The sequence below is a fragment of the Spiroplasma endosymbiont of Villa modesta genome (assembly GCF_964030925.1).
GTDB lineage: Bacteria > Bacillota_I > Bacilli_A > Mycoplasmatales > VBWQ01 > Spiroplasma_E.
The window spans coordinates 980,416-1,038,086 of the sequence record NZ_OZ034992.1; the positions used below are offsets into that span (position 1 = coordinate 980,416).

Annotated in this window: 71 protein-coding genes (2 of these 71 only partly in view); 44 read left to right on the forward strand and 27 right to left on the reverse strand. The window is 23.1% G+C overall.

Going from position 1 to position 57,671, the window contains the following annotated elements; translation table 4 throughout:
* The 3 genes from AAHM89_RS06400 to AAHM89_RS06410 form a co-directional block, all read left to right on the forward strand.
* Positions 1–13, forward strand: partial view of a hypothetical protein gene (locus tag AAHM89_RS06400; RefSeq protein WP_342267290.1) — the 3' portion only. The gene continues 1,880 nt to the left of window position 1, outside the view; the window shows 13 of its 1,893 coding nt (coding positions 1,881–1,893); the start codon falls outside the window, past its left edge; the stop codon is at positions 11–13.
* A 144-nt stretch (positions 14–157) separates the two neighbouring features.
* A complete protein-coding gene (locus AAHM89_RS06405; RefSeq protein WP_342267291.1) occupies positions 158–1,399 on the forward strand; it encodes a hypothetical protein in 1,242 nt (413 codons plus the stop codon).
* The gene (locus AAHM89_RS06410; protein ID WP_342267292.1) at positions 1,350–3,374 is read left to right on the forward strand and encodes a hypothetical protein; all 2,025 of its coding nucleotides are present in this window, start codon (positions 1,350–1,352) and stop codon (positions 3,372–3,374) included. Before AAHM89_RS06405 ends, AAHM89_RS06410 begins: the two co-directional genes overlap by 50 nt.
* A gap of 1 nt (position 3,375) precedes the next feature.
* Here AAHM89_RS06410 and AAHM89_RS06415 read toward each other — a convergent pair whose 3' ends face one another.
* Together AAHM89_RS06415 and AAHM89_RS06420 are read right to left on the reverse strand one after the other, a co-directional pair.
* Positions 3,376–3,714: a hypothetical protein gene (locus AAHM89_RS06415; protein ID WP_342267293.1), complete on the reverse strand. Its 339-nt coding sequence runs from the start codon at positions 3,712–3,714 to the stop codon at positions 3,376–3,378.
* 150 nt (positions 3,715–3,864) lie between these two features.
* Positions 3,865–5,571, reverse strand: coding sequence for a hypothetical protein (locus AAHM89_RS06420; RefSeq protein WP_342267294.1), 1,707 nt, complete (start codon positions 5,569–5,571; stop codon positions 3,865–3,867).
* Between the two features lie 73 nt (positions 5,572–5,644).
* On the opposite strand from AAHM89_RS06420, the gene AAHM89_RS06425 reads away from it, so the two are divergent.
* The 13 genes from AAHM89_RS06425 to AAHM89_RS06485 all read left to right on the forward strand — a co-directional run bounded on the left by AAHM89_RS06425 (position 5,645) and on the right by AAHM89_RS06485 (position 12,323).
* The gene (locus AAHM89_RS06425; RefSeq protein ID WP_342265768.1) at positions 5,645–6,805 is read left to right on the forward strand and encodes an Mbov_0401 family ICE element transposase-like protein; all 1,161 of its coding nucleotides are present in this window, start codon (positions 5,645–5,647) and stop codon (positions 6,803–6,805) included.
* A gap of 247 nt (positions 6,806–7,052) precedes the next feature.
* Positions 7,053–7,403, forward strand: a complete 351-nt coding sequence (locus tag AAHM89_RS06430; protein WP_342267299.1) for a transposase family protein — start codon at positions 7,053–7,055, stop codon at positions 7,401–7,403.
* A gap of 196 nt (positions 7,404–7,599) precedes the next feature.
* Positions 7,600–7,860, forward strand: coding sequence for a hypothetical protein (locus AAHM89_RS06435; protein ID WP_342265769.1), 261 nt, complete (start codon positions 7,600–7,602; stop codon positions 7,858–7,860).
* A gap of 353 nt (positions 7,861–8,213) precedes the next feature.
* Complete coding sequence (locus AAHM89_RS06440) at positions 8,214–8,411, forward strand: hypothetical protein (protein ID WP_252320513.1); 198 nt, start codon at positions 8,214–8,216, stop codon at positions 8,409–8,411.
* A gap of 169 nt (positions 8,412–8,580) precedes the next feature.
* A complete protein-coding gene (locus AAHM89_RS06445; RefSeq protein WP_342265770.1) occupies positions 8,581–8,703 on the forward strand; it encodes a hypothetical protein in 123 nt (40 codons plus the stop codon).
* A complete protein-coding gene (locus tag AAHM89_RS06450; RefSeq protein WP_342265771.1) occupies positions 8,696–9,349 on the forward strand; it encodes a PD-(D/E)XK nuclease family protein in 654 nt (217 codons plus the stop codon). The genes AAHM89_RS06445 and AAHM89_RS06450 overlap by 8 nt, the downstream gene beginning before the upstream one ends.
* Complete coding sequence (locus tag AAHM89_RS06455) at positions 9,339–9,563, forward strand: hypothetical protein (RefSeq protein WP_174480767.1); 225 nt, start codon at positions 9,339–9,341, stop codon at positions 9,561–9,563. The genes AAHM89_RS06450 and AAHM89_RS06455 overlap by 11 nt, the downstream gene beginning before the upstream one ends.
* Positions 9,556–9,747: a hypothetical protein gene (locus AAHM89_RS06460; RefSeq protein WP_342218829.1), complete on the forward strand. Its 192-nt coding sequence runs from the start codon at positions 9,556–9,558 to the stop codon at positions 9,745–9,747. The genes AAHM89_RS06455 and AAHM89_RS06460 overlap by 8 nt, the downstream gene beginning before the upstream one ends.
* Before the next feature lie 9 nt (positions 9,748–9,756).
* A complete protein-coding gene (locus AAHM89_RS06465) occupies positions 9,757–9,885 on the forward strand; it encodes a hypothetical protein (protein ID WP_342265772.1) in 129 nt (42 codons plus the stop codon).
* Positions 9,878–10,792 (forward strand): recombinase RecT, encoded by a 915-nt coding sequence (locus AAHM89_RS06470; protein ID WP_342265773.1) that lies wholly within the window; start codon positions 9,878–9,880, stop codon positions 10,790–10,792. Before AAHM89_RS06465 ends, AAHM89_RS06470 begins: the two co-directional genes overlap by 8 nt.
* A gap of 16 nt (positions 10,793–10,808) precedes the next feature.
* Positions 10,809–10,997 (forward strand): hypothetical protein, encoded by a 189-nt coding sequence (locus AAHM89_RS06475; RefSeq protein WP_342265774.1) that lies wholly within the window; start codon positions 10,809–10,811, stop codon positions 10,995–10,997.
* Complete coding sequence (locus AAHM89_RS06480; protein ID WP_342265775.1) at positions 10,990–11,229, forward strand: hypothetical protein; 240 nt, start codon at positions 10,990–10,992, stop codon at positions 11,227–11,229. The genes AAHM89_RS06475 and AAHM89_RS06480 overlap by 8 nt, the downstream gene beginning before the upstream one ends.
* A 116-nt stretch (positions 11,230–11,345) precedes the next feature.
* Complete coding sequence (locus AAHM89_RS06485; protein ID WP_342265776.1) at positions 11,346–12,323, forward strand: IS3 family transposase; 978 nt, start codon at positions 11,346–11,348, stop codon at positions 12,321–12,323.
* A gap of 27 nt (positions 12,324–12,350) precedes the next feature.
* Here the strand turns inward: AAHM89_RS06485 and AAHM89_RS06490 are convergent, their stop codons facing one another.
* The 3 genes from AAHM89_RS06490 to AAHM89_RS06500 all read right to left on the reverse strand — a co-directional run bounded on the left by AAHM89_RS06490 (position 12,351) and on the right by AAHM89_RS06500 (position 13,598).
* Positions 12,351–12,701: a hypothetical protein gene (locus tag AAHM89_RS06490; RefSeq protein ID WP_342265777.1), complete on the reverse strand. Its 351-nt coding sequence runs from the start codon at positions 12,699–12,701 to the stop codon at positions 12,351–12,353.
* Positions 12,695–12,970, reverse strand: coding sequence for a hypothetical protein (locus AAHM89_RS06495; protein ID WP_342265778.1), 276 nt, complete (start codon positions 12,968–12,970; stop codon positions 12,695–12,697). The genes AAHM89_RS06490 and AAHM89_RS06495 overlap by 7 nt, the downstream gene beginning before the upstream one ends.
* A gap of 283 nt (positions 12,971–13,253) precedes the next feature.
* A complete protein-coding gene (locus AAHM89_RS06500) occupies positions 13,254–13,598 on the reverse strand; it encodes a hypothetical protein (protein WP_342265779.1) in 345 nt (114 codons plus the stop codon).
* 222 nt (positions 13,599–13,820) lie between these two features.
* Between AAHM89_RS06500 and AAHM89_RS06505 the strand changes: the two genes are divergently transcribed.
* Positions 13,821–14,996: an Mbov_0401 family ICE element transposase-like protein gene (locus AAHM89_RS06505; RefSeq protein ID WP_342265780.1), complete on the forward strand. Its 1,176-nt coding sequence runs from the start codon at positions 13,821–13,823 to the stop codon at positions 14,994–14,996.
* Positions 14,997–15,164: 168 nt separating this feature from the next.
* Here the strand turns inward: AAHM89_RS06505 and AAHM89_RS06510 are convergent, their stop codons facing one another.
* The 4 genes from AAHM89_RS06510 to glpO all read right to left on the reverse strand — a co-directional run bounded on the left by AAHM89_RS06510 (position 15,165) and on the right by glpO (position 20,165).
* Positions 15,165–16,142 (reverse strand): IS3 family transposase, encoded by a 978-nt coding sequence (locus AAHM89_RS06510; RefSeq protein WP_342265776.1) that lies wholly within the window; start codon positions 16,140–16,142, stop codon positions 15,165–15,167.
* A 524-nt stretch (positions 16,143–16,666) separates the two neighbouring features.
* Complete coding sequence (glpK, locus tag AAHM89_RS06515; protein WP_342265781.1) at positions 16,667–18,235, reverse strand: glycerol kinase GlpK; 1,569 nt, start codon at positions 18,233–18,235, stop codon at positions 16,667–16,669.
* A 25-nt stretch (positions 18,236–18,260) separates the two neighbouring features.
* Positions 18,261–19,034 (reverse strand): MIP/aquaporin family protein, encoded by a 774-nt coding sequence (locus AAHM89_RS06520; RefSeq protein WP_342265782.1) that lies wholly within the window; start codon positions 19,032–19,034, stop codon positions 18,261–18,263.
* 18 nt (positions 19,035–19,052) lie between these two features.
* Entirely contained in the window at positions 19,053–20,165 is a 1,113-nt protein-coding gene (gene glpO, locus AAHM89_RS06525) for a type 2 glycerol-3-phosphate oxidase (protein WP_342265783.1), read from the reverse strand.
* Between the two features lie 268 nt (positions 20,166–20,433).
* Between glpO and AAHM89_RS06530 the strand changes: the two genes are divergently transcribed.
* Complete coding sequence (locus AAHM89_RS06530; protein ID WP_342265784.1) at positions 20,434–20,667, forward strand: hypothetical protein; 234 nt, start codon at positions 20,434–20,436, stop codon at positions 20,665–20,667.
* Between the two features lie 4 nt (positions 20,668–20,671).
* Here the strand turns inward: AAHM89_RS06530 and AAHM89_RS06535 are convergent, their stop codons facing one another.
* Positions 20,672–21,649, reverse strand: a complete 978-nt coding sequence (locus AAHM89_RS06535) for an IS3 family transposase (RefSeq protein ID WP_342265785.1) — start codon at positions 21,647–21,649, stop codon at positions 20,672–20,674.
* Positions 21,650–21,802: 153 nt separating this feature from the next.
* On the opposite strand from AAHM89_RS06535, the gene AAHM89_RS06540 reads away from it, so the two are divergent.
* On the forward strand, positions 21,803–22,144 hold the full coding sequence (locus tag AAHM89_RS06540) for a hypothetical protein (protein ID WP_342265786.1): 342 nt from the start codon (positions 21,803–21,805) through the stop codon (positions 22,142–22,144).
* A 135-nt stretch (positions 22,145–22,279) separates the two neighbouring features.
* Here the strand turns inward: AAHM89_RS06540 and AAHM89_RS06545 are convergent, their stop codons facing one another.
* Together AAHM89_RS06545 and trxA are read right to left on the reverse strand one after the other, a co-directional pair.
* Positions 22,280–23,104, reverse strand: coding sequence for an HAD family hydrolase (locus AAHM89_RS06545; protein ID WP_342265787.1), 825 nt, complete (start codon positions 23,102–23,104; stop codon positions 22,280–22,282).
* A gap of 10 nt (positions 23,105–23,114) precedes the next feature.
* On the reverse strand, positions 23,115–23,456 hold the full coding sequence (gene trxA, locus AAHM89_RS06550; RefSeq protein WP_199188855.1) for a thioredoxin: 342 nt from the start codon (positions 23,454–23,456) through the stop codon (positions 23,115–23,117).
* Between the two features lie 524 nt (positions 23,457–23,980).
* Between trxA and AAHM89_RS06555 the strand changes: the two genes are divergently transcribed.
* The 6 genes from AAHM89_RS06555 (at position 23,981) to AAHM89_RS06580 (ending at position 31,248) form a co-directional block, all read left to right on the forward strand.
* Complete coding sequence (locus AAHM89_RS06555; RefSeq protein ID WP_342265788.1) at positions 23,981–25,363, forward strand: MFS transporter; 1,383 nt, start codon at positions 23,981–23,983, stop codon at positions 25,361–25,363.
* Between the two features lie 365 nt (positions 25,364–25,728).
* Positions 25,729–26,211: a hypothetical protein gene (locus AAHM89_RS06560; protein ID WP_342265789.1), complete on the forward strand. Its 483-nt coding sequence runs from the start codon at positions 25,729–25,731 to the stop codon at positions 26,209–26,211.
* A 210-nt stretch (positions 26,212–26,421) separates the two neighbouring features.
* Positions 26,422–27,687, forward strand: coding sequence for a hypothetical protein (locus AAHM89_RS06565; RefSeq protein ID WP_342265790.1), 1,266 nt, complete (start codon positions 26,422–26,424; stop codon positions 27,685–27,687).
* A 203-nt stretch (positions 27,688–27,890) separates the two neighbouring features.
* A complete protein-coding gene (gene ptsP, locus AAHM89_RS06570; RefSeq protein ID WP_425289700.1) occupies positions 27,891–29,615 on the forward strand; it encodes a phosphoenolpyruvate--protein phosphotransferase in 1,725 nt (574 codons plus the stop codon).
* An 84-nt stretch (positions 29,616–29,699) separates the two neighbouring features.
* Positions 29,700–30,209 carry a PTS sugar transporter subunit IIA gene (locus AAHM89_RS06575; RefSeq protein ID WP_174481513.1) on the forward strand — a complete coding sequence of 170 codons (510 nt, stop codon included), beginning with the start codon at positions 29,700–29,702 and terminating at the stop codon, positions 30,207–30,209.
* A 76-nt stretch (positions 30,210–30,285) separates the two neighbouring features.
* The gene (locus AAHM89_RS06580; protein WP_342265792.1) at positions 30,286–31,248 is read left to right on the forward strand and encodes an alpha/beta hydrolase; all 963 of its coding nucleotides are present in this window, start codon (positions 30,286–30,288) and stop codon (positions 31,246–31,248) included.
* Between the two features lie 72 nt (positions 31,249–31,320).
* Here AAHM89_RS06580 and AAHM89_RS06585 read toward each other — a convergent pair whose 3' ends face one another.
* Positions 31,321–32,298 carry an IS3 family transposase gene (locus AAHM89_RS06585; RefSeq protein ID WP_342265776.1) on the reverse strand — a complete coding sequence of 326 codons (978 nt, stop codon included), beginning with the start codon at positions 32,296–32,298 and terminating at the stop codon, positions 31,321–31,323.
* Positions 32,299–32,409: 111 nt separating this feature from the next.
* Between AAHM89_RS06585 and AAHM89_RS06590 the strand changes: the two genes are divergently transcribed.
* Entirely contained in the window at positions 32,410–32,721 is a 312-nt protein-coding gene (locus AAHM89_RS06590; protein WP_342265793.1) for a hypothetical protein, read from the forward strand.
* A gap of 46 nt (positions 32,722–32,767) precedes the next feature.
* Here AAHM89_RS06590 and AAHM89_RS06595 read toward each other — a convergent pair whose 3' ends face one another.
* From AAHM89_RS06595 to AAHM89_RS06620, 6 genes are all read right to left on the reverse strand, one after another.
* Positions 32,768–34,075 carry a hypothetical protein gene (locus AAHM89_RS06595; RefSeq protein ID WP_342265794.1) on the reverse strand — a complete coding sequence of 436 codons (1,308 nt, stop codon included), beginning with the start codon at positions 34,073–34,075 and terminating at the stop codon, positions 32,768–32,770.
* 148 nt (positions 34,076–34,223) lie between these two features.
* Entirely contained in the window at positions 34,224–36,059 is a 1,836-nt protein-coding gene (locus tag AAHM89_RS06600; protein ID WP_342265795.1) for an ABC transporter ATP-binding protein, read from the reverse strand.
* A 70-nt stretch (positions 36,060–36,129) separates the two neighbouring features.
* A complete protein-coding gene (locus AAHM89_RS06605; protein ID WP_342265796.1) occupies positions 36,130–36,255 on the reverse strand; it encodes a hypothetical protein in 126 nt (41 codons plus the stop codon).
* A 92-nt stretch (positions 36,256–36,347) separates the two neighbouring features.
* A complete protein-coding gene (locus AAHM89_RS06610; RefSeq protein ID WP_338956847.1) occupies positions 36,348–37,445 on the reverse strand; it encodes a nicotinate-nucleotide adenylyltransferase in 1,098 nt (365 codons plus the stop codon).
* On the reverse strand, positions 37,445–38,344 hold the full coding sequence (locus tag AAHM89_RS06615) for a deoxyribonuclease IV (RefSeq protein WP_342265797.1): 900 nt from the start codon (positions 38,342–38,344) through the stop codon (positions 37,445–37,447). The genes AAHM89_RS06610 and AAHM89_RS06615 overlap by 1 nt, the downstream gene beginning before the upstream one ends.
* Before the next feature lie 19 nt (positions 38,345–38,363).
* Positions 38,364–39,722 (reverse strand): DEAD/DEAH box helicase, encoded by a 1,359-nt coding sequence (locus tag AAHM89_RS06620; RefSeq protein ID WP_342265798.1) that lies wholly within the window; start codon positions 39,720–39,722, stop codon positions 38,364–38,366.
* Positions 39,723–40,004: 282 nt separating this feature from the next.
* Between AAHM89_RS06620 and AAHM89_RS06625 the strand changes: the two genes are divergently transcribed.
* From AAHM89_RS06625 to AAHM89_RS06645, 5 genes are all read left to right on the forward strand, one after another.
* Positions 40,005–40,496 (forward strand): hypothetical protein, encoded by a 492-nt coding sequence (locus tag AAHM89_RS06625; protein WP_342265799.1) that lies wholly within the window; start codon positions 40,005–40,007, stop codon positions 40,494–40,496.
* Between the two features lie 69 nt (positions 40,497–40,565).
* Entirely contained in the window at positions 40,566–41,081 is a 516-nt protein-coding gene (locus AAHM89_RS06630; RefSeq protein WP_342265800.1) for a hypothetical protein, read from the forward strand.
* Positions 41,082–41,363: 282 nt separating this feature from the next.
* The gene (locus AAHM89_RS06635) at positions 41,364–41,648 is read left to right on the forward strand and encodes a hypothetical protein (RefSeq protein WP_342265801.1); all 285 of its coding nucleotides are present in this window, start codon (positions 41,364–41,366) and stop codon (positions 41,646–41,648) included.
* Between the two features lie 117 nt (positions 41,649–41,765).
* A complete protein-coding gene (locus AAHM89_RS06640) occupies positions 41,766–41,912 on the forward strand; it encodes a hypothetical protein (RefSeq protein ID WP_339045953.1) in 147 nt (48 codons plus the stop codon).
* A gap of 71 nt (positions 41,913–41,983) precedes the next feature.
* Positions 41,984–42,196 (forward strand): hypothetical protein, encoded by a 213-nt coding sequence (locus AAHM89_RS06645; RefSeq protein WP_342265802.1) that lies wholly within the window; start codon positions 41,984–41,986, stop codon positions 42,194–42,196.
* 15 nt (positions 42,197–42,211) lie between these two features.
* Here the strand turns inward: AAHM89_RS06645 and typA are convergent, their stop codons facing one another.
* The 4 genes from typA to AAHM89_RS06665 all read right to left on the reverse strand — a co-directional run bounded on the left by typA (position 42,212) and on the right by AAHM89_RS06665 (position 46,216).
* A complete protein-coding gene (gene typA, locus AAHM89_RS06650) occupies positions 42,212–44,056 on the reverse strand; it encodes a translational GTPase TypA (RefSeq protein ID WP_342265803.1) in 1,845 nt (614 codons plus the stop codon).
* A 130-nt stretch (positions 44,057–44,186) separates the two neighbouring features.
* Entirely contained in the window at positions 44,187–44,975 is a 789-nt protein-coding gene (locus AAHM89_RS06655; RefSeq protein ID WP_342265804.1) for a hypothetical protein, read from the reverse strand.
* 389 nt (positions 44,976–45,364) lie between these two features.
* Positions 45,365–45,775: a transposase family protein gene (locus AAHM89_RS06660; protein WP_342265805.1), complete on the reverse strand. Its 411-nt coding sequence runs from the start codon at positions 45,773–45,775 to the stop codon at positions 45,365–45,367.
* Positions 45,776–45,778: 3 nt separating this feature from the next.
* Entirely contained in the window at positions 45,779–46,216 is a 438-nt protein-coding gene (locus AAHM89_RS06665; protein ID WP_342265806.1) for a transposase family protein, read from the reverse strand.
* Positions 46,217–46,441: 225 nt separating this feature from the next.
* On the opposite strand from AAHM89_RS06665, the gene AAHM89_RS06670 reads away from it, so the two are divergent.
* The gene (locus tag AAHM89_RS06670; RefSeq protein ID WP_252320342.1) at positions 46,442–47,104 is read left to right on the forward strand and encodes an FMN-dependent NADH-azoreductase; all 663 of its coding nucleotides are present in this window, start codon (positions 46,442–46,444) and stop codon (positions 47,102–47,104) included.
* A 266-nt stretch (positions 47,105–47,370) separates the two neighbouring features.
* On the opposite strand, the gene AAHM89_RS06675 is transcribed toward AAHM89_RS06670, so the two are convergent.
* Positions 47,371–48,636, reverse strand: coding sequence for a rod shape-determining protein (locus AAHM89_RS06675; RefSeq protein WP_342265807.1), 1,266 nt, complete (start codon positions 48,634–48,636; stop codon positions 47,371–47,373).
* 297 nt (positions 48,637–48,933) lie between these two features.
* Here AAHM89_RS06675 and AAHM89_RS06680 point away from each other — a divergent pair, with 297 nt between their 5' ends.
* Positions 48,934–49,695: a fructose PTS transporter subunit IIA gene (locus tag AAHM89_RS06680; RefSeq protein WP_342265808.1), complete on the forward strand. Its 762-nt coding sequence runs from the start codon at positions 48,934–48,936 to the stop codon at positions 49,693–49,695.
* A gap of 146 nt (positions 49,696–49,841) precedes the next feature.
* Entirely contained in the window at positions 49,842–50,069 is a 228-nt protein-coding gene (locus tag AAHM89_RS06685) for a hypothetical protein (protein ID WP_342265809.1), read from the forward strand.
* On the opposite strand, the gene AAHM89_RS06690 is transcribed toward AAHM89_RS06685, so the two are convergent.
* Complete coding sequence (locus AAHM89_RS06690) at positions 50,066–51,043, reverse strand: IS3 family transposase (RefSeq protein WP_342265776.1); 978 nt, start codon at positions 51,041–51,043, stop codon at positions 50,066–50,068. The genes AAHM89_RS06685 and AAHM89_RS06690 overlap by 4 nt on opposite strands.
* Positions 51,044–51,157: 114 nt before the next feature.
* On the opposite strand from AAHM89_RS06690, the gene AAHM89_RS06695 reads away from it, so the two are divergent.
* From AAHM89_RS06695 to AAHM89_RS06725, 7 genes are all read left to right on the forward strand, one after another.
* A complete protein-coding gene (locus AAHM89_RS06695; protein ID WP_342265810.1) occupies positions 51,158–51,751 on the forward strand; it encodes a PTS transporter subunit EIIC in 594 nt (197 codons plus the stop codon).
* A 23-nt stretch (positions 51,752–51,774) separates the two neighbouring features.
* Positions 51,775–52,218: a hypothetical protein gene (locus tag AAHM89_RS06700; protein WP_342265811.1), complete on the forward strand. Its 444-nt coding sequence runs from the start codon at positions 51,775–51,777 to the stop codon at positions 52,216–52,218.
* A gap of 9 nt (positions 52,219–52,227) precedes the next feature.
* Entirely contained in the window at positions 52,228–52,566 is a 339-nt protein-coding gene (locus tag AAHM89_RS06705) for a hypothetical protein (RefSeq protein ID WP_342265812.1), read from the forward strand.
* 146 nt (positions 52,567–52,712) lie between these two features.
* On the forward strand, positions 52,713–53,009 hold the full coding sequence (locus tag AAHM89_RS06710) for a hypothetical protein (protein WP_342265813.1): 297 nt from the start codon (positions 52,713–52,715) through the stop codon (positions 53,007–53,009).
* Between the two features lie 176 nt (positions 53,010–53,185).
* Positions 53,186–53,380, forward strand: a complete 195-nt coding sequence (locus tag AAHM89_RS06715) for a hypothetical protein (RefSeq protein WP_342265814.1) — start codon at positions 53,186–53,188, stop codon at positions 53,378–53,380.
* Entirely contained in the window at positions 53,331–53,597 is a 267-nt protein-coding gene (locus tag AAHM89_RS06720; protein WP_342265815.1) for a hypothetical protein, read from the forward strand. Before AAHM89_RS06715 ends, AAHM89_RS06720 begins: the two co-directional genes overlap by 50 nt.
* 13 nt (positions 53,598–53,610) lie before the next feature.
* Positions 53,611–54,246 carry a hypothetical protein gene (locus tag AAHM89_RS06725; protein ID WP_342265816.1) on the forward strand — a complete coding sequence of 212 codons (636 nt, stop codon included), beginning with the start codon at positions 53,611–53,613 and terminating at the stop codon, positions 54,244–54,246.
* Between the two features lie 626 nt (positions 54,247–54,872).
* Here the strand turns inward: AAHM89_RS06725 and AAHM89_RS06730 are convergent.
* A complete protein-coding gene (locus AAHM89_RS06730) occupies positions 54,873–55,460 on the reverse strand; it encodes a UPF0236 family transposase-like protein (RefSeq protein WP_342265817.1) in 588 nt (195 codons plus the stop codon).
* A gap of 254 nt (positions 55,461–55,714) precedes the next feature.
* Between AAHM89_RS06730 and AAHM89_RS06735 the strand changes: the two genes are divergently transcribed.
* Together AAHM89_RS06735 and AAHM89_RS06740 are read left to right on the forward strand one after the other, a co-directional pair.
* A complete protein-coding gene (locus AAHM89_RS06735; RefSeq protein ID WP_342265818.1) occupies positions 55,715–56,152 on the forward strand; it encodes a transposase family protein in 438 nt (145 codons plus the stop codon).
* A 3-nt stretch (positions 56,153–56,155) separates the two neighbouring features.
* Positions 56,156–56,566, forward strand: a complete 411-nt coding sequence (locus AAHM89_RS06740; protein ID WP_339046744.1) for a transposase family protein — start codon at positions 56,156–56,158, stop codon at positions 56,564–56,566.
* A 173-nt stretch (positions 56,567–56,739) separates the two neighbouring features.
* Here AAHM89_RS06740 and AAHM89_RS06745 read toward each other — a convergent pair whose 3' ends face one another.
* Positions 56,740–57,153: a UPF0236 family transposase-like protein gene (locus AAHM89_RS06745; protein ID WP_342265819.1), complete on the reverse strand. Its 414-nt coding sequence runs from the start codon at positions 57,151–57,153 to the stop codon at positions 56,740–56,742.
* Positions 57,154–57,536: 383 nt separating this feature from the next.
* Between AAHM89_RS06745 and AAHM89_RS06750 the strand changes: the two genes are divergently transcribed.
* Positions 57,537–57,671, forward strand: the 5' portion of a protein-coding gene (locus tag AAHM89_RS06750) for a hypothetical protein (protein ID WP_342265820.1). It continues 63 nt past the right edge of the window; only the first 135 of its 198 coding nucleotides appear in the window; the start codon lies at positions 57,537–57,539; its stop codon lies off the right edge, out of view.

Below are 57,671 nucleotides of genomic sequence, written 5' to 3' on the forward strand. Positions count from 1 at the left end.
ATTACAAGAATAAAATTATGTTTTTTAAAATTATAAAAATTATTTTAGGTTTAATTGGAGTAATTCTATCATCAGCAACAGCAGGTTTAATTATATTTATCATTGTAAAAATCATATTAAAAATTAATCAAATATTTTAAGAAAGGTGGTGAATATTATGTTAGGTAGATTTTTTAGAAAAGATAAAAGTAATATTAGTGATAATCAAAATGAAAAAGTAAAATTTTTAACTAATAAAAATAAAAGTACTCATGCTTCAATTTTAAATTATTTTGGTTTTAATGATTTTAACCATGAAACTTATTTTACTGATTTTGTAGCAGAAAATAATGCTAATTTATATAATGCTCCATTAGATATTAATAATGAAACTATTAAACAATACTTAATTCAACAAGAATTTTATAGAAAAAATTGAAACTCTATTTTTAAATTAAGTAAATTAGGAATTAGTGGTTATTTAATTTTTATTGCTAATGATGATTTATATTTTCAAGTAGTTGATATACAACAAAGAATATATGATATTACTGGTAAATTAATTCAATGTACTATTTTTTATGATAGTTACGAACAAAATGCACAAACAGTAAGATTATTCGAAGTTTATACATTAAATAATGAACAAGTAACTATTAATCGTGCAATTTATAGTATTAGTGATAATAAAAAACAATTTCCATTAGATTTTAAATCATACATTAATAATCCTAATTTAGCACAAGAACAAATACTAAATATTAACTATATACCAATAGCAATTATGCGAAATAAAGCAAATGAATTAGCAGATTGTGATAAAGTAATGGATAAAATTAAAGCATTAGATGTTATTTATGAACAAATTGTTTTAGATACCATTTTAAATTCACCTAAATTTATATTTAGTCAAACTTATGGTAATGTTCAATCAACATTAGAAGAAGCAGTAAGAACTTTGGTTACTAAAAACTACATATTTAAAAGTGGTGGAGATAATAATGAACAAAACGAAAATATCAATATGACAAATAGTAATTTTAAAGGTAAAAATTTAACTGATATATATGATTGAAATGTTAATGAAATATTTAAACGTTGTGGTATTCATATACCAAGTCAAAAGAAATCTGCACAACAATCAGTTCCCGAAAGTACAGCAGTAAATATTTCAACTATTAATTATATTGAACAAAAATTATGACAATTTAATATTGATATTCTTAAATTTATTCAAATATTAGTACGTTTAGATAAAGATTTATTAAATAGTAAAACATTTAATATTAATGATGAACAAGAAATTAATAATTTAACAGTTAAATTAAAATTATTTAATCCCGAAAATAACCAATTAATAGGAGAGAACAATGGAAAACAACAACAAACCACAAACGAAGTTTCCACAGAAACAAACTAAACTTAATCAAGCAGAAGTAGAAAATGATTATTTAATTGATAATATTCCTTATGACTTTACTAATATGATGAGAGCTACTAGTGACCCAGATATTAATAGAGCATACGATGAATTTAAAAAAAGAACTATATATATTTATGAAATTGAACGTTTATTTAAAAATAATGAAAATAATAATTTAAGATTTTCAGCAAATACTATTAAAATAGGTTTTATTGATATTGATAAAGTATTAAAAACTACTGCTGTTGAAACATCAGACTTTACTATGCAATTAAATCAAAGAGCAAGTACTAATATTAATGATAATACTATTGAATATAGTATGACTGATATTAAAAATTTAATATTTCAAGAAATAAATTTATTAAATCAATTTAAATTATATGCAGTATCTATAAATGAACCTTTAAGTGAAAATAATATTGATAATTTATATATCATTAATAATTATTCACAACCTTATCAAAATCCAAAAACAAGAAGTACTAAAAGTATAACTATTATAAAAATTAAAGATTTTAAAACAAGAGATGGTTATCCAATAATTATTAAATTACAAAAACCATTAGATAAAGATACAAAAGTAATTGGTTTAAAAATTAAAGCCCCTAGAAGCATGATTTTTGGCAATATAAAGGTACTTGGTGAAGTTGATAATATGGAAGTATACCCAAAGTTATTTGTTAAAGATAAGATAGCATTTCCACTATTATCAATGCCTATTGAAACTCAACCAAAAGTTAGAATATTACAACAATGATTTAGTGAACAAATCTTACCATGAAATTTAGCAAAACAATTTATAGGACAAGAAAAATCAGTTTTAGATTTAATTGCTATTAGTGGTGGTAAAGAAACAAGAAAAGAAGTTATTAATAATGCAAGAGTAACTGATACTTGATTAGGTTGAGAAATGGGTGGTATTTGAAATGGTAATTGACCATTAAAACATGAAATACATTTAGAAGATAAAAAAGTTTTATCTTTTAATAACGAAGGATGATATGTTTATCTTGCAACCAATAATAGATTTAAAAGTATAGAGATTGAAATAAAAGATGCACCAACAATTGATAGTTTACAAAAATTATTATTAAATATGTTAAGTTATACATATAACTATAATAGAAATTTCGAAGGTGCAGATTATGATGATAAAGGTAAACCAAAAAATAAAATAGCAGAATTAAGAAAAAAATTTGAAGGTCAAAAACCAGATGAAGTAATTACCAACTTATTTAGGCAATGAGAGTTAGATTATCCAAATTATGTTAATTTATCACAAGTTAAAATATTTAAACAAATATTTACTATGTTATCAAAATATATTTATTCATCATTATCAATAAATAAAGGATTAAATGATGATAATAAAATTTTATTGCCATATTATTTTGAATTACAATCAAGTCCAATACAACCTAGTGAAAATGATATTTGACAGTATAAGGATATAAAAGTAGTATTAAAATCTGCTTATTTTGATTTTACTGATATTAATAATATTAAATTGAAAAGTAATGATATTAGTCAAAATGAACTATTTAAACTAGATGATAATCAATTTAACTGATTATCTATTACAAATGAATTAGAAAGTAATAATATTCCCTCATTAATTCCGGCTGATTGAACACTTGGTAATGGTGAATATGGAAAGTACTTTACAAAAACAATTATTAATAACAATAAAATTGAAAATGCTTTAAGTTTATATGGTTCAAATAAATCTCAATTATATTCTAAATTAGAATTTTATAAAGAAATTTTAAAAATTGATAATAATAGTGAATTTGAATTACAAATTGAAAATCCGATTAATAACTTAAATCGGATTGAAATCAGTGGTATATTTGGTGCTGGTAATTATGATTTAATTTTAATAACTGATAAACAAGAAATAAATTTACAAAATATTAATTTATTTGATAAATATAATGAAAATATTTCTTATATTAACTTAGAAATATAAATTATTTATTAAAATATCCATTAGGATATTTACCATTTCATACTATGTCTGTACTGTAATATCAATTTTGAAAAGATATATCAAATTTTCTTCTTAATGGTTCATCTGCAAAATATAACTCAAATTTATAATCTTTTTTTAAAGTATCATTAGGATTAGTTGTTCAAATAGTTTGAACACCTCATTCAACTTGTTTATGTGGAGTTAAATAATATTTAACTCCACTAACATTATGGGTAAGCACCCCCCCCATGATTAATCCTATTGTTCCGGTTGTAGCACCAGTTAGTGCTAATGCTAATGTTATTTTACTTAAATTTGTTTTTATTCATGTTTTCATCTTAAATTACTCCTTTTTTCCTTGATTTTACTTATAAATTGTACTATTTTTGATTATTTTTACAAGTATGCTTTTAAATGCAAAATAACGCCTAAATTAAAGGCGTTTATTTTATAAGACCTATACTATTAATGATATTAAACTTGTTTATTATATAGCAAATGTGAAGATACTTTTTTTCACAGTAGCATTATTTTTACCCCTAATTACATTTTTATATGGATATAGTGCATAAAATAATGCATCATAAGGGTCTTGATACATATTTCTGTCAGGAATGTTAGTTTTTGTTTCATCATAACGTAATTCTTCTAAACATTGAGTAGTTTTTGGTAAATCATCTTTATTAGCATAAAAGTTTCCATAACTCATAATATTTCTCATTCAAACTACTCTATTAGTTAATCCTGCTTCTTGATTTAAATTTGAAGCATGTTTAATTGCAGTTTGTGTTATTAAAATAGTATTATGTTCATCTATTAATTTTTGATTTAATCAATCCATTGCTGTTCTTGCTTTATCATCATAAAAATAAATTACTTGGTCAAAATTTGCAAAATTATCCATTAGTCCTAAAATTTCATTTGCATAAGCATTAATTTTTTCATTTTCATTTATAAAATCATTTGGTGTAACTACTAATTCACAAATAATATAAGCATCATAATAACCAGTATTATTATATTCTTTAAAACCAACTACCATAAATACAGTATGGTCTTTTGGTCCCGTAGCTCAATCAATACCAACACTATAAAAATCAAATTTATAAATATCTTTTTCTTGATTATAAAATTGTTTTAAATCATATGATTGTCAATATTTTACTGTTTTTTGAAATGGAAAAATTGTTGCATCACTATCTAAAAATTCAAAACCATAAAAAACAGTATTAAATTCATCAGGATTACTTTTTTTCATTTCTAATAATGTTCTTTTTTGAATATCTGGTAATTTATTTCAAAATGGTTGAATAGTAAATCTTAAAACAAATAAACCTAAACCACTAAACATATCTTGATTTTCATAATAAATTTTGCCAACTTTTTTAAGATTTTCCATCACTTTATCATTTAATGGTAAAAATGGCGTACAGTATTTTAAATAAAATGGATGATATTTATCATAAGGATTACATGTAAAAGTAATAAAGAAACTTTTATAAAAATAGCGAGTAATCTTTTTTCCAAAATTAGGACTATATATATTTTTATCAATAAATGTTCAACTTCATTCTTTAATAGGTTCTTTTGATACTTTAATACGATTACTTCTAAACATAGAGTTTTGTAAACGTTCATATCGATATGTTAATTGCTTTTCTGTTAACGTTTCTTTTTCTTCTGCCATGATTATTTCATCTGTTCTTGAACCTAAAAAACTTGACCCACCTGCTTCTTTTCCAAAAATCTTATTACCATTAGCATAACCAATAAAGTCAATTTGTTGATTATTAGGAAAAATAATACAACCACCATCCTTAGTAATTTTTCATTTAATACCATGTGGATTATTAGGTAATAAATTAATATGATATGTATCTAATAAAACTTGACAAACATTCATTAAAGCACCAATTGTCGTTTCACTATGAGTATTTTCATAGCGCCTTACTTCTTGAACACTACTATCACTAAAATTACAGCATATAAATAAATCAAATGCTAAACAGTTTCAAGTTTTTCTTGTTCCACGTGCGGTGGGTATAAAACGATAAAAACAATTAGTAGTAAAATATTCTGCTCATTCATCACCAACAAATTGTTTAAAAATATCTCAACTAAAACCATAATTATTATCACTAAAATTAAGATTATATTTTTTATTTAATTGTGCATAACTACTAATAAAAGCCATATTTACTCCTTATTTTTAAAAAAAATTAAAATTAAATTATTAACAAACAAAAATTTAGAAAGGAACATTAAAAATGTTTATACTACCATTCGCTAATCATTTTGATTGAGACAAACACGATTTTAATCAAGATGAATTAAGTTTAAAACAAACAGAAGAACTATTTGCAAAAATAGATGATTATTTATGAAGTATATGTGATAAATCTGAATATAAATCATATAGATTTAGAAAAAGAAAATTAAAAGCAAAAAAAGGTTTATTAACTTATAAACGACGTATTTGTACACATTATAACCCAAAAACACAAAAAAAGGAATTTGTTTCATTGCTAGATAATTATCTTGGTGTTAAAAAATATAGTAAACTTGCACCAAATGTTATTAAACAAATTTTAAAATATTTTACTGATGATAAAAAGTATCGTGATGTTTGTGATACTTTTATTGAAGATTTAATAAGTAATAGTACAGTTTGTAGAACATATCAAAAATTTGAATTACCAAAAGTTAATATTCCTAAAATAGTATTACAACCAAATCAAACTTTATATATAAATATTGATGATGGGCATAGAAAATTTAAGTTTAATGAAAAACACAATACTAAAAATTGTAAAAAATGTTCTATGAGATTAATAGTATTTTGTACTGGTAAAAAGAAAAATGGAAAATTAATTAATAAAAGAGCTGCATGTCAAATAAGAGTATCAAAAACAGAAATTGGTGCCGAAAAAACTGCAAAATTAATTGAAAAATATGGTAATTTATTTTTTGAAAATTTTGAACAAGCAAATTTAGTAGTTTGTGGAGATAGCGCAAAATGAATTAGAAAAACTGCTACAATTTTAAATGCTAAATTTATTTTAGATAAATTTCATGCTTTTCATGTTTTATTTCTTGGCATAATGGCAGGAAGAAAAAAAGATAAAATTGCTAAATTACACTATCAAAATGCAATAAATTTATTTGAAAAAGGTCAATATTATGAATTAATTGATTTTTTACAATCATTAACTTTAAAATATAAAAAATTAAAAGTTGGTTATTTTATTAATGGAAAAGATGGTGTATTAAACCAAGCACTAGTTGAAAATATTGGTTGCTTTACTGAAACTAATATTAAACAAATTTTAAAAAAAATGATTGGTGATAGAACCTATAACATTGATATGTATACAAAAATGGTTAATTTTAAATGCTATCAAATAAATACTGCCATCCAGTTATTATAAATTAAAATTAAAATTTTAAAAAAATGAAAAATAAAATAAAACTTATTAAAGTTTTCTTTAATAAGAATTTTTGTGTTATAAAAGTAAGTATTATTGTTGACTAATATTTTTCAAGTGTTAAGATTAACATACAATTGCATATTGAAGTCAAAATTATTCTCGTCTAACTTTATAATTTTAAGACAAATTTGAATATTATTGACAACATCGGTACGCTCCCGATTTTTTTAATAAAAAAATTGTTGATATTTTTGCTGATAATGGTAAAGTGCATGATTTTCAAATATTAAAAAATTCAAATCTTGAATTTTCAGAAAAAACAATAATTATTGGTGATTTAGGATATCAAGGTATACAAAATATTTATAAAAATACAATAATACCAATTAAAAGAACTAAAAATAAAAAATTAACTAAACAAGAAAGAAAATACAATAAGATTGTATCTAAAATTAGAATTAAAGTTGAACATGTCTTTGCTTGATTGAAAAGATTCAAAATTTTAGTAAATAAATGTAGAAAATCTAAATTTAGACTTATGTACTTAAGATTTAACTTACTTTGTGAAATTTTTAATAAAATAAAACCATTAAAATAAAAAAAATATTAAAAATATTTTTTTAAAATTTAAATTTTTATCGAGTTAATATAAAAATATTATTAACAATTTTTTGTTTAAAATGTAAACTCATTTTTTAAACTATTTTTTCAAAAAATATTTATTTCTATATTCAATAACACTAAATAGTTTTAAAACAATTTTATTGATAATTAATTAAATTTAATTACGGAATATGTCCTTAGAAGAAGCTAATAAAGAAATTGAAAAATTAAAAAAACAATTAAATGAAAAAGATAATAATGAAATAAAACCTAATCCTAAAATTGAATTATTAAAAGAGAAATTAGAAAGACTTGAAAAGAAATTAAAAGAAAAGGAAAAAGAAATTCAAAATATTAAAAATGATCCAGAGTCATTAGAGGACTTAGAAGCTAATATAGAAGAAAAAGAAGCTATTGAAAAACAAATCAAAATAGTGGGCGCATCACTTTAACCCTTGGATTCATAATTGGATAACAAAGAACGATATAACTATCGTTCTTTTTTGTTAAAAGATTAAAACTTCATAAAACTGTCGTAGAAGTCTAATAGTGAGTACTTTATGTAAATACTTCTATATCAGTATAAAAGAGCATTTAATGTTAAGCAAGTTAAAATGTTACACTGTATCGCTTAATGTAATTATAGATTAATTTGAATAGCCTTATTATGGCTCAGTAAAGAACCCATTAATCTAATTAATAATTACATTTGTATTATTTAAAAAAATAGGGGGTTTTATATATAAATACATACCTCATTAACAATATCATAACACAATAAATAAAATAAAGGAGAAAAATAAATATGGCATACGTTTATTTAATAAAATATCAAGTTAATTATACAGATGAAACAAAATATAAAGTTTTTTCTACATTTAAAGATGCTAATAATTTTCATAGAAATTATAAACATCATTTATTAGAAAATGCTTTTATTACACATTATGAAATATTAGTAATGGAATTAGATATGGAATATACAAATCAAAAACTAAATTAATGAAAGGAAAATAAACATGAAATGTTTTAATTGTAAAGAAATAATAGCTACATGCATGGTTATTTCACATTTAAATCAAGATAAAATTTTAACTTATGAAGGTCAGCAATTTATTTATCATTATCACTGTTATAGAGAATTATTTGATTAATGAAAGGAAAAAATATTTATGGAATATAGAGAATATAGAATTGTTGGTTCTTGTGATAAATGTAGAAAACAATCTTCTTTTGGTAATAGATTATGTAATAAATGTTTTTGAATATTAATAGGTAGAAATAAATATGAGTAAATTAATTTTTAAAAAAGAAACACATCAATATTTTTTAGAAGATAAAGAATTAATTTCAGTTTCTAGAATTATTGATAATTATTTAGGTTTTGGATATAGTCATATAGCACCAGAAGTATTAAAAAATGCTTCAGTTCGTGGTAAATGAGTTCATAAACTTAATGAATTATATTTACAAAATATTAATCAAGAAAATATTATTAATAATTTATTAAAAAAATTAAAACCATTAACTAATAATATAAATTATTCTTATTGTAAAAAATCACTTATATTTTTAAAAGAAAAATTTATAGATAAAAATAATTATGAATTTATTATAGAAAAACCTATTACTGATACTTTAGTTGCAGGAACACCAGATTTAGTTTATTTAGATAAAAAAGAAAATAAGTATTATTTAGTAGATTATAAAACTTATGCTTGTATTGATGAAGATAAATTAAAAAGAATTAAATTACAATTAACTGCTTATTATTGTATGTTACTTGAAAATGGCATAACTCCATCTTATAAAACTTATGTTTATTTAACTAATAAAAATACTCAACAAGAATTAGAAATTGAAATATCAAATGAATTAATAAATGAATGATTTAAAGCAAAAATAAAATATTTTAAAGGAGAAGATAAAAATGGAATATAAATTGGAATATTGTAAAAATAAAAAATGTAATTTTAATGAATTATTAGTTAAAAATCTTAATGCTAGAATTGAATTTTTAGAATATCAAATTGAAGAAATTAATTTAAATCAATTAAATTTATGAGAATTAGATGTTTTAAGAGGTCAAATTAAAGAATTAAATATTTTGAAAAATAATATTAAAGAATGATTAAGAAGAAATAAAAATGATTAACGAAAAAACAATTAAAGAAAAAACTATTTATTCTTGTAATTCAATTGAATTTGATAAATTACCTAAAAAATTAGACAGTAATCTAAATAATTGAATTGAGATTAATAGTCATTTAATAGTTAATCCTAGTAAAAATATTGAAGTACATTTAGATAATAGATTTAAAACAATTAAAAAATGATAGGAGTAACTTATGGATAAGAAAAGTTCTGGTATGGATAAATCAATTTTAATTTTATTAAAACAATTAGGAAAAATTAATAAAAAATTAGATGAAATTTTAGAATTATTAAATAAAAAAGGAGAAGAAAATAATGAGTAATGATTTAACTAATAATAAAAATTCATTAATTATTGAACAATGATTTACTAATAAAAATCAAAGTAATAATATGAGTGACAAAGAAGTACAAAGATTTAAAAGTAATGCTTTAGCAATTAAAAATCAATTAGGTTTAGCAAAAACTAGTTTAACTACAATATTAGAAGCATGTTATCAAGCAACATTATTACAATTACCATTAGAAAAGAATTTTGGTTATTGTTGAGTTGTACCTTTTAATCGTAAATATAAAGATGAAAAAGGTAATTGAGTAACTGTTAAAGAAGCACAGTTTCAAATGGGATATAAAGGTTATATTCAATTAGCACAAAGAAGTCAACAATATAAAAAAATTAATGTTATTGAAGTTAGAGAAGGAGAATTAAAAAAAATTGATTATTTAAAAGATGAAATAAAATTTAAATTTATTGAAAATCCTATTGAAAGATTAAAATCAAAAATAGTAGGTTATTGTGCTTATTTTAAATTAAAAAATGGTTTTGAAAAAAATTTATATTGAACAACTGAACAAATAATAGAACATTTTAATAAATATAGTAAAACATATAAAAAGAATCAAAAATTTATTGTTAGTGATTTTGATAGTATGGCTAAAAAAACTGTATTAACTCAATTATTAAGAAAATGGGGAATTATGTCAGTTGATATGCAAACTGCTTATGAAAATGACCAAGCAATCATTACTGAAAATGAAAAAATATATATTGATAATCCAAATAATCATATTATTGATATTATTGATTCAAATCCTAAGTTTAAAGAATATCGAAATACTATTGATGCTATTACAAATAATTCAACTGATAATACTGATATAAATTCTACTTTATCTAAATTAAAAGAATTAGAAAAAGAAGAAGAAATTATAGAAAATTTTGAAGTTTAATAAGGAGTAAAAAATAATGAATAATCATGAAAATTGTATTAATAAAGAAAAATTACTTGAATATATTAATGAAAGATTAAAAAATGCTGAAGAACAATATAATGATGAATTTTATAAAGATTTAAAAGAATATATAAAAGGTGAAATGGATTTTATTAAAATTTTATGAATTGCAGTAAAAGAAGGTGAATTTGATAATGAATAATTCTAAACAGAAAAATATAAATTTAGGAATTAATTATAAAAATGCTTGATTAACATTTATTAGTGCAAATTGACATAAATGTAAAAATAAAAAATATAAATGCTATTGAAAAGATAACTCTATTGACATATTCACATTACTAGAATTGTATTTTAATTTTTCAAATACATGTGAACTAAATAACTTAACAAGAATTAAAGAAGTTGGTGATTTTGATAATGAAGCCACTTAGCCACTTAGCCACTTAGCCCTTTTTACTAGACCATTAATTTAAAAAACCTGAATGTATTCTAAAAACAATTGTGTTATATAATTAACACTAATTTTAACCTGAAAGGATTTTTATTAATGGATAAAATTAAACAAATAGCATTAGTAATTAACAAATTAAATATCAAAGAAAAAATTAAAATTATTGATGATTGTAAAAATCAATATTCAATTAGAAACCTATGTCAATATCTTCAATTAAACAGATCAACATATTACTTTTTAAAAAATAAACAAAAACCTATTAAAAAAGAAGAAAATCATATTATTAAATGCAATCATAAATATCAAAAAATATGCCAACTTTTAATCGAATTTCATTCTACAAGAAAAGGCAGAATTTATGGATATTTAAGAATTTTTTCAGCTTTTAAAGAGTGATTAAAACAAGAAAAAAATATCATTTTAAATATAGAATTATCAATAAAACAAATGCGAAAAATTATGAAAGAACACAATATTCAAGGATTAAAACAAACTAAAAATAACTATCCTAAAAACAAAAAAAATCCAAATAAGTGAATACCTACAATGGATAAAGTAAACAAAGATTATAAAAGTACAACCTCTTCAAATCAAATTTGATCAATGGACACTAAACAAATAAATACTAAAGAAGGATGATTATATCTTTTTGTAATTATTGATTTTTATTCAAATAATGTTGTTAGTTATAATATTGCTCCTAATAAATCATATCAGGATTTAATTCTTCCTGCTCTTGAAAAAATCAACAAACAATTTTCTTGAAATCAAGTAAAAAATGTTATTTTACATTCAGATAACGCCAACGAATTTTATTGTCAGGATATCACAAAATGAGCAGAGGATAAACAAATAATTTTAAGCAAAAAACAACCTTATGATATTGGTGGTAATGTATTATCTGAAAACTGATTTTCTCATTTATCTCAAGAATGACTACCTAAAGGATCAAATCAATATTTATCCATCAATGAAGCTATAAATGATGTAAATCAATATGTTATGTTTTACAATTATGAAAGAATACATTCTAAATTTCTAAAACCACCAATTTTACAAATTAAAATTTAGAATTTTATATCAAAAATGGTCCAGTAATTAAGGGCCAACCACCTCTTGTGAATGTAAATATTTACAAGTTATTTTACTACCATTAAATTCAATAGTTTTTTTAGTTTCACTAATAATAAAATTAATACTAGGATAAGTTGCTCTAATAATTTGTTTTAATTCTTGTCAACTATCATTTAATTGTTTTGACATATTACGAATTAAATAAGCATGAATATTAATATTATCTAACATTAATAAAATACCTAAGAATTCAATATCACTAAATGTTTTACCAGATTTACGACTACCTAATTGTTTAATTTTATTAATATTTAAAGATTGTTTTAAATACATTCTTTTAGCAATATCTAATAAATAACCAAAATTACTTAACATTTATTCTTACCTTTATTTTCTAAACTAATTGCTATAGGGGCTGTATTATCACTACTTTTTATATCAATTTTTGTAGATAAATGATATTCTTTCACAAACGCTCTTTCTAAATATCATGCAGTATTATTTGCATTTGCTTTTAAATATCTTTGTGTATTAATATGGCGTATTTGTAAATATGCTCAATTAATTTGTTGTAAAAAAGTATTTCTCTTTTTTTGTTTTCAACTATAAAGAGTATTTTCTGTAATATCTAAATAAACTAACATACCAACTTTAGTCGGCACTTCTTCAGTTTTTTTTACATTCCTTAAAATATTCTTCTAATTTTTCTTTTAATGCTTTTGCATCATTAAAAATTGTTCTTATTTTTATTTTTTCTTCTTGCACATAAAAATCTCCTTTCATATGCTTTAAAAAACAAAAAATTATGATATAATTAATATAATCTTTAAGTTAGACTTCGCTAGTAATAACTTATTAACTTTATTAATTAGTTCATATATTCTTTTATTTAATTTTTATAATATAATTATAACAAAAAATAACAAATTAATTGTTATTTTTTTCTTTTTCTTTAATTTTCTTATCTCTTCATTCTCTATATTCTTTAGCAGTAAGTTTATTTTTTTCTTCTTTCATTATTTTTTTAGATTGTTTTATTTCGTTTCTTATTTTTGATAGTTTTTCAGAGTTTTCTAAAAAATTACCTTCCAACATTATTTTAATATTTCATAAAATTGCTCATCCAATAACTAAACCTAATATGTTCAAAGTAATAAACAAAATTATTATTCCAATTGCGTTATTTTTAAAACAATATTTAATACCATAATTTATTAATCAAGACCAAATAACTACTACTATTACTCCTAATAATATTCATAATGCTATCATTTAGTATTTTTTCCTTTTCTATTTATATTTTTCTTTATTGTACATTATTTTATTAAAAAAGAAAAGATAACTAATAAAAGTTATCTTTTAAACGTAAATAGAATTTGCAGTTTATTTTATGGTTCTTTAATATTATACTCTAAAACCAAACATTTTTCAACAATATTTTAATAAATTTGATACAATTTTTGAGTTAAAAAATAAATAGAAAGGTGTTAAAAAATGTTTAGTTTTAAAGGATTTCTAAAATCTGAAATCAGTAATATTTTAGCAAAATATTTTCAAAAAATCCATAATTTTGATGAATATTTTTTTCTAAATAGAGATAAAAATCAATATAAAGTTGCTTGAACATGTAATAGAACAGTAAATACTCCAATTGGAATGGATACTTTTAGACAAAGAGTTTATTGAGATAAAATTAATAAAAAAACTTATTATCCAATTTATGAAGAATTTGGTATTAAAAAAAGAGCAAGAATTACTAATGATTTATATTTTGATATATTAGATAATTTAATTGAAAATTTAATAAGTAAAAAAGTTTATTTTAATATTCAATCAGAATTTAAATATACTTCTTTTTCTAAAAATCTTATTTCAAGGATTTTTAAAGAAGCAAAAATTGAAAAATGAATACCAGAAGAAAAATTTAAAGTATTAGATAATCAAAAATTAAATATATGTGCAGATGATGCTTTTGTTACTTGTTGAGATGAAAATGGTATAAAACAACAATATTGTTGTAGACTTTTAACTTTTAATTTAGGAAGAAAAGAAATTTATTCATATAGAAATAAATTAGATAAGAAAATAACTTCATTTATGTTATTTAAAGTTAATCATGGTTTAAATCAACATGAATTATATCAATTTACAACACAAACTATTCTTAATCATTATGATATTAATTTAAATATATTAGGTGTTCAATGAGAATATCATAATTATAATTTAGTGGTTGCTGGTGATGGTGCATTATGAATTAAAGCAATGGCAAGTTGATTGGGATGTTATTATATTTTAGATAAGTTTCATGCATTTAGTTATTTATGAAAGTCTTTTGTTGGAGTTCGTGGTAAGAAAAAAGAATCTCATGACTGAAAAAAATTTTTAGATTCTTCAACTACTTTTTCAAATGGTAATTGTAATAAATTACTTGTTTTTTTAAAACTTAATGTTAATACTAAAACTTATAATTATTTTAAAAATAATGCTCATGGTATTGTAAATCAAAATGCTTCTTGAAATATTGGTTGTAGTGCTGAAAGTGATGTATATCATTTTTTAAAATCTTTAACTAATGGAGCAAAAATATATAATTATCAAACATTAAATAATATGTTAATAGCAAAAGCAAATTATTTAAATGCTAGAAGTTATCTTAATAGTACTTAATAAGTTAAAATTTTATATTTTTAAAGTCTAATTTTAAGATTAGGATTTTTGTTTTATTTAAATGTAATTTTGTAATTATATTTTTTAATATTTTTAAAATTTATGGTACAATTTAATTAACAAAGGGTGGTTGGCCCTTAATTACTGGACCATTTTTGATATAAAATTCTAAATTTTAATTTGTAAAATTGGTGGTTTTAGAAATTTAGAATGTATTCTTTCATAATTATAAAACATAACATATTGATTTACATCATTTATAGCTTCATTGATGGATAAATATTGATTTGATCCTTTAGGTAGTCATTCTTGAGATAAATGAGAAAATCAGTTTTCAGATAATACATTACCACCAATATCATAAGGTTGTTTTTTGCTTAAAATTATTTGTTTATCCTCTGCTCATTTTGTGATATCCTGACAATAAAATTCGTTGGCGTTATCTGAATGTAAAATAACATTTTTTACTTGATTTCAAGAAAATTGTTTGTTGATTTTTTCAAGAGCAGGAAGAATTAAATCCTGATATGATTTATTAGGAGCAATATTATAACTAACAACATTATTTGAATAAAAATCAATAATTACAAAAAGATATAATCATCCTTCTTTAGTATTTATTTGTTTAGTGTCCATTGATCAAATTTGATTTGAAGAGGTTGTACTTTTATAATCTTTGTTTACTTTATCCATTGTAGGTATTCACTTATTTGGATTTTTTTTGTTTTTAGGATAGTTATTTTTAGTTTGTTTTAATCCTTGAATATTGTGTTCTTTCATAATTTTTCGCATTTGTTTTATTGATAATTCTATATTTAAAATGATATTTTTTTCTTGTTTTAATCACTCTTTAAAAGCTGAAAAAATTCTTAAATATCCATAAATTCTGCCTTTTCTTGTAGAATGAAATTCGATTAAAAGTTGGCATATTTTTTGATATTTATGATTGCATTTAATAATATGATTTTCTTCTTTTTTAATAGGTTTTTGTTTATTTTTTAAAAAGTAATATGTTGATCTGTTTAATTGAAGATATTGACATAGGTTTCTAATTGAATATTGATTTTTACAATCATCAATAATTTTAATTTTTTCTTTGATATTTAATTTGTTAATTACTAATGCTATTTGTTTAATTTTATCCATTAATAAAAATCCTTTCAGGTTAAAATTAGTGTTAATTATATAACACAATTGTTTTTAGAATACATTCAGGTTTTTTAAATTAATGGTCTAGTAAAAAGGGCTAAGTGGCAATCATAGAATTTGCAGTTATATTGTTAATGTTACTCATAATTCTAAGGGTTAATCTCATACGTCCTTTGTTATTGAAAAATATTTAAATGATTCAGGTATTAAATGTCGTATTTCTAAAAAAGCAGTAAAAGATTGATATTCTAGTTTATATTTATATGGAGTTGGAAATATTCAATTTAATAATCAATATGACGATTATGATAATGGCAAAAAACGACAATATTATATTCAAGTTAATTTTGATGTTTTATTCTTTGATAATAATGATTCTTCTTCAGATATTTCACAAGAGTTTGCTGGCGTAGTATTTACTTTAAGTGATGAATTGATTTATATTCTTAACAACTAAAAAAACAAAATAAAATAATTAAGTAAATTTACTTAATTATTTTATACTGTCAATTCAGTTATTTTTATTTAATAGAAGTAGTTCAACCACGTGTTCTTTTAACTGCTTCTTGTCAACCCTTATAAAAAGTTTCTGCTTTTTTTTCTGTCATAATTGGTTTATATTCTTTTTCAATTTTATTTATTTTTTTAATATCATTAATATTTCAAAATCCAATTGCAAGTCCTGCTAAGTAAGCAGTACCCATTGCTGTAGTTTCAGTATTTTTAGGTTTAATTAAATTAGTACGACTAATGTCACTTTGGAATTGCATAATATATGAATTATTACTTGCTCCACCATCAACTTTAATCTTAATTTTTAAATCTTTTAAATCTTTATTTAATTTAACATCTGCTTGCATTGCCAGAATAACATCTTGTGACTGGTAAGCTAATGATTCAATGGTACCTTTAACAATATGTTCACGCTTCGTACCACGTTCTAAACCAAATATAGCGCCACGTGCTGTTGAATCTCAATAAGGGGCACCCAAACCAACAAAAGCAGGTACTACATAAATACGTTGTTCTTCTTTGGGATCAACAATTTGTGAATATCATAGACTTTCATCGGAACGATATAACATTCGTAATTGATCACGTAAAAATTGAACAGCAGCCCCTGCAATAAAAACTGAACCTTCTAAAGCAAAAACTGGTTCTTCGCCTGATATTTGATAAGCAATAGTCGTTAGTAAACCTTGTTTTGAAAAAAGAGGAGTATTTCCAATGTTCATTAAAATAAAACAACCAGTACCATAAGTATTTTTGATTTCACCAGGTGTTAAACATAATTGACCAAATAATGCAGCTTGTTGATCACCAATTGCAGCAGTAATAGGAATTTCTTGCTCATCATTTTGGAATAACATTCCTTTATAAGTAGTTCCAATTTTACCTGAACTGGGAACTACTTCTGGTAACATATTTTTAGGAATATTAAATAATTCTAGTAATTCTTCATCTCATTTTTTAGTATTAATGTTGAATAACATTGTTCGTGAAGCATTTGTAATGTCAATAACATGTTTAGTTTTTTCAACATTATTTTCAATACCATTTGTCATTTTATAAATTAATCAACTATCAATAGTACCAAAAGCTAGTTTTCCTTTTTTTGCTAATTCACGTGCATTTTTAACATTATCTAAAATTCATTTTATTTTAGTAGCAGAAAAATAAGAATCAATTAGTAAGCCGGTTTTTTTATGAATTTTTTCTTTTCATCCTTTTTTTGTTAATTCTTCACAGTAATCTGCTGTTCTGCGATCTTGTCAAACAATAGCGTTATAAATTGGTAAACCTGTATCACGATTTCATACTACTGTTGTTTCACGTTGATTAGTAATACCAATTGCTTCAATTTGATTAGATTTAATATTACTTTTATTTAAAGCTTGTTGCATTGTTGTTAATTGATTATTTCAAATTCCAAGTGCATCATGTTCAACTCAACCTGATTGAGGGGGATAATGCTGAGGTATATCAATTTGATGGATACCAGTAATTTTTCCTTCTTTATCAATAATTAAAGTACGACAACTAGATGTACCTTCATCTAATGCCATAATATATTTTTTTTCTTCTGACATATTATTTATACTTTCTGTACTTTTATTAAAGTATTTCAATTACTTGAATTAAACCACCAGCAATAATTGCTCCTAAAATTGGTCCAATAACAGGAACTGGAGCATATTTTCAATCAGAACTTCCTTTATTTGCTATTGGTAAAATAGCATGAATAATTCGTGGTCCTAAATCTCGAGCTGGATTAATAGCAAAACCTGTTGGTCCACCAATAGCAAGTCCAATAACCATAACACCAATACCAACAGTCGCAGGTCCAGTAACAAACGCAGAACCACTATTAAATATTTGTGAATTAATAACTAAATTTTTAATACCAATAGTAGCACAAACAATCATAACTAGCATAAATGTTCCAATAATTTCTGTTATAGTATTTCAAATATAACTACGTTCGGCTGGAGCTGTTGCAAAAGTTGCTAAAATTTTATTATTATCTTCAGTAATGTTATATTGTTTAAAATATGCTAAGTAAACAACTAATTGTCCTAACATTGCACCTAAAAATTGAAATAAAATATAAAATGGAATATAAAGGAAGTTTTCCCCAATAAAAGCTGTTTTTTTATTAGCAACTCATAATCCAATAGTAACAGCTGGATTTAAATGTGCTCCTGAAATTCCACTTAACATTGCAGCAATAGCAACAGCAAATCCTCATCCAGTACAAATAACAAGCCAACCGCTATTTTCTCCCTTTGTTTTTTTTAATAAAACGTTGGCAACAACACAATTTCCTAGTAAAATTAGGATAAATGTGCCAAATAGTTCACCAATAATTACTTGTGAGACTTCTGACATAATATTTTCCTCCTTAAATTAAATATTTTTTATCATATTTGCTACTAGTAAAGCAATTGCTGGTGCTGAACTTAGACCTGGTGATTTAATACCAGCAACATTAATAAAGTTAGGATTATTACTAGCAAATTTTATGAAAAAATCATCAGTTTCAACACAAATTGCTCGTGAACCACTAATTACTTTACAAGTTTTATTAATATTTAAAGTTGGAATAATTTTTAGACCAATTTTATTAATAAGTTCAATATCTTCAATTGTAATTAATCTAGTATCACTTTTCGGTACATTTTCATGAGAAGTAGGACCCACCAAGATATGACCATCAAGCATTGGAGCAACTATTACTCCTTTACCATGAATAGTAGGTATCATAAATAGAATGTGATTATTTATAATATGATTTTCGGTTTTTTCAAGAATACAATACTGTCCTCTTCTAGTTTTTAAAGTGAAATCTTGACAATTTATTAACTTTGCAATATCATCAGCATAATGACCAGCAGCATTAATAATATATTTTGAAGTAAAAGTTACTTTTTTTTGATTATTTAAACAAGTAACTCGAAAACCTGAATTTAATGTTTCAATATTAATTACTTGATGATCAACTTTTAGTTGTCCTCTATTTTTAATCATGCGATTAATTAAAGATTGTGTTAATAATACTGGATCAACAGCATATGAAGCAGAACAAAGTAGTGCACTAGTAACTTTTGGGTTAACATTAGGTTCTAATGAAATTACTTTTTCTCTTGTTAATATTGATAATTCTTTTTTAGCAAGACCATTAGTAATACCACGTGCATATAATTTTTGTATTTCTAAGTTTTCTTCTTTGCTAAAAGCAAGTATTAAAGAATCAATTTTTTTTCATGGAAAATCTAAATTTTTAAATCAATCATTTTCATATAATTTTCTGCCCTCTAGATTTAATTTAGCATTTAGTTTTCCTGGTGTTGGATCAAATCCACCATGAATAACTCCAGAATTTCCTTCTGATGTTTCTTGGGCAATTCTTAAATTTTTTTCTAAAATAACTACTTTTAACTTTCTTTTTGATAATTCATCACTAATAGCAGCACCAATAACACCAGCACCAATAGTAATCACATCAAAATCAAATTCCATTACTTTCACCTCTCTCTAAACATCATTAAGAACAAAAGTTCTATCTGTGTATAGTTTAATTATAATATATTTTTTTATTATTAACTTAATTCAAAATATTAGATTAATTTTTAAACATTTTTAAATGAGATTTTATTAAAAAAAATAAGAAAAATTTGTGTTATATTATAAATAACGATATAAATTCAATATCGTTATAATTTTAATGAGTATATATAAAAAGATATCTAATTATTAAAATTGTATTATTTAAAAGGTAGGTATATGAATGAAACAATTATTAATTACTTTAAGTACATTAACAACATTAACTTTAACAAGTAATACTATTATTAATAGTATTAATGATAATATTGTTAATAACAGTAGCTTAACAAATAAATCATCAATAAAGAATTCTACAAATTCATTATTTAATAATCAATGAAATATTTTAGGTACTAGTGATTGAATTACTAACCAAGGTGGTTGGCCCTTAATTACTGGACCATTTTTGATATAAAATTCTAAATTTTAATTTGTAAAATTGGTGGTTTTAGAAATTTAGAATGTATTCTTTCATAATTATAAAACATAACATATTGATTTACATCATTTATAGCTTCATTGATGGATAAATATTGATTTGATCCTTTAGGTAGTCATTCTTGAGATAAATGAGAAAATCAGTTTTCAGATAATACATTACCACCAATATCATAAGGTTGTTTTTTGCTTAAAATTATTTGTTTATCCTCTGCTCATTTTGTGATATCCTGACAATAAAATTCGTTGGCGTTATCTGAATGTAAAATAACATTTTTTACTTGATTTCAAGAAAATTGTTTGTTGATTTTTTCAAGAGCAGGAAGAATTAAATCCTGATATGATTTATTAGGAGCAATATTATAACTAACAACATTATTTGAATAAAAATCAATAATTACAAAAAGATATAATCATCCTTCTTTAGTATTTATTTGTTTAGTGTCCATTGATCAAATTTGATTTGAAGAGGTTGTACTTTTATAATCTTTGTTTACTTTATCCATTGTAGGTATTCACTTATTTGGATTTTTTTTGTTTTTAGGATAGTTATTTTTAGTTTGTTTTAATCCTTGAATATTGTGTTCTTTCATAATTTTTCGCATTTGTTTTATTGATAATTCTATATTTAAAATGATATTTTTTTTTTGTTTTAATCACTCTTTAAAAGCTGAAAAAATTCTTAAATATCCATAAATTCTGCCTTTTCTTGTAGAATGAAATTCGATTAAAAGTTGGCATATTTTTTGATATTTATGATTGCATTTAATAATATGATTTTCTTCTTTTTTAATAGGTTTTTGTTTATTTTTTAAAAAGTAATATGTTGATCTGTTTAATTGAAGATATTGACATAGGTTTCTAATTGAATATTGATTTTTACAATCATCAATAATTTTAATTTTTTCTTTGATATTTAATTTGTTAATTACTAATGCTATTTGTTTAATTTTATCCATTAATAAAAATCCTTTCAGGTTAAAATTAGTGTTAATTATATAACACAATTGTTTTTAGAATACATTCAGGTTTTTTAAATTAATGGTCTAGTAAAAAGGGCTAAGTGGCCCCTAGAAGCATGATTTTTGGTAATATAAAGGTACTTGGTGAAGTTGACAATCTCCCTTTACACTTTATTTCCTAGTATCAGCTTTGATAATAATTCTTTTATTTCTGCTGGTGATTCAAGTCAAAGTACTCAAAAACATAATATTAAAATTAGCACAAAAGATATAACAGAAGCGATTGATAATTCTACTAAAATTCAAAATAATTTTTCTGTAAGTGGTTTTATGTGACATGCATATATTAATTCATCTGTTTTTATTTGACATGATTCTTCTGGTATTTACATTAAATTTTGAATTGGTGAAGATTCATTTTTTTATAATGATAGTCTTATTTTTTCTATAGTATTAGATAAAGCTACTTTTAATAATTCAATGAATAGTTAGTTTATATTAAAAGAATGCAAATTTGAAAAATATTTATTTAAGTATAAAAGATATTGAATTAAAAATGCTGGTAATTGTCCAGCATTTTTAAAGTTATATTTGATAATAAACTATATTAGAAAATTAAACTATTATTTATTCAAACTCTGATTTAGGAAATACATATTTATCGATAGCTTTTGCAACACCACCACAAGTATTTTTACTAGTAACATCATATGCTATTTCTTTTAAATTAGGATGAGCATTTTGCATTGCAATACCATATTTAGCCCATTTTATTAATTTATAATCATTCATACCATCACCACAAGCTAGTACTTGGTCAGGAGTAATATTTCATTTTTTGCATAAAAATTGTACAGCAGCAGCTTTATTAACACCAATTGGATTAATTTCGATAACACTATGAGAAGAAGTAGCAAGTTCTAAATCTTTTATAGTATTTAATTGTTCTAAAATTGGATTAACTTGTTTTTTCTTTTTACAAAATAATAAAATTTTATACATACCCTCATCGGTATTCTCATCAATTTGTTTAGTTGGTAGGTTATTAAAATTTTCCATAATTTTAACTTTTAGTGATCTGCGATTAATTAAGCCTGTTTTATTATCGGTACTATATCCTCACATTGCTAAATTATTTTTATTAGCAAATTTAACTATTGTTTGTATTTGTTCTTTTGTTAATGATTTTTCATACAATATATCTAATCTATTATCATTAGTAATATCAAGGATGTTACCACCATTATAACAAATAATATGACCGGTTTTTTCATGCATTAAACATGATTTTGCAATATCAATGGTTGAACTTGGTGCTCTTCCTGTTGCAATAATAACTTTAATATTTTTTTGATATGCTTTTTGAATTGCAATTAGATTTTTAGGATGAATTTTTCATCTACTTTTCAATAAAGTTCCATCTAGATCAAGAACAATTAATTTAATAGCCATTATAAATACCTTATTTTCCTATTTCTTCGATAATATTAGTCATATCTTTTTCAGAAACTAAACCAAAAGTTTTTTTAACTTCTTTTCCTTCTTTATTAAAATAAATTAATGTTGGAATTGATTGGATTTCATAATCTTTTGCTAGTTCTTTAGCTTTGTCAACATCAACTTTAATAAAATTAATATTTTTGTGTTTTTCGTCATTAGCAACATTTTCAAATCTTGGTCCTAACATTTTACAAGGACCACATCATTCTGCTGAAAAATCAATTACTGTTATTTTTTTTGATTGTAAAAGTTGCTCAACTTCTTTTATAGAATTAATATGTTGTATTTTGCTTTCATTATGCATGTGTTCACTACCTTTTCTTTTAATTTATTTTATGGTTTAATTCTATCATTAGTTTTAATTTTTAAAACATTAAACGATAAAATAATTTTTTTAATTTTAGTTATTACTATATAAAAATTTATAATTTTTTTAGAATAAATTCATAAGAAAATTGTAAATTATTTTTTTTAAAAATTAAAGAAATATCTTTTCAATTTTAGAATATATCTGTTATAATCTGAAATATATAGGTTAGGACTAAACAATTTGAGAAGGGGATAAATAAATTATTAGTACATTTTATAAAACTGTTTAATAAATAAATGTAAATGAATTTTAAAAGGTGTAGAGTTAATATTTATTTATGGTATTTCAAAAAAATAGTTTGGTAGAGAGTTATTTTTAATTTTTAATATTATTTATTTTTCCACAAAAACAAAAATTGTAAAAACCTATGTGTTAAAGTATGTTTATATTAAGTTTTTAAGAGCAGGTTATTTGGGTTACTATAATTTATGCATCCTTTTAGAAGGAGAGTAAAAAAAATGTCTGTTTTTAATAGACTTGCATGTGTTTTTAAGCCACCTGCAAAAAAAGAAATTTTTAGTGAAGACTTAAAGCAAGTTAATAAAAAATTTATTATTTTACGTAATCAAGTTTTTGGTTTTAGCATTTTATCATATATTCTTTACTACTTTACTCGTCAAGCGTATACAGTAGCGGGTTCTGCTTTAGAAAGCAATGGTAGCATAACTAAAATGGAGTATGCTTTAATGGGAACAATTTTTGCCGTTGTTTATGGTGGTGCTAAATTTATTGTTGGAAATGTTGCTGACCGTAGTTCAGGAAGAGTAATCATGATTTTTGGATTATTTGTTTCTTCTATTTTAAATATTATTATGGGTGGTGTAGTTGCTTTTGCTGGAACTAAAATTAGTGTTGGTCCATTTGTAATGATGTTGAGTTTGATTGCGATGTTAGCTGTTTTCCAAGGCATGGGCTGACCAGCTACAGCTAGACTATTTTCTCATTGATTTACTGATAAAGAACGTTCGGGACGTATTGGAATTTGAAACTCAGGACAAAATATTGGTGCTGCTTTATTACCGGTTATTGTTATTTCTTTAGTAACATTACTTGATCCGGGTGGAACAATTTATGGTTTATATTTTTGAATTCCTAGTATTTTTGCTTTAGCTATGATTCCATTATGTTTATGAGGATTGCGTGATCGCCCCGAAGCAGAAGGGTTACCTACTGTTGAAAAATGAAAAGGTGTTCTAGAACATAAAGAAGAAAGAGTAGAACTTAATTGAAAAGAAATTTTTGTAAAATATATTTTAAAAAATAAATTTTTATGAATATTAGCATTTGCTAATATTTGAGTATATGTTGTACGACAAGGACTGGCAGGATGAACATTAATTTTAATGAAAGATATTCATGGCTTAGATTTAAAACACAGTAAATGATTTGCTGCCTGTTTTGAATTATCTGGTTTATTTGGTGGTATTTCTGCAGCATATTTTGCTAAGTGATTTTTTAATAATCGTAAAGCACCATTAATGATTTTTGGATTATTAATTGCACTTTGTGGACTAGTTTTATTGCAAGTTGCTCCTCGTGGTAATATGCCTATGCTTATTACTGCTTTAATGATTGCTGGTTTTGGTATTTATATGCCACAAGCGATGATTGGTGCTACTGCTATTGAATTAACAAATAAGAAAGCAGCTGCTACTGCTTCAGGATTTACAGGATTATCTGGTTATTTTCTTGGTGATGCTCTTTTTTCAAAAGTAGTAATTGCTGGTATTGGTAATGAAAACTGAGATTATGTATTTTATTACTTTTATGGTTGTATTGCTGCTGCTATTATTTCATTAGCTTTACTATGAACAAAAAATCAAGATAATAAAATATTATAAAAATATTATTACATTAGCACCATAATAAGGGTGCTAATTTTTTTATTTAAAATGATATTTTAATAATAAAATTAATAAAATTTTATTGATTTTCAAAGTTATTAAGTAACGTTTTTCTTTTATTGTTGTCAATATCGAGTGAAAATTTCCCAAAAAAAGTTATAAAAAAATAAACTATTTTGAAAAAAATTACACTACTAAATAAACATAAATTCAAAAATTCCAAATAACCCCTAAAAATTTAGTTTCTATATTAAAAATGGAAACTTTTTTTGTATAATTTAATTAAACTTAATATAAGTTTTTAACTCATTTACTTTATTTTAAAAGTAAATGAATTTTTATTATTTTGAAAGGAAAATTTTATGAATAAAAGTATATTTCAACAAATCTACAAACAGACTTATAAAGTAATATTTAAAGAATTAAGAGAAACTAAAAAAATGATTGATTTTATAGAAAAATATAAATTCAATTGTAATGGAGAACCAGAATTTGATGGTCTTGATAAAGAAGACATTAAAGAGTTATTTGGTCTTATGTGAAAAGATAGATTAAGTGATGAAAAACAAAAATTTGTTAATTTAGGTGCAAATTATATTAATCAATCACCTATTTTTCAAAATAAAAAACTTGAAAGAAAATTTTTAATTAATAAAAGTGAAATACTAAAACAAATGAATTTATTTTCAAATAAACCTTGTTTAATAACAGGAGAAATTTTTAATCCTAAGTTTCTAAATTCAAAAGAAACTTTTTCATTAAATTGTAAAAATGAAATAAATTGTATAGATTTGCAAAATCAAGCTTCAACAAGTGGATATAAAACAAACTCACCAAAAATTTAAAAATGAAAAATTGTAATTGCAATATCTTTATATCTTTAAAATTAATTTTAAACCATCAAATTTGCTCATAAACAAACGTTTTAAAAATTTATATGGTTTAGTATTCAAAAAATAAAAATCTCTAAAAGATATTTTTCAATAGCTGTAGTATCAGAAAAGTCTATAATAGGTAAAACTTTTATAGAACAATTAGAAATATTAGGCAAAGGAATGTGAGAATCATTAAAAATTCCTGAAAATTATGCTATGGCTGGTGTTGATACACTTACATCTTATTTTTTATCTTACTATCCATTTGGATTAAAAAGTATTATTGATTTATTACCTTCAAATCAATTAACACAAAAAAAAGAATTAGATGAATATTTACCACTTGAAATTATTATTAAAAAATTAGAAAAACATTTAGAACTTAAAGAATATGAAAAATTAAATAAAATTAATTCGAACTTAGATAAGTTGTGTACTAATTTATCAACAATTATCAAAAAACATGATGTAATAAATCATATTAAAGATGAATTAAAAAATATTGATTTTAATGATGAATTTACTTTTGAAAAATTTAATTCTTTAATTAGTGCAGAAATCAGTAATGATTTTTTAAAAGAACTTTTAAATGAATTAAGTGAATTATCAAAAACTGATTTAAAAAATGAAGACTATTCTATTAAAGAAATTATAAAAAATAGTTTATCCAATACTAACTTTTTTTTGACAACATTATTAATAAATCATTTAGTTATTACTGCTTCTTCTGCTTATACTGCTGAAACATTAACATGAGAATCTTATAAAGAAGATATAGTATCAATTAATAATATTATTTCAACTATTGTTCGTGCTACAGTAATGAGATTTGTTAATGAATGTTTTATTAAAAATGCATTAAATACAATTTTTGAACCAGTAAAAAATTATTTTTGCCCTCAAAATAATGATCATACATTGCTACAATCATTTAAAAATTGAGTTAAAAATCAAAATGAATTAAGTCAATTAGGAGTCTTTATCGTTAGTTTTCTTTTTATTAGCGCTATTACTAATGCTATTAAAACTTATGCAGCAGATGTTACACAAAATAAAGGTGATTGAAAAAAAGCTTGAATTCAATTTAAAGAAACATTTCCAAAATTAGGAATGGTATTATCAGCACTTGGTGTAACTAGTGCTGATTTATATAATTTAACAAATAAAATGAAACCAGCTTTTAAATTAATATATAAGCAAGAAGAGCAACAAAAGATTATTGATGAAGTATTATCTGAATTACCAAATATAATAAATCAAGCAAATGGGAATGCTGCTAGTGATGGAAGAGATTTTCTTACTAGAAGAATAAATGGTCATATTAATAATATTAATGAATGAGATGAAAATGATGTGCAAGATATAAATAACTCAGATAGAGAATATCTTATTCCTAATAATAATCGTAATCATGATCGTTCTCTTATCCAATGTGTAACTATCTAATTATATTAATATAGTGAAAAGATTCCTACTTTTAATTTCATTAAAAGTAGGAATTAACATATATGAAAATATTTAAAAATATTAAAATCATTTTTATTTACAAAAAGTTTAAATTATAATAAATATTTTATACAATATTTCATTTTTTTTATTATAATTTAGTAGACTATTAATAAACATATTTTATAAGGAGTGAAATATATATAATGTTAAAAATGAAAGGTATTGGTGCTAGTAATGGCATTGCTCTAGCCAAAGCATTAATCTTAAAACATGAAACTATCAAAACTAATCCTAAAAAAATTAATGAAAAAGAAATAGAAGGAGAAGTTAAAAAGTTACATGATGCCTTAAAAATAGCAGGTGATGAAATTAAACAACTCATCCAAAATACAACAAAAACTTTAGGTGAAGAAAAAGCCGCTGTTTTTGAAGCTCATTTTTTAGTAACAACTGATCCAGTATTAATTGAAGATACTGAAAAGTTAATTAAAGAAGAAAAATATAATGCTGCTAATGCTTTAGAAAGTACTGCTAATAAAGCAATTGCAACATTGCAAGCAATGGATGATGATTATTTTCGTGAACGTGCTGCTGATGTTATTGATGTTCGTGATCGAATTTTACGTAAAATTTTAAATATTAAAACTATTGATTTAAGTGCAATTAAAGAAGAAACAATTATTGTTAGTCATGATCTAACACCTTCAGAAACAAGTCAATTGAATCCTAAATTTGTTAAAGGATTTTTATGTGATATTGGTGGTAGAACTTCTCATGCAGCAATTATGGCTCGTAGTCTTGGTATTCCAGCAGTTCTTGGGTTAAAAAATGTTACTACAAAAGTAAAAAATAATCAATTTTGTGTATTAGATGGTAATACTGGTGAAATTGAAATTGATTTAAATAGTAGTGAAAAAAATAAATGAGTTGCTAAACAAAGCGCATGAATTGAAGAACAAAAAGAATTATTAGTATTTAAAGGTAAATTAACTAAAACCAGTGATAATCATGAAGTAAAGTTAGAAGCAAATATTGGTTCACCTAAAGATATGATTAAAGCAATTGAATATGATGCACAAGGAGTAGGGCTTTTTAGAAGTGAATTTCTTTATATGGAAAGTAGTGATTTTCCAAGTGAAGATATTCAATTTGAAGAATATAAAAAAGTATTGTCTGCTACTAAACATAAAGTTGTTATTAGAACTTTAGATATTGGTGGTGATAAAGAATTATCATATTTAGATTTACCAAAAGAAATGAATCCTTTCCTTGGTTATCGTGCCATTCGTTTGTGTTTAGATCGTAAAGATATTTTTAAAACTCAGTTACGTGCTTTAATTCGTGCTTCAGCTTTTGGTAAATTAGCTATTATGTTTCCAATGATTGCCACTGTTGAAGAATTTAAAGCAGCTAAAGCATTATATGAAACTTGCAAAAAAGAATTAATTAAAGAAAAAGTTAAAGTTAGTGATGATATTCAAGTTGGAATGATGATTGAAATTCCAGCAGCAGCAGTTAATGCCGAAATATTTGCTAAATATGCAGATTTCTTTTCAATTGGAACTAATGATTTAATTCAATATAGTTTAGCCGCTGATCGTATGTCAGAAAAAGTGTCTTATTTATATCAACCATATCATCCATCAATTTTACGTTTGATTAAGATGACAATTGATGGTGGGCATAAATATAATCGTCCTGTTGCCATGTGTGGTGAAATGGCTGGTGATAAAATTGCTGTTCCACTACTAGTTGGTCTAGGACTAGATGAATTTTCAATGTCTGCATCTAGTGTTTTAGAAACTAGAAAAATTATTAGTACTTTAAATAAAAAGGATACAGAAATATTAGCATCAAAAGCATTACAATGTGAAACCAATGAAGAAGTTAAATCATTAGTAGAAAAATTTTTATCAAAAAAATAAAAATATTATTTATTTTTAAAGTTACATTATTTAATGTTAAAATTATAAACATCTAATTTACATAATTTTGAGGAGAATCGACATATGTTTTTCAAGAAAAAAAAACAATTACCTTTATTAATTTATGCGCCAGTTACTGGTAAAGTTATTAACCTTAGTAAAGTTGAAGATCCAGTATTTGCTCAGGAAATGTTAGGGACTGGTTTTGCTATTATTCCTGAATATAAAGATAAAGATGGAGTTGAATTTGTATCACCATTTGATGGAAAATTAGCAACAGTATTTAATACAGGACATGCTTATGGTATTAAAGATGTAAATACAGGTATTGAATGTTTAGTTCATATTGGTATTGATACTGTTGAATTAGCTGGTAAGGGCTTTGATATTAAAGTTGAACAAGGTAAACCAATTAAAAAATCAGAAGTAATGGTAGTTGCTAATTTACAAGAAGTTAAGAATAAAGGTAAAAAAGTAACAACACCAATTGTTTTCACTAATGAAACAATGGAAGGTTATGTTGTAAAGCAAGTAGTAAAAGATGATGAACAAGTAACGGTTGGTCAATTAATTGCTGAAGTCACTAAGAAATAAATATTTTTATTAAAACAAAATTAATTTGATAAAATATTAGTAAGTATTTATATATTATTGGAGGGTATCATTTATTATGGATAATTTTTGGCAACATTATTGATGAGCAGTACTTATTGTAGTTTTAGCTATGTTAATAATACTTTATATTTTATATAGAATTTATCAAATTTTCCATATTGATTATCACTGAGAACTGAATCGTCATTTTCCACAATGAAGTAATGAGGGAATCATTACTAGGGATAACTATTTTTTACATACTGAATTTAAATTTGTTGATAATAGTAAATATATTATTATTGGTATTCATGGTATGGGTGCCTCTTTAACAGACTTTAAAACAGCTGCTAAGTTTTTTACTAAACATGGTATTTCATTTTTAAGTTTTGATCAACGAGGTTGAGGAGAAAATGAAAAATGAAAATATCATACTTTAGGAACAACTATTAATGATATTAAAGATATTATAACGGTTTTGAATGAACGTTATCCTAATAAAAAAATTTTATTAATGGGTGAAACATTAGGTTCGGCATTAACAGCATTAGCAATTAAAAGATTACCAAAAATGATTGATGGTGCAATTTTAACTAATTTTGTTACTAAGAAACAAATATTTAAAATAAGACCTTCATTAGTTTGTCATGCAATTTGAGGATTTCTATTTTATAAACATCATCCATTACCTATTACTTTTGATATGGAAACAATTTCTATTAACTCTAATTATATTAAAAAAGGGAAAATTAGAGCAATGACTAATATGAAATTTACATTATTATTTTCTTTACAAGCACAAAAATTAAGTAAACAAGTACCAAAAAATCTTAATAATGCTAAATGTCCAGTTTTGATTGTTCAATCTGCAAAAGATATATTTGCCGATTTTGATAAAATTGCAAAAAATAATAAACGTTGAAGACAGGGGATAACTTATAGTTTTTATGAAGAAGGTAATCATGCGATTTTAAATGAACCCAATATTAATATTATTTTAGAAGATGTTTTAACTTGAATAGAAAAAGAACATATATAATGATTATTTATGTTATTAGATCAAAAAAAGGTGGTTGGCCCTTAATTACTGGACCATTTTTGATATAAAATTCTAAATTTTAATTTGTAAAATTGGTGGTTTTAGAAATTTAGAATGTATTCTTTCATAATTATAAAACATAACATATTGATTTACATCATTTATAGCTTCATTGATGGATAAATATTGATTTGATCCTTTAGGTAGTCATTCTTGAGATAAATGAGAAAATCAGTTTTCAGATAATACATTACCACCAATATCATAAGGTTGTTTTTTGCTTAAAATTATTTGTTTATCCTCTGCTCATTTTGTGATATCCTGACAATAAAATTCGTTGGCGTTATCTGAATGTAAAATAACATTTTTTACTTGATTTCAAGAAAATTGTTTGTTGATTTTTTCAAGAGCAGGAAGAATTAAATCCTGATATGATTTATTAGGAGCAATATTATAACTAACAACATTATTTGAATAAAAATCAATAATTACAAAAAGATATAATCATCCTTCTTTAGTATTTATTTGTTTAGTGTCCATTGATCAAATTTGATTTGAAGAGGTTGTACTTTTATAATCTTTGTTTACTTTATCCATTGTAGGTATTCACTTATTTGGATTTTTTTTGTTTTTAGGATAGTTATTTTTAGTTTGTTTTAATCCTTGAATATTGTGTTCTTTCATAATTTTTCGCATTTGTTTTATTGATAATTCTATATTTAAAATGATATTTTTTTCTTGTTTTAATCACTCTTTAAAAGCTGAAAAAATTCTTAAATATCCATAAATTCTGCCTTTTCTTGTAGAATGAAATTCGATTAAAAGTTGGCATATTTTTTGATATTTATGATTGCATTTAATAATATGATTTTCTTCTTTTTTAATAGGTTTTTGTTTATTTTTTAAAAAGTAATATGTTGATCTGTTTAATTGAAGATATTGACATAGGTTTCTAATTGAATATTGATTTTTACAATCATCAATAATTTTAATTTTTTCTTTGATATTTAATTTGTTAATTACTAATGCTATTTGTTTAATTTTATCCATTAATAAAAATCCTTTCAGGTTAAAATTAGTGTTAATTATATAACACAATTGTTTTTAGAATACATTCAGGTTTTTTAAATTAATGGTCTAGTAAAAAGGGCTAAGTGGCAAGTGGCAAGTGGCAAACAACAATTAAACGAGGAGAAGTCAAAAACAAATCCTAATATTAAACAATTAATGTCAATTATGTCAGAACTTAATGAAGTAAAAGAAAAAATAGATGTCACAGGTAAAGAGCATAATTGACGTAATGCTAGAAAATATCAAACATCTAATAATTCTGAATTTTTAAAAAGAATTGAAAAGCTTAAAGTTGAGTGTTTAGAAATTCGCGAAGAATATTTAATTAATAATTCTAATCAAATGGCAGAAAACCAATCATCAGCATCTAATCAAAGTCCTGTAAGACAACATTCATTGTAAAAATAATGCCTTAATTAAGGCATTATTTTTTATATATTAAATTTAATTATTTTTTAAATTGAAAACTAATATTATCTAAATCAATTGCTAAACTACAACCAGCAATTAAATTTGGTGATGAAGTAACACGTGCATTTCATTGATAATAAATATTATTATCATCATGGTATACATAAAGATCAATAATTGGAAGTTGAATAATAAGATCAGAAATTGCTACAACATTATAAGGATTTTGTAGTTCATATTTAATATTTTTATTAGTAGTAATATTATTAGTATTACCAGTAAGATTATTATTTTCTTTATATGTACCCATATTATTAATTGATAGTTTAGAATTATTAAAATTAAATTTAGGATAAAGTTGTGAAAATTGTTCTCAATTTTTTGCATATTTAGTTCAATTTAAAATGATTTGTTGATCACTATTTTTTAATCAATCATTTTTATTAATATTGCTAAAGTCTTCTTTATAAGAATAGTTAATATTTTGATTTATATTTTGGACATTTCATTTTGTATAGTAAATTGCTACTAAGTTATTATCATTATCAAAAATAAAATTTAATGAGTAATCTTTTATATTTAGGAAAAGAGGTGAATTTTTAATAAAGTTAAAGATATTAGTATTTTCAACAATTAAGTTAATAATATTATTTGTTAATTGGTTACTAATTAGTTTGTTTAAACTGCTTTTATTAATGAATTGTTGGCTGATATTATAAGATATTGCTAAAGAAATTTTATTATTAATAGCAGCATCAGCAATGTAATATAATCCTAAGTTCTCACTAAGATTGTTATTATTTTCAATTTTAGAAGCACCAGCAATGTTAGAAATATCAATATTTTGTTCAAGACCACCAAATTGTAAATATGTTCAATTATTGTCACCAATAAAATTATTTTGTTGATATTCGCTAAAATTGTAAGCATCAGAATAATTAGGATTGCTTTTAAGTGATGTTACTTTCTTCTTGGTAATCATTTCTTGTTTTGTATTTTCAATATCTGATTTATCTTTATTAGGAATAGTAACTTTGGTATTATAAACTAGATTTCCAGTTGTATCTACTAAGAAGACGTTTCTAGCATTGGTAAAAGTATAACTTTTTAATGCTGAAGTATCATAACTATAAAATTTATGATCGGTTGTTGATTGGTTAGTAATTCAGTCACTATTATTTAAATATCGATATTGATTATTAAATAATGATGTTTGATTAGTAGTGGCATTTGCTTGTTGTAAATCATTTTTTCTAGTATTAAAGTGATTCACACTAGTTAAAATAGTGGCACTTGTTGCTAGTGAAAAAATACCAACTGTTAAAATATTTATTGTTTTTCTCATATTTTATACCTTTAAAGTTAATATATAATTTTAATAAAGATATAAAGTTTATATCATAATTAAAATTATAACGATATTAAACTATCGTTATTTACATTATAGTACTTTTAGTGAAATTCTACAATGAATTTTAAAGGATGGTAAAGTTTTACCCCATAATTCCAGCTTCATATAAATGTTTAAAGTGACCTTCTTTAACTTTTAATTCATCAAAAGTACCAACTTGAACTAAACCTTTTTCTTTTTCTAAAACTAAAATCTTATCAACAGTTTTAATTGTTGATAAACGATGGGCAATAATAATACTAGTACGACCAATCATTAATTTATTAAATTGTGCTTGTATTTCCTTTTCGACAATATTATCTAAAGCACTAGTAGCTTCATCTAAAATTAATAGTTCTGGATTTTTTAAAAAGATACGAGCAATAGCTACTCTTTGTTTTTGACCACCAGATAAGTTAATCCCGCGTTCACCTAAAATTGTATTATAACCATTAGGTAATTGTTCAATGTAATCATGTAAGTTAGCTTTACTTGCAGCAATTTTGATTTCTTCTAAAGTTGCTCCTTGCTTAGTATAACTAATGTTTTCGGCAAATGTGCCAAATAAAATTTGTGGATCTTGTTCAATATAGCCAATATGATGTAAGTATTGTGCTAAGTTAATATCACGTAAATCAGTATTATTATTAATTAAAATTCTTCCTTTAGCAGGGTCATAGTAACGTAGTAATAACTTAGAAATAGTAGTTTTTCCGACACCAGTTGCACCAACAATAGCATAACTTTTACCTTTTTCAAAAGTGAAAGAGAAGTTATTTAAAATTCAGTCTTCTTTTTCATCATAGCGGAAATTAACATTTTCAAAAATAATATCACTAGTAATTTGTTTTACTGGTAAGTCTTTTTCTTTATTAACTATTTTTGGTTTAATATTAAGAATTTCATTAACTCTTAAAATTGAAGTTGATGTTTTAGCTCAATTACCTAAGAATTGAATACTTTGAATAACTGGGAAAATTAAAGTGTTGACTGCTAATAAAAAAGCAATTAGTGTTGGAACACTAATGATGTGTTTACTTACAAACATGAAACCAGCAACTAAACCAACAATGTTAATTCCTGTTAGCAATGTAATTAGTAATGCTCTAGTAAAACTTTCAAAAGTAATAGTTTTTTTTGCTGCTTGGTAATATTTAAGATGTTCATTAGAAAATCTTTTATTTTCACTTTTTTCTGTAGCATTACTTTTAATTAAAGTAATAGTATTTAGTCGATCAGTAATATCAGCATTAACTTCAGTGTAAACTTTTCTTCATTTATAGTTTAAATAACGAATAATTTGAACATTTAATACTGATATTATTAAAATTGATAAAACAATACCTAAAACAATTAATGATAATTGTCAATTTAAAGAAAAAATAACGTAAATTGAACCAAAAAAAGTCACAATTGAACTAAGCATAGTTAAAGGAATAGATTGCATATTTTCACCAATAACACTAGTATCACTAATTAGTTTTGTTAAAGTGTCACCAATTTTGCGGTCTTCATAATATGACATATCTAAATCTAGTAAATGTTTTAAAACTTTATTTCGATATTCAATTTCAACTTTAACACCAATGATGCTTCCTGTTAAATTACGAAAGTACATAAATAATCCTGATGCAATTTGTAAACTAATTAAAATATAAGCTAAAGTAGTAATTTTTTCTCATTGAAAACCATCGGGGGTAGCTAAAAAAATATTAGTAATTTTAGGAATAATCACTGAAATTATTGAAGAAGCAATAGTGGTTAGTATTGCAATTAGATAAAGTAGTGGATATTTTTTAAAGTATTTAATAACTGCGCTTAAGAAACCACTTTTTTTTATTTTTAATTCATTATAATCAGTCATGCTTTTTTTTATTTTTGCTGTTGTTTTTTCTTTTGTCGGCGAAGCAGTAATTTTTGTTTTATTTTTTTTGGACATAATATTTGATCTCCTTATTAATAATTTATTTTTTATTTGTTATAGTGGTAAACCCAATTCTTTTAATGGATTATGAATTTAAAAAATAACGACAATTACTATCTATTATATAATTTAAAGTATCTTTATATTCTGGTTTTTTAAATCAATCACTTAATAAATATCAGTATTCAATTTTGCAATCATTACTGAACAAATACATCTTCTGTTTTAAGTTATACTTCCCTTTTCTTTAATATTATATATTAAATAATTAATAAATAAGTATTTTACTGTAGATACTATTTGTTAATTTTTATTACTTCACGTTTCATATATTGTTAAAAACTTATTATTTAATGGTTTTTTTTGTTCTAGTAAATGCTTTTTTAAAATTTCTAGATAGTATTTAAAAGCAACAGTTAAATCTTGAAAGGCAAGTTTTCTTAATTCTTCAACATAATAATGGTTACGTTCAATTGATATTTTATCTGCTAATAATACTATTAATTCTAAAGGTTTCATTTCAGTTGCACCAGTAGTATGTTTAGCAATTGCATGAAGAACTAAATCATCATGGTACTGATAATGATTTTTTAAATACAATGCTGCTACATAACCATGTCAAATTGGAAATGGTTCTTGTAAAATTTCTTTATTATATTTTGTTAAAAATTTAGTCATTTTATTTTTACTTCATTGTTTGCAAAGGTCATGATAAGTTCCTGCAATTAGGGCTTTATTAGCATCTTCGTTATAATGGATTGCTAATTTAACAGCCATTTTACCAACATTAATACAATGTTCAGTTCTATTGTTATCCAAATTTGCTTTTAAACGCTCATAACTATATATTAAATTATTGTTAATATAATTATTAATTTTTATATCAATTTGATTAATAATTTCACCATTTCTAATTTTGGCAGAGCTAATATCACTACTTGGTCGAACTACTAAATTTTGACACTTGTATTTTGACATTAGTTCTAATGTTTTACGATAATGAGGGCGATTAACAACAATAATTTTAACTAAATTAATTAACTGTTCAATTCCTTGTCATTTATTTAAGGTATATAAATTATCAGAACCGATAATAAAAAAGAATTTGTGATTTGGATAGTTTTCAATAAAGTAGTTAATAGTATTAATAGTATAACTAGGTTGTTTACTTGTTAGTTCATAATCATTTAATTTTATTCAAGAATAGTTTTTAATAACTAAATTAATCATATCGACTCTTTGTTGATCGCTGGCACTGACACTGTCTTTTAACGGATTTTGTTTTGTTGGTAAAATTCAAACTTCATCAAGTGAAAGTTTATGATAAGCTGTATTTGCAATGTTTAAATGTTGATTATGAAATGGATCAAAAGTTCCACCAAAAATGCCAATTCTTTTCATTATTTGCTTGTTCCTAATGATTCTAAAATTTCTTTATTATATTTTTTTGTTCTTATCATTTTAATTTCATATAAATAAGGTGGATGTCCATTAATTCATGGCGTTTCTAAAATTTTTATTTTAGTAAGCAACAATGGATGATAAATAATGTTAATTAAAGTTTGAAAACCAAGGTAACCCATTCCTAAGTTAGCATGACGATCTTTATGAGCATTGATTGGGTTTTTAGAATCATTAACATGAATAACTAATAATTTATCTAATCCAATAAGTTGATCAAATTGTTGTATTACTTGTTCTAAATTATTATTAAGATCATAACCAGCATCAGATAAGTGACAAGTATCTCAACAAACACCAATTAGTTCGGGTCTTTTTACATTATTAATAATATATTGAAGTTGTTCAAAAGTAGTTCCTACTTCACTACCTTTTCCTGACATTGTTTCCAAAGCAATTTTTACAGTTTGTTTTTCTAAACATGCTGCATTTAGTCCTTTAACAATTTGATCTAAAGCAGTTTGTGGTAAAGCACCAACAGCGCTACCTGGATGTAAAACCAAAGTTTTAATGCCAATATCTTGACAGCGAATTATTTCTTGTCGTAAGAAATCTACTGCTAATTGGTAAGTACTTTTGTTAATACTATTAGCCAGATTAATAATATAAGGAGCATGAACAATAAGGTTATTAATATTAATATTTTTTTCAATTAGTTTTTCTGTAAATTCTTTAATAAATAATGCTTTGGTTGGTTTACGAATTGTATTTTGTGGAGCACCTGTATAAAACATAAACGTATTGGCATTATAACTTAGAGCTTCTTCAAGAGCACCTAATAAATATTTTGGTGCTTTCATTGAAACATGAGATCCAATAATTAATTTGTCGTTTTCCATCTTGCTTCCTCTTTCATTATTAATTTTCATCAAAAAGTTTTTTTCTTCTTGCAATTGCTTGTGTTTTTTTAATTTTCTTAATTGATGCTTTAATGTGTTGTTTTCTTGTTTCTTTTTTTATTGCTTCTAAATCTTTATTAAATTTTTTCTTATAACCAGGAGTTACATTTTTATTTTTTTTAAAGCGATTAATAACATATTGCTCTTCTTTATTTCTTTCTATTTTTCGTTTATGAGCAATGATGTTGTCATTAGTAATTTCTGGTAGTAACTTATTATCTTTAATTTTATAGTATTCTATTGGAACGTTTAAATTTTTTAACTTATGAATAGTAGAATTATCACTCTTATCATAAAATACATAAGAAATACCTGAATAGTTAGCTCGTCCTGTTCGCCCTGCTCGATGAAAATAATATTCTAGATTATTTGTCGGTAATTGTAAAGAGATAACATGAGATACCCCTTCAATATCAATACCACGTGCTGCGATATCTGAACAAACAACATATTGATATTCAAAATTTTTAATACGTTTAAAAGTTTGAGAACGTTCTCGTGCTGGTAATCCACCATGTAAGATTGCTACTTTTTTATTTTCTTCAATTAAGACGTTTGCAATTTCTTCAATATTTTCTTTGTTATTAACAAAAATTAAACATAAATAAGGATCAAACATTGTTAATAATGATTGTAGTTGTTTTTTACTATCTTGATGATGACGATTAATAAAAATATGTTGAATTTTTTGAGATTTGTTATCAATACTAATTGTAGTAGCATTAGTAATATATTTTTTTAATCAAGTAACTAGTTGGGGTAATATTGTTGCTGAAAAAGTCATAATTTGAGTATTTTTATTCATTTTAGTAATTAAAAAATCTAAATCTTCCATGAATCCCATATCAAATAACATATCACATTCATCAATAACTAAAGTGTTAGTAGTAGTAATTGCTAACATATTAAGTTCATATAAACGTTTTAATCTAGTTGGAGTGCCAATTACAATTTGTGGTTGATTATTACTTAAATTATTACTTTGACGAATAATATCTTTGCCACCCACTAAACAAGCAATGCTAATATTTTGACCTTTGATTAAAGCTTTTAAAAAATTGAACGTTTGTTGAGCAAGTTCACGAGTAGGTGTAATAATAACTGCTTGTGTTACTTTTAAAGTAACATTACAATTATTTAAAATTGGAATTAAATAAGTATGAGTTTTACCACTACCAGTAGCACTTTTAATAATTAAGTTTTTATTAGTTAATGCTAAAGGAATGATTTCGGTTTGGACTGGTGTTGGATTAATTAGTTTTTCTTTTTTTAAATTTTCAATTAGTCATGGTTGTAAATTAAATTGTTGAAATGACATACGTTCACCTTTTTCTTTAATGCAATATTAATATTTTATCTTATTTTTACTAAGTTCTTTAAAAAATAAGATAAAAAACTTTATTAAAAGTAATAATAATTACTATTTTAATGTTTAAGATTATTAATTTTCAAAAAATAAAAAAATACATCAGTAATTTATACAACTAATTGTTTATCTAAATTTCTAATCTAATAAAAGTAAAATGTCAATAGATTATTTTTAATCATGTAAAATTAACTTAGAAAAAATTTAAGGGCTTAGAAAAGAGGTTTGTAATTTATGTCAGAAGAAGATGAAGAAGAAAAGAAAAAGAAGAAGAAATCAACAAAAATTATTGCTGGTCTTATCAGCTCTGCAGCTTTAATTGGAGCCACCATTGCTGGTGGTATGACAGCTATTGCTGAAACAGAAGGAGAAAAAGAAGAAGAGGAAGAAAAAAATAAAAAAAAATCAAATGGTTCGATCTCTAAACAATCATCAATTAGTGATAATAAACGAATTTTAGCAGTAATTTTAAAAAGCAAAACAAATTTGCAATTAAAAACTGAAGACAAATTGAAAATGACAAGTCCAGAAACTGTAAAGGAGGTTATTAAAGAGAGACTAATTGAAAGTAATCCACAAGCAAATTTAATAAAAGAAAAAATTATTTTAGGTAATTTAAAATATAATAATATGAACATTAAACCAACTACTTTAACAGTTGAAATGACTTATGATGACCCTTTAGTTATTGGAAGTGTAATTTTAAATGTAATTTATCCAAAATAAAAGATAAGAAGAACTTGTTTATAAAATGACGCAAATTTATATATTAAGAAAATTTAGGGGGTTATTTATATGCAAAATAATTTAAATATAATGTTTTTAGTTAATTGATCAGATTTTTCATTAAAGGACTGAATAATCATAGGATTATCAATATTATTATTAATGCTAACTTTTATTTTTATTTTAGTTATTTTTCTTTTTAAAAGAAAAAGATTTAAGTTTAAAATAAACAATATTATAAGTGATAATTTAGTAAAAATAGGTAAAAATAATTATAAATTTTCAAGTAGAAATGCTTTTATACTCTTTAATGAAATTAAATCAATAATTTTAGATAAGCGTTATAAGTATTTTTATAAATTTAAAAAGAGATATAAAGATGGTAGTTTAAATAATGAACTTTTTGATATAGTTCAAAAATATTATTTAAAAAATGAAAAAGAATTAAAGAAAAAACCAAAACCTTTATTTGAAAATAAAAAAAATGATAAACCCAGTGATGCTGTTAATAAAAAAGATGATAAAAAAGTTAAATTTGTTTTTGATGATCAAGAAATGACAGTAAAAATTGAAGAAGATAAATAAAACTACTCAACTGAGTAGTTTTATTTATTTATAACTATTTTTTATCTTTTAAAAATATGTATAAAAATTTAACACCAAATATTCTAGATATTATGATATAATTCTTTAAACTTAATTTAAGTTTTCAACTCATTATTTTATTTTTTAAAGTATATGGGTTTTTTATTTTTTTGAAAGGAAGATTAAAAGATATGTATAGTAAAGTTAAAAAAAAGTATATATAAATTAATTGCTGAAATTAAAGAAGAAATAAAACTTCCAGAAGGATTTGAAGAAAGAAAAATGTACCATGCTTGAGTACAAGAACCACTTTGCAATGTTTTAGATACCACTTGATATCATGAAATTGATATAAAAATTCAAAATATTGAAAAAAGATTAAATAATAATATTAATAAAACTAGTTTAAAAGAAATCAAAATAGAATTGGAAAAAATAACAAAAGAAATTGATCAAAAAAATGGTTGAGATATAGAAAAAGATAATAATTTTATTGATGAAATAAATAAAATAAGTTTATCAATCCAACATAAAACTAAAATTAATAATAAATTTATAGCAAAATAAAAATAGTTACCAAAATGGTAACTATTTTTCTAAATTAAAAAAGATGCTAAAATCAAGAACATAAACTTAATATAAGTTTATAAATACACTATTTATTTTAAAAAGGAAATATAAAATATGGATATAATGTTAGAGAATAACAATAACGAAAAAACAAAAGATGAATCTATTTTTATACCTTCTCCCGCTATTTTTGTAGAAATTTCATTTGAAAACATTAAAACTAAAAAACAAAAACATGCAGAAAGACAAAAAAATATTTAGAAAAAAATAAATCAAATCCTGAATTTATTAGAAAAAAAGAGAAGGAGAAAAAAGACGCAGAAAAAAATATATTGAAAAGAAAAAAAAATAAAGAACTGCTTGATAAGCAAATTCAATTAATGATTAATGAAGTTAATAACTTTGCTAATTATGAAACAATACAGATAGAAGATATATTGCAAGAAAATCAAAAAATTCTGTCTTTAAATGATATTATTGATATTGAATCAGAATATTGAGTATCTACAGTTAACTGTGTAAATTATAATCCTTTTAATCTTTAAAAAAAATCGTAAGTATTACTTACGATTTCTATTTTGTTTACGTTCATTTTTAGTCAAGAATTTTTTACGCATACGAATATTTTGTGGTGTTACTTCAACTAATTCATCGCTAGCAATAAATTCTAAAGATTCTTCTAAACTAAAAATAGTTGGTGGTGTTAATCTAACAGCTTCATCATTACCTGAACTTCTAGTATTTGTTAATTGTTTTGCTTTGCAAGGATTAACATCTAAATCTTTATCACGATTACTTAAACCAATAATCATTCCTTCATACACTTTAGTTTGTGGTTTAACAAATAAAGTACCACGTTCTTCTAAAGAATTTAAAGCATAAGGTAATGTTGTCCCTGTAATCATACTTACTAGAACGCCATTTCTATTATTATTAATTTCGCCTTTTAATGGTTCATATGTAAGGAAACTACGAACCATAACACCAGTTCCGCGAGTAATATTAACGTATTGACGACCAAATCCAATTAATCCTCTTGTTGGAATATGAAAAATAATTTTATCACGAACATTATCAGAATCCATATTAGTCATAATACCTTTTCTTAGATTTAAATTGTTAATAACAGTACTAGTATATTCAGTAGGATGATTTAAAATAATTTCTTCGACTGGTTCAGTGGTGTGTCCTTTTTCATCTTTTTTAAATACTACTTCCGGTTTAGAAATACCTAATTCAAAGCCTTCGCGACGCATATTTTCAATTAAAACAGATAAATGTAATTCACCACGACCAAAAACTTTAAAACCATCAGCATTACTTCCAGATAATTGTTCTATTTTTAAACCAACATTAGTTTCTAATTCTCTTGTTAAACGTTCTTTAATTTTATTACTAGTTACTAGTTTACCTTCAGTTCCAGAAAATGGTGAATTATTAACAAGGAAATTCATTGACATTGTTGGAGCCTGTATTGTAATTGGTTCCATTGGCACAACATTATCTTTATCACAAATAGTATTACCAATTGTTATATTTTCAATACCCGCTATGCAAACAATATCACCAGCAACAGCGTTTTTAACAGCTACTCGTTTTAATCCTTGATAAACAAATAAATATTTTACTTTAGCTTTTCTTTTTAAATCATAATCATCAACAACAATTATTTCTTGTCCTTCAGAAATAGTACCTTGAAATAATCTACCAATTCCAATTCTGCCAATAAAACTATCATAATCTAATGAACTAATTTGCATTTGTAAAGGCTCATTATATTTTACTAATTTAGAAATTTTAGCATGTTTAATAATTGTTTCAAATAATGGTTCTAAATTTTCACTTGGTTGATTTAATTCATATTGGGCAATACCTTGTTTAGTAATTCCATAAAGTGTTGGAAAGTCTAACTGTTCATCATTAGCATTTAATTCCATAAAAAGTTCTAATACTTCATCTTTTACTTCTTCAATTCTTTGGTCTTTTTTATCAATTTTGTTAATCATTAAAATTGGATTTAAGTTATGTTCTAGTGCTTTTTGCAATACAAAACGAGTTTGTGGCATTGGTCCTTCAACACTATCAACTAGTAAAATAACACAGTCTACTGTTTTCATAATTCTTTCAACTTCAGAGGAAAAGTCAGCATGACCAGGTGTATCAATAATATTAATTTTTGTATTACCATGCATGATTGAACAATTTTTAGAATAAATAGTAATTCCTCGTTGACGTTCTTGATCATTACTATCCATTATTTGTTCAACAATAACTTGGTTTTGATGAAAAATATTTGATTGTTTTAATAAAGCATCAACTAATGTTGACTTTCCAACATCGACGTGTGCTATCACTGCAATATTAATAATTTTTTGTTCAGCAGAAACTTTTTCTTGTTCAGACATTTTTCATTCTCCGTTATTCTTAAATTTTGACATTATATAAATTATACGCAATATTTTTAAATTTAGTAAAATAATTAAAAAAATAATTTATTTAAAATGATTTTTTTGACATATAATAATTATCTAAATCTTATGATTTGTGATTTTTTTCATTTTCATGAGTTTTATTTCTATATTTACTTTTTTCATTATTATTTAAAAAATTATTTTGTTGTATTTGTTCGGTTAATAAATATGTTTGTATATCATTAAAATTATTTGTATATATAAAACTGCTACTAGGTTTTGATATTTTTATTTCGATAAATAAACTGTCTTTAGTGTGTGTTTCTAATGTATTAGTATAATGTTTTTTATTAATTAAAGATGTGTTAATTTTTGTTGTTAATTCTCATATTTGATTTTTATTTGGTAATGATAAATCTAATAGTTCTTGTTGCAGTCTTTGTTTTTTACTTGATAGTGATAAATCTAATGGTTTTTCATTTTTTAATTGTTCTGAAAATTGATGAGATATTGTAAATAAATATTGTAATTCTTCATCTGTTATGTTTTCTTGATTTATTAATTCACCTACAAATAAATTTAATTCACTTAATATTTCAAATAATTGTTGAGGTTCTTTTTTATATTTATTAATAAAAAAACTAAATTTTTTTATTTGTGCTAAATATTTGTTTAAAATCTTATTTAATTTCTTTTTTATCTTTTTGTTTTTATTAAATTTTCTCTGAATTTTATTTCTGTATTTTCTATTATTTTCCAATTCTAAAAAATATTTTTGTTGTTTATATAAGTCATTATTGATACTTGCAATTACATTAGTTATTTCAGAAATTTTAAATTTGTAATTAATTAAAGTACTAATTTTTAAATTTCTATTCATCAATTCAAGTAATTTTTGTCTTCTTTCATTCATATTTTTGCCTCTTTCTATATTTTTGATAGTCTAATCTCAAATTTCTTAATAATTATAATTTGTGTACAAATACTAAAATTTCTATAATAACTACTTATATCTATTTTTTAGAATTAATATCTATTTAATTTAAAATTTTTCTATAAACTTTTTTAAAAGTTTTACACACTTTAATGATAACACTTTGGACATATTCCGTAATTAAATTTAATTAATTGTCAATAAAATTGTTTTAAAACTATTTAGTGTTATTGAATATAGAAATAAATATTTTTTGAAAAAATAGTTTAAAAAATGAGTTTACATTTTAAACAAAAAATTGTTAATAATATTTTTATATTAACTCGATAAAAATTTAAATTTTAAAAAAATATTTTTAATATTTTTTTTTATTTTAATGGTTTTATTTTATTAAAAATTTCACAAAGTAAGTTAAATCTTAAGTACATAAGTCTAAATTTAGATTTTCTACATTTATTTACTAAAATTTTGAATCTTTTCAATCAAGCAAAGACATGTTCAACTTTAATTCTAATTTTAGATACAATCTTATTGTATTTTCTTTCTTGTTTAGTTAATTTTTTATTTTTAGTTCTTTTAATTGGTATTATTGTATTTTTATAAATATTTTGTATACCTTGATATCCAAAATCACCAATAATTATTGTTTTTTCTGAAAATTCAAGATTTGAATTTTTTAATATTTGAAAATCATGCACTTTACCATTATCAGCAAAAATATCAACAATTTTTTTATTAAAAAATCATATACAATTTGAAATTTTATAGAATACATTCAACTTTTACCAGAAAAATATTCTAACTGTAGTTTTTTTAGTTGGTCTTTCAATTTCAATCTCAGTTGAAACAATTAAATAAAATTGAAATTCATTTGAATTTTCTTGTTTTTTATCAATTTTTAATTTATATCTTTCTTTTAAAAATTGGTAATCTTTGTGGTTACTAAGTTTATTTTCTACTCAAGTAATATTTCGAAAACAACTTGATGGGCTCATTTTAGATTTAATACTCATTTGAAAAAAAGTATAATATTCTTTTCAGTATAATAAAGTCATCATTAATCTTTCTTCTACTGAAAGTTTATTTTTTCGACCTTTATTTTTTTCTAATTTTTCTATTTCAATTAATTTTTCTAACATTTCATTAAAATGAAAACGTTTTATACCAAAATATCTGTAAAATTCTTCATTTTTTAATTTTTTTAAATTTTCAAAAATCATTTTTATCAACACTTTTCTAAATTTATTGTTAATAACAAAATTATTAATTGACTTTTAAAAAATTTAATTACGGAATATGTCTTTTATAGAAATTGATAAAATTATAATAAATATTTGATTTTTTTATAAAACTATATTTTTATTTATTATTTTTTAAAAAATAATAAATAAAAACTGATAAAATCAAATTATAAAGTTATTTTAGATATTTCGGAGGCAAAAATAATGGCAAATAAAATATTAGTAATTCGTTCTTCTATGATTAAAAAAGAACTATCTTATTCTGAAAGTTTAGTATCTCGTTTTGTTAAATATTATCGTGAATTTCATCCAGAAGATTCAATAATTGAATTAGATTTAAATCAAATACCAATGGCAAGTATTACTATTACGCAAAAAAACTTTACTTCATATTTTAATGAAAAAGATTCTGATTATTATATTAATCAACTAAAAAATGTTAATAAAGTTATATATACAACACCAATGACAAATTTTAATGTTACTAGCATGACAAAAAATTATTTAGATCACATCTTAGTTGCTGGTAAAACTTTTGATTATAAATATACCAAACAAGGTGAAGCTAGAGGATTATTACCACATTTAAAAGTTCAAATTTTGGCGACACAAGGAGCGCCATATGGCTGATATTTATGAGGTAATCATGCAACTTATTTAAAAGGGACATGAGAATTTGTAGGTGCTAAAGTAGTAGAACCAATTCTTATTTGTGGTACTAAGGTTCAAGAACTTCATCAAAATGATGCTAATTTACTTATTGGTTCTAAAATATTAGCAAAAGGTGGAGGTTTGCCAGCATTAGGGCCAGAAAAAACGATGGATAAATTTGAACAGTATATTAAAGAAGCAGCAAAAAAGTTTTAACTTTAAAAAATATATCAAGTTGAGATACTTCAAATGTTACGAATATGAATTTAATGTTTGCTCATGCTTTAAAATTTAATTAAAATTTATCAAAGTGAAATGTATCAAATGTTATGAAATACGAAAGTTTTTCTTTTGATTCAGGACTTCATAACTCAAAAAAATTACCAAAGTTTAAAAAAAATTTTTAATAATTTAAAATACTAATTTAAAAATAGTGCTAATTAGCACTATTTTTAAATTAATTTAAGATTTTTATAGTTTTTTTATCCTAAATCTTCGTCCTTTATTAGAATTTCACGATTAGGATTTTGTTCAATTATTAATTGTTTGTAAATTGTATCACGATATTTTACACAACCATCAATAACATTATCTAAAGGATTTAGAGCAGTACGCACTTCAAAAAGATCTCCTTCATATTTTTGACGCATTGGTTTTGTACCTTTTTCAGTTTTAACTTCAATATAATATTCTTTAGCTAATTCTTCTTGAATAAATTTATCAACTTTTTTAATATAAGCTCCACCACCACAAATTGTGATTCCCTTACCTTTTTTCTTTAAATCACTAATACTTCCAGCAGCCTTGTCACCAACAGTTCTTAGTACTCTACGAATGGCTGGAATAATATGTTCTTTGAATTGAACTTGCATAACATTTTCACGAATTTCTTCTGGTGTAATTTCAATAGTTTTAGAAATTGACATTGTTTCTCCTAGTTGAGAATTTAATCTAGGTAATGAAAAACCCGAAATTGTGTATGGTTTTTCATCTTGATATTTCATAAGTGAGCCAATATTTTTAATAACATCTTCAGCTTCTTTTATTCCAACTTTTAAGGCATGTTTTTTTATAATATATTCTTGAACTTTTTGTATTAAATAGTCACCAGCACAATGTGTTGTATATGAATATAATATTGAATTATTACTAATAATAGCAACATCAGTACTGCCACCACCAATATCAATGCACATAATTGCACTTCCAAAAATATCTTGCCCTGAACCTAAGGCTGCCATTTTTACTTCTTCTTGTACAAATCCACGGAGTGCTCCTAAACGATATACAATATTTTCTAAAGCTTCTTTTTGTACTGAATTAATTTCACTTGGTGTTGCCATCAACACAATCAAATTACGATTTTTATCTAATTTTTCATGTTTTTTTATAGAATTGTTATTAATTTCTTTTAAATTTTTAATTTCAAGTCTGAAATCTTGAAAAATTTTAGTAAGAATACGTTCTAAAGCATCTGGATCAGCAATATTACCATCACGAACTGGACGTTTAATAATAACGTTTTCATTTGTTTTGTCAGTTAAAGCCTTAGCCTCTTCACCGTAAAGAATTCTATTTTTTTCATAGTCTTCAGCTAAATAGGTTGGAGCATCATATCTAAGACCTATATTAATATGTCTAGCTTTAAAGTTTTCTGTTCCGATATCTAAAGCTAATCATTGATAATCAGTTATTGATTTAAGTTTGTTATTTTTCTGATTTAAATTTTCTTTTCTTATTTTAAACATTTCTCTAATTTTCCCTTTCTTTAAATACTTAAATTTTATCTAAATTAATTTTACATTATTTTATAAATAAGTTATTTATATTAATTTATAAGGAAATATGGGATTAATGTTGATAATTTTTATTTATTATATTTTGTTTAAAAAACAGCAAAAACTTTGAAGTATGTAATATATCTAATTTTATAAATATTAAATTTAATTGAATAAATAGTTAAAAATATATTTTAATTATCTGAAAAAATCTCTGGTTTTTATTAAAAAAAGGAGATAAAATAATCATTGGAAAGGAAGGTAAAATTGAAAATAACTAATGATTTATTAAACAACTCACATATTATTTTTGAATCTAATATTAAAAATCAAATAGAAACACTAACTAAAATTACTGATTTGGCATTTTCATTAGGTTATATTACTAATCGTGATGAATTACTAAAAGCATTTCTTGCTCGTGAACAAGAATCATCAACAGGTTTTGAAGGTGGAATTGCAATTCCACATGCTAGAATTAAATCAATTAAAAAACCTGCAATTCTAATATTATGTAATAATAATGGTGTTGACTGAAAAGCAATAGATGGACAATTAACAACTTTTATTATTGCTTTAATAATTCCTAAAACACAAGCAGAAAATTTACATTTAGATATTTTAAGTACACTTGCAATTAAACTTGTAAATGAAGATTTTCGTAAAAAATTAAAAAATGCAAAAAATTCACAAGAAATAATATCGCTTATTAATGATGAAACAGTTAAAAATAGTACTAAAAAAGAAATAAAAACAATGAAAAATAAGGAAACAAAAAAAATTATTGGAGTTTCTTCTTGTACAACTGGAGTAGTTCATACTTACATGTGTAAAGAATTATTAGAAACCGCAGGAAAAGAACTAGGCTATCAAGTACATATTGAATGTCAAGGTCAAAAAGGACCAGAATATGTACTAACAGAACAAGAAATTAAAGAAGCGGATGTCGTTATTTTAGCAACAGATGTTGCAATTGACTTAGAACGTTTTATTGGTAAAAAACATATACTTGTGGTACAAAACCAGTAGTTAAAGATACTAAACAAACTATTAAAGAAAGTTTAACAAAAGCAAAAATATACGGTGAATCTAATGGAAATAGTGGTGATTTCATTTTAAATACTTCGAAAGGTAAACCAGCAATTTTAAAAAATTTATTAAGTGGAGTATCATATATGATACCATTTGTTGTTTTTGCTGGTTTAATTTTTGCTATTGTTGGTGGTATCGCAAAAGGTACTTTTGGTAATGGATTTGAATTTAAAAATTCATGAGAAGAACAACTTGCTTGATTAAAAACAAATCCACCAGGAGTTAATTCTGGATTAATTGGTGGTACAACGTTAATGCATGTATGGTGGTTGGCCCTTAATTACTGGACCATTTTTGATATAAAATTCTAAATTTTAATTTGTAAAATTGGTGGTTTTAGAAATTTAGAATGTATTCTTTCATAATTATAAAACATAACATATTGATTTACATCATTTATAGCTTCATTGATGGATAAATATTGATTTGATCCTTTAGGTAGTCATTCTTGAGATAAATGAGAAAATCAGTTTTCAGATAATACATTACCACCAATATCATAAGGTTGTTTTTTGCTTAAAATTATTTGTTTATCCTCTGCTCATTTTGTGATATCCTGACAATAAAATTCGTTGGCGTTATCTGAATGTAAAATAACATTTTTTACTTGATTTCAAGAAAATTGTTTGTTGATTTTTTCAAGAGCAGGAAGAATTAAATCCTGATATGATTTATTAGGAGCAATATTATAACTAACAACATTATTTGAATAAAAATCAATAATTACAAAAAGATATAATCATCCTTCTTTAGTATTTATTTGTTTAGTGTCCATTGATCAAATTTGATTTGAAGAGGTTGTACTTTTATAATCTTTGTTTACTTTATCCATTGTAGGTATTCACTTATTTGGATTTTTTTTGTTTTTAGGATAGTTATTTTTAGTTTGTTTTAATCCTTGAATATTGTGTTCTTTCATAATTTTTCGCATTTGTTTTATTGATAATTCTATATTTAAAATGATATTTTTTTCTTGTTTTAATCACTCTTTAAAAGCTGAAAAAATTCTTAAATATCCATAAATTCTGCCTTTTCTTGTAGAATGAAATTCGATTAAAAGTTGGCATATTTTTTGATATTTATGATTGCATTTAATAATATGATTTTCTTCTTTTTTAATAGGTTTTTGTTTATTTTTTAAAAAGTAATATGTTGATCTGTTTAATTGAAGATATTGACATAGGTTTCTAATTGAATATTGATTTTTACAATCATCAATAATTTTAATTTTTTCTTTGATATTTAATTTGTTAATTACTAATGCTATTTGTTTAATTTTATCCATTAATAAAAATCCTTTCAGGTTAAAATTAGTGTTAATTATATAACACAATTGTTTTTAGAATACATTCAGGTTTTTTAAATTAATGGTCTAGTAAAAAGGGCTAAGTGGCTATTAATGATTATCAATAACATTGCTGGTATTGGCTTTACATTGATGATACCAATCATGGGTGCTTATATTGCTTATTCAATCGCAGGACGTCCCGGTATTGCTCCAGCAATGATTATTACATTTTTATTAGTATCACCTGGTACGGGAATGTGGTTTGGATGAGGAGTATTTAATCTTACTGCTAGTTCTAAAATTGATGCAAGTCAACCTTTTCAGGGTAACGCTAATGTTTCATGAACATTATTTGGTGCTCTTTATGGAGGATTAATGGTTGGTTATTTAGTTAGATTTGTAAATTCATGAAAAGTACCAAAATGATTATTACCAATTATGCCAATTATTATTATTCCTGTTTTTTGTACAGCAATTATTGCAATTCCAACCGCTTTCTTTTTAGCAGCACCATTTGGATATGTAATGGGTGCATTGGATTATGGTTTAAGTTGAATGGGGTTATATCCAAATATAGGGTTTTTAGTTGAATTATTATTAGGAGCAATGGTTGGATTTGATATGGGTGGTCCAATTAATAAAACAGCTGTTCTTGTTGCAACATCATTAATGGTACAAGATGGTGGTCGATTAATGGACCAGTAGCAGCAGCGATTCCGATTGCGCCATTGGGTTGTGCATTAACATCAACAGTATTTAGTCGTAAATTATTTACAAAACAAGAACAATCATTAGGGTGAAATGCCTGATTATTAGGGTTTATGGGAATTTCTGAATCTGCTATTCCATTTGCAGTGAGAGATACATGAAGAACAATAGTTGCTAATGTTATTGGTAGTGCTGTTGCGGGTGCTTTAGCATTTGGTTTTGGTGTACTTGGTCATGTCGGGGCTTGAGGTTCTTTTATTATTGCTTTATTTGGTGGTGTTACTAATATTGATGGTAGTTATATTGGTATTTTATGATATGCAGTAGCTATTATTATTGGTACGGTAGTACAATCTATTATTTATACTTCACTTTTATTGCAAAAGCAAGGATTATATAGATCTTCAATTTTAACGTTATTAAATAAAATTGGAATTAAAACTAAAAATAAAAAAAGAAAATAATATTAATATATGAATAATAAAAAAAATTGATGATTTGAAAATCAATATAGTCGAAGTACAATAACTATTGATGATAAAAAAATAACTATTTATCATAAAGGATTAACAACTTTTAGTTTAAAAAAACAAACTAAAAATATTATTATGATTAATAATATTAATTATTTAGTTCTTAGAAAGCCAACTTTTTGACAGTGTGGGTACCTTTATTTTGTTTTAAAAAATGAAATTGAAAAAACTAATAATCAAGAAATTTTATTATCTAATTTGTGTATAGCCTTCAAACGAAAAAATGAATTTAAAGAAGCAGAAGAAATTAAGAGTATTATTGATAATTTAACTATTTAAACTAAAAAAAGCATTTTAATTGACACATTAAAAAAAATAAATTACAATTCTAATTATAATTTAATAGATGTCCAATCCTAATATAGATATTTCTCTATATTAGGATTTTTATTAAATTAAAATATTTGAAAGGGAGATTAAAAGATATGCCTAAAAATATACAAAATATACAAATGACAGAAAAAGAATATAAAAATTATAAAAAACAAAAAGCAATTCAAGAAGAAATGATATTAAAAACAAAAAGTACAGCAAAAAAAGCGGGGAAAATTGCTATTAATCATGCGCCAACAATAGGTGGTACGTTGGGGTTTTTAGCAGGTGGATTTGGTGCAGGACTTACTGATAATAATTATAATACTATTTTTGATTATTTTTACAAGTATGCTTTTAAATGCAAAATAACGCCTAAATTAAAGGCGTTTATTTTGTGAGACCTATAACTATTAATTATATTGAACTTGTTTATTATATTTTAAATATGAAAGTATTTTTTTAAATAATTTTGATTTTAGTCAAAATTACACTTATATATGTTTATAATATTAAAGTAAATTATTTTTTTAAATATATTTACAATAAATTTAGATTTTTTTTAAAATAGTTAGGAGAAGTAAATGTGAATTTTAATTACAAATGAACTTATAAAGAACAATATCCTAAAATTGATAATTTAATTTTAGAACATATAACAAAGAAATGAGAAAAATGAGATTGAAGAATAAAAAATACAAGAGATAAAAAGAAATATAAAATTGTTGATTATGAATATCGAACAAGAAAAACAATTAAAAGAATTGAGTATTCAAAATAATTCAGTCGATGATATTCTTACAAAAGAATTAGCAAACACATTATCTACTGTTCCTATGACTTTTGCTACTTTAAATAAGGGTAATCCTATTTCTCAAGATGTAATAAATGCTGCTAATTTAATGTCTATAAGTCCATCTTCAAAACCTGTTGCTGATAAACAAAAAAAACCAAAAACCTCTTATTTCTATGTAATATCATATACATTTATAGTTTAAAGGAGGATTACTTATGCATTTTGATCCTATCGAAGACTTGTTTAATGATTTAGGTTCACAGTTTCAGTCTTTTGAAAATGATACTGAAACTTTCTTTAATAATTTTGGTGATAATATAAGTTCAGAATTTGAAGTATTTACAAAAGATTTAAATACTAATTTTCAATCTTTTAGCAATGATGCAAGTAATGTCTTTAATGATCTAGGTAAGGAGTTTCAATCTCTGAGTAATGAAATTAGTGAAGGTTTTCAAACATTTGTTCATAATTTTGAAACTGCCTTTAAAGATTTTGGTAATAATATAAAAACTTTTTTTAATAATATTGGTAATAATATTGAATCATTTTATAACGGTATTACTTCATTTTTTTTAGGAATTGAAAATTTAATTAAAATTATGCCCTATGCAATTGGTGGAGTAATTGGATCAGTTATAGCATTTAAGATTTATAAAGCAAGAAAGTCAATGTTAAAAAATGAAAGAATAAGAAAAATATATAAAATTTGTAAAAATCAAGAACTAAATAATGATATTAAAAATGTTAATTTTGATAAATTAAAACCAGTAGTAAATAATACAAAACTTACAACAAGTAAATCAAAAAAGTTTACTAAAAAAATTTGGGAGATTGTCAAAAATCCGGAATAAATTAATTCATATAGTCTTATTATTTTGTTAGACAAGAAATAATTAGGATTTTTATGAAATTGTACATTCATCTTACTATTTTTTAAAAGATATTTCAACTAAAATACTTATAATTAAGTTTAGTAAGTGCTAAACTTATGGAATAAAGTTAAGGAGAATTTAAAAATGAAAATTAAAACACTTAAAAAATTACAGTTATTAACTGTATCATTATTTATTTTAACTATTTTAACTTTAATTATAGGATTGTGATTAATAGGTTTATTTCATGGAAAAGAAGTAGTAATCTCGAAAGATATTTCTTTACATAAAATTTTAAAAAAAATATTTAAATATAATGGTTTTATATTATGAAGTAAATATAGTTTATATTATATTCTAAGTAATAATAACATTTCTCTTAAAAATTTTGGAAACTATTATACTGTTCATAATTATTATCATTATTCTTTATTACAATTTAAAATTGGAATTATTTTTTGTGAGATTTTAGTACCAATTTTAATATTTATAACTATATTTTTAATTTTAAGAATAGTTTATTTAAAAATAAAAATTAAAAATAAAAATTTTTGAGACTTTATTGCAAATTGTGAAATAATCAATAATTATTACATTCATTAAAACTATGTTTCTAAATTTATCTTATTACATTTAAAAATAACCATTTTAATATAAATTAAAATATTATATGTTCTATTACCAAGCATTTCTTTTAAAACATGTCAAATATTTGTTTCAGTAAAGCAACCAATATTTCATTTTGCAACTTGATTTTCAATACCTTGTTTATTATTTTTAAAATATTTTTTCTTTAATTTTTTATGATTATCTAATTCTTTATATAAATAATCAATTAATTGTTCATATTGACCATTATTAATTAAATTTTTACAGTAATTATATTCTTTTAAATATTTTCCTTTATTTCCCGCCATTATACCAAGATATAATGTTCCAATTAAATGGAATTTATCTAAAACAAACTGTGCACCTAAATAATCAGCAACATCTTTAATTCATCCTGCACTATCACCACAAATAATAATTTTTGCTTGTTCAATATTTTCATAAAATTTTTGACAATGTTCTTTAACAAATTCAGCAGTTTTTTTAACGCCAATTGCTATTTTTGTTGGTCTTATAATTGCCTTTACTCTTTTATTTTGTACTTTATGATTAATATTATCTGTATATGTTACTATTAATCGCATAGAATGCTTTGTACCTTTACGTTTAAAATTTCAAAATTTTCGGTGACCATCATCAATAGCAACAAAAATAGGTTGATTTTTTTCTAATTTTACTTTTACTGGATTTGCTTCAATTACTTCTAAATTTTTAAAAACTCTATGAATAGAACTAAAGACATATTCCGTAATTAAATTTTTTAAAAGTCAATTAATAATTTTAAAATTTATTTTATAATTTTGTTATTAACAATAAATTTAGAAAAGTGTTGATAAAAATGATTTTTGAAAATTTAAAAAAATTAAAAAATGAAGAATTTTACAGATATTTTGGTATAAAACGTTTTCATTTTAATGAAATGTTAGAAAAATTAATTGAAATAGAAAAATTAGAAAAAAATAAAGGTCGAAAAAATAAACTTTCAGTAGAAGAAAGATTAATGATGACTTTATTATACTGAAAAGAATATTATACTTTTTTTCAAATGAGTATTAAATCTAAAATGAGCCCATCAAGTTGTTTTCAAAATATTACTTGAGTAGAAAATAAACTTAGTAACCACAAAGATTACCAATTTTTAAAAGAAAGATATAAATTAAAAATTGATAAAAAACAAGAAAATTCAAATGAATTTCAATTTTATTTAATTGTTTCAACTGAGATTGAAATTGAAAGACCAACTAAAAAAACTACAGTTAGAATATTTTTCTGGTAAAAGTTGAATGTATTCTATAAAATTTCAAATTGTATATGATTTTTTAATAAAAAAATTGTTGATATTTTTGCTGATAATGGTAAAGTGCATGATTTTCAAATATTAAAAAATTCAAATCTTGAATTTTCAGAAAAAACAATAATTATTGGTGATTTAGGATATCAAGGTATACAAAATATTTATAAAAATACAATAATACCAATTAAAAGAACTAAAAATAAAAAATTAACTAAACAAGAAAGAAAATACAATAAGATTGTATCTAAAATTAGAATTAAAGTTGAACATGTCTTTGCTTGATTGAAAAGATTCAAAATTTTAGTAAATAAATGTAGAAAATCTAAATTTAGACTTATGTACTTAAGATTTAACTTACTTTGTGAAATTTTTAATAAAATAAAACCATTAAAATAAAAAAAATATTAAAAATATTTTTTTAAAATTTAAATTTTTATCGAGTTAATATAAAAATATTATTAACAATTTTTTGTTTAAAATGTAAACTCATTTTTTAAACTATTTTTTCAAAAAATATTTATTTCTATATTCAATAACACTAAATAGTTTTAAAACAATTTTATTGACAATTAATTAAATTTAATTACGGAATATGTCCTAAGACTAATATTTACTTTTTTTATAATATCTCAAATATCTCTGTATCTTTTTCCATCAGCAAAATATTCAATAATAGTTTGTTCAACATCTTCACCAATTCTTTTATATTTAGGTAATTCTAGTCATTCATCAACTAAACAAATACGAACTCATTTTTGTAATTTTTCATCAAAGTATTCATAAATTCTTCTTTTATAAGTTACCATTCCATATAATGTTTTTCTTGTTCGATATTCATAATCAACAATTTTATATTTCTTTTTATCTCTTGTATTTTTTATTCTTCAATCTCATTTTTCTCATTTTTTTCTTATATGTTCTAAAACTAATTTATCAATTTTTGCACTTTGTTCTCTAAAATTTCATTTATAATTAAAATTCATATTTACTTCTCCTAACTATTTTAAAAAAATCAAAATTTATTGTAAATAATTTAAAATATTAATTTACTTGTTTATTATATACATATATAAGTGTAATTTAAAATTAAATAAAAAAACCACTTTCATATTTAAAATATAATAAACAATTTCAATATAATTAATAGTATAGGTCTCATAAAATAAACGCCTTTAATTTAGGCGTTATTTTGCATTTAAAAGCATACTTGTAAAAATAATGAAAAATAGTACAATTTAAAAGTAAAATCAAGGAAAAAAGGAGTAATTTAAGATGAAAACATGAATAAAAACAAATTTAAGTAAAATAACATTAGCATTAGCACTAACTGGTGCTACAACTGGAACAATAGGTTTAATCATGGGGGGTGCTTATCCATAATGTAGGTACTAATGTTAAATCTTATCTAGAAACAAATGGACAAGTAATATTAGGAACAACAACTATATGGTCACATAAAAGTTTAGATAATCATCAAATATATTTATATTTTGATAAAATA